This is a genomic window from Micromonospora sp. NPDC048986 (assembly GCF_040649335.1).
Classification (GTDB): domain Bacteria; phylum Actinomycetota; class Actinomycetes; order Mycobacteriales; family Micromonosporaceae; genus Micromonospora; species Micromonospora alfalfae.
In genome coordinates this window covers 221,164-276,688 of sequence record NZ_JBEZFJ010000004.1, presented here as the reverse complement: position 1 = coordinate 276,688, position 55,525 = coordinate 221,164, and the positions used below count along the sequence as shown (strand labels likewise).

Sequence of the window (55,525 nt, the reverse complement as noted above, 5' to 3'; positions counted from 1 at the left end):
CGGCCAGACCATCGTGATGGTCACCCACGACCCGACGGCCGCCGCGTACGCCGACCGGGTGGTCTTCCTCGCCGACGGCGAGATCGTCTCGGAGCTGATCGAGCCGACCGCCGAGACGGTGCTGGACACCATGAAGAAGCTGGACACTCCGGCCGAGGTGGGCAACTGATGTTCCGCGCGACGCTGAAGAGTCTGCTGGCCCGTAAGGTCCGGCTGATCCTGTCCGGCCTGGCGGTGGTGCTCGGGGTGATGTTCGTCTCCGGCGCTTTCGTGCTCACCGACACGCTGGGTCGATCCTTCGACTCGGTCTTCGCCGACGGTTTCTCCGAGATCGACGTCAACGTCGCGGCGAAGCCGAAGGTGCAGGTCAACGAGATGGAGGGCGAGCAGACAGTCGCCCCGCTGCCGGCCGCCCTGGTGGACCGGGTGAAGCAGGTGCCGGGGGCGGCCTCGGCGACCGGTGTGGTCAACGCCGACGGCGCCCGGGTGATCGGCAGCAACGGCAAGGTCGTCACCTCGTTCGGCCCGCCGCAGTTGGGCGAGAACTGGACCGGTGAGAGCGAGCTGCTGAAGCTGCGTGAGGGGCGCGCGCCGCAGGCCGAGGACGAGATCGTCATCAACAAGGCGTTGGCCACCGCCGCGAAGGTGCAGGTCGGCCAGAAGGTCGGCGTGCTGACCGCCTTCGAGTCGAAGAAGCGGGAATTCACACTGGTCGGCGTCTTCGGTTACAGCGGTGACCGGGACTCGATCGGCGGGGTCAACGAGGTCTTCTTCACCACCCCGGTGGCGCAACGGCTGATGCTGGGCGAGCCGGACGTGTTCAGCAGCATCACCGTGCAGGCCGCAGACGGGGTCTCCGACGAGAAGCTGCGCGACGAGGTGGCCCGCACCCTGGGCGCGGACTTCGAGGTGAAGACCGGCGAGCAGGTGGCCGCGGACGCCTCGGCCAGCCTGAAGGAGGGCCTGTCCTTCTTCAACAAGATCCTGCTCGGCTTCGCCGCTGTGGCGCTGCTGGTGGGCACCTTCCTGATCCTCAACACCTTCTCGATCATCGTGGCGCAGCGGACCCGGGAGTTGGCGCTGATGCGCGCCATCGGGGCCAGCGGCCGGCAGATCATCGGTTCGGTGGTGCTGGAGGCCATCGCGGTGGGGTTGATCGCCTCGGTGCTCGGCCTCGCCGCCGGCATCGGGGTGGGCGCGCTGCTGGCGTACCTGTTCGGCAAGCTCGCCGGTGGGCTCACCCTGGCCGGCATCGGTGTGCCGGCGGCGGCCGTGATCGGTTCGTTCGCCGTCGGTCTGGTGATCACCGTGGTGGCGGCGTTGCTGCCGGCCCTGCGGGCGTCCCGGATCCCGCCGATCGCTGCCATGCAGGACGTGGCCACCCCGGACCGACCGTTGACCAAGGTCACGGTGGCCGGGTCGCTGGTCACCGGCGTCGGCGCGGTGCTGCTGTTCCTCGGGCTCAGTGGCAACGCCGGCGGTCAGACCCTGTCGACCATCCTCGGCGGGGTGCTGTTCGCCTTCATCGGGGTGGCGCTGCTGACCCCGCTGATCAGCCGGCCGGTGGTGAGCCTGCTCGGGGCGATCTTCTCCTGGTCGGTGCCGGGCCAGCTGGGTCGGCTCAACTCAGGGCGCAACCCCCGTCGTACGGCCATCACGGCCGCCGCGCTGATGGTCGGCATCGCGCTGGTCACCGGCGTCACGGTGATCCTCGACTCGGCCAAGGGCAGCATCAGCGCGCTCGCCCAGGACACCATCAAGGCCGAGCTGGTGATCGCCGGCCAGCAGGGCGGCCCGCGTCCGCCGACGTTCGACCCGGGCGTACTGGACCAGGCCAAGGCGCTGCCCGGTGTGCGGTTGGTCGACGGCGAGTACGGCGACATGGGGCGGATCGACGGCGAGGGCACCTGGGTCGCGGCGAGCAGCGACATCGCGTCGCTGCGGCAGATCTTCGGCGCGAAGCCGACCGCCGGTGACATCGACCGGCTCGGGCCGACCCAGATGCTCGCCAGCTCGGACACGGCCACGTCCCGCGGCTGGTCGGTGGGCTCCACCGTCAACGTGCAGCTGACCCGGGGCGAGGCACGCACCTACACGATCAGCGGCATCTACGAGTCGTCGCAGCTGACCAACCCGGTGACGCTGCCGGTGACCGCGGCGAAGGACTTCGCCATCCCGCAGCCCATCCAGGGCTTCATCCAGCTGGACCCGGGCACTCGGGTGTCCGACGTCCAGCCGCAGGTGGAGGCGTTGCTCGCGGACAGCCCCGAGGTGTCGGTGGCCGACCGGGACGCGTTCATCAAGCAGCAGACCAGCTCGCTCGACGGGCTGCTCACGATGATCCAGATCCTGCTCGCGCTGGCCATCGTGATCGCCGTGCTGGGCATCATCAACACCCTGGCCCTGTCGGTGCTGGAGCGGACCCGCGAGTTGGGTCTGCTGCGGGCGATCGGCCTGCGCCGGTCCCAGACCATGGGCATGATCACCGTGGAGGCGGTGGTGATCTCGGTGTTCGGCGCGCTGCTCGGCGTGGCGGTGGGCACCGGCCTCGGCGCCGCTGTGGTCGAGGCCCTCAAGGACGAGGGCATCACCGACCTGATCCTGCCCTGGGGGCAGATGGGTGTCTTCCTCGGCCTCGCCGCCATCATCGGCGTGGTGGCCGCGGTGCTCCCGGCCGTGCGGGCGGCCCGGATCAACGTCCTGGGCGCCATCGCCCACGACTGATCGGCACTGCCGAGGCCCCCGGTCGCCATCCGCGACCGGGGGCCTCGGCCGTCCGTACTTCGCTGTGCGCGGCGGGCCTGCGGTGGGCCGGTCAGCCGGTCGCCGCGGCCCGATCGGTCAGCAGCTCCGCGAGCAGCGCCAGGTCGACGCCGGTCAGGCTCTGCACCTGGTGTACGCCGACAGTGCTCGGCAACGCCACCTCCGCCGGTACGGCCAGGACCGCCGCGCCCGAGGCGAGCGCGCTGGCCACCCCGGTCGGTGAGTCCTCGATCGCCACACAACGCTCGATCGGCACACCCAGCAGCCGGGCCGCGGTCAGGTACGGCTCGGGGTGCGGCTTGGCCGCGACCACCTCGTCGCCGGCGACCACGGTGTCGAAGTTGTCCCGACCGAGGGTGTCCAGGGCGATCTCGACCAGCGCCCGGGGGCTGGAGGTGACCAGCGCGGTGGGGATTCCCGCCGCGCGGACCGCGCGCAACAGCTCGAACGCCCCCGGCTGCCAGGGCAGGCCGGTGCGGAACAACTCCAGGATCCGGGCGTTGATCCACGCCGCGCTGATCTCCGGATCCCGTTCGGGCTGCCCCAGGTCGTCGTGCAGGATGCGCATCGACTCGGCCATGGCGGTGCCGATGATCGACTGGCGGGCGTCGACGGAGAGTTCCCCGCCGTACTCCTTCGCGAGTTCCTGCAACGCGACGTCCCACAGCTTCTCGCTGTCGACCAACGTGCCGTCCATGTCGAAGAGCACAGCGGCGGGGTGATGGCTGCTCAGCGGAACCTCCAGGGTCGTGACCGACACCGGCGATCCTGCCAGCAGCCGCCGGGGCTGGTGGCGGCAACGGGCGCCAGGGTGATCCGGGCAACCCGTTCAGCCCAGGTCGCACTCCTTCAGGGAACCCTCGTAACCCCGGAAGAACATGTCGGTGCGCTGCTCGGCGGTGCCGTGCGCCCCTTCCGCGAACCACGGCTGGTCCGGGTCGTCGCCGACCGCCGCCACCCCCTCCCGGAACTCGTCCAGGTCACCCTCGGCGAGGGTCAGGGCCTCCGAGCGCACCGAGTCGCCGAGGTACGCCCCGGCCATGCAGTCGGCCTGCAACTCCTGCTGGATGGTGAAGCTGTAGTTGATGCCGAGCCGCACCTGGATGGCGTGCGCGTACTCGTGTCCGAGCAGGTAGAACACGAACGCGTCGCCGACCTGGCGGAACGCCGCCACCGACCAGGCGACGTCGTACGCGATGAAGTCGCCCCGCGAGCAGTAGACGGCGTTGTTGCGGGGCAACGCCTGACCACCGCAGGACACCTCGCCGTCGCGCTGGTAGGGGATGATCCGCCGGATCGGCTGGAAGCGCTGCCCGGACTCCTTGAACTGGGCCGCCCAGTACCGCTCGGCGACGGCCTGCGCGTCGGCGACGTCCTGCTCGAACTCGGCGACGCTCGTGGTGCTGTCGGCCCGGGTGGTGCTCGGCCCCGGTGAGGCTGCCGACGGGTTCGCCCCGGGGCGCTCGGCCTCCGGCTCGGCCAGCCCACCGCCGGCGCAGGCGAGGGAGACCAGCGCGGCGATCAGCAGACCCGCCAACGGGCCCCGCGCGTCGCGTCCGAACCGTGCCGCCAACTGTGCCTCCCCAGACATCGGTACTCAGGCTGGTAGTACCCCGACGATAGGACCGCAACGCCCGTCACCGGTTTCACGCACGGCACGGCCGGACGGTTCACGTGCCGTGGGCCCGGACGGGCTGCGGCGCACCCACGCCACCGCCTCAACTACCTGCTCAACCACCGGCTGCGCCGCTCGTACGGCCAGTAGGGTCGCTCAACCGCCCGACTCCCGACCGCGCTGCCACGTGTCACCCTGGTCACCGTGCCGCTCGGCCTCGTACCTGTGCTGGCGACCACGAGCGGCCCGCCCAGCCCGAGAGTCGTCGCCCCCCACCTCGCCGGCCCGCCCCCGCCGCACCACAACGCCGAACGCCACCCCCGCCACGACGACGAAGACCCCCACCACCACCCACACCACAGTCATCCCGCCAACCTAGGCCCCACCCACCACAGCGCCGCTCGGTGATCATGGAGTCGGCGTCATCCCACCCGGCGTGTCACGACGCCAACTTCACGATCACCGGTTCGGCTGGGAGGCAGACCGGGTGTGGTTGGGGTGTCCGGGCGGGAGGTTGAGGTTCGACGTTTCCGGTGAGGGCGCCGGGGTGGTGTCCGCACCGAAGGAGGGAAGAATCGTGAAGTACATGATTTTGCTCTACGGGTCGCAGCAGGACTACGACGTGCTGTCCGGGCGGGCTTCCGACCGGCCGGCGATGTCGGCCGAGCAGATCGCGGCGATGCACCAGCACATGGAGGCCTTCCACCAGGCGCTGGCCGAGTCCGGGGAGTTGGTTGACGCCCGGGGCCTGAGCGAGCCGGTGCACGCCCGCCGGGTGCGGGTGCGCGAGGGGGCACCAGTGATCACCGACGGCCCGTACCCGGAGACGCAGGAGGTCCTCGCCGGTTACACAATCGTGGAGTGCGCCAGCTTCGACCGGGCCACCGAGATCGCCGCCGGCCTGGTCGACCCGGACGCCCCCGGTGGGTACGTGGACGTGCGGCCGGTGCTCGACGGTGTCGAGGACCTGGCCGGCTGACCGGTGCCGGAGACTCCCGCCGAGGACCTGCTGCGCGAACTGGCGCCGCAGGTCCTCGGCGCGCTGGTCCGCCGCTACGGGCACTTCGACACGGCCGAGGACGCGGTGCAGGAGGCGCTGATCGCCGCGGCGCACTGTTGGCCGCGCGACGGCGTACCGGAGAGTCCGCGTGGCTGGCTGATCACCGTGGCGTCCCGTCGGCTGACCGACCTGCTGCGTCGCGAGCAGGCCCGGATGCGACGGGAGGACACGGTGGCCCGGTGGGTGCTCCCGGAGCAGTGGCGCGCCCCCGCCGCCGACCGTCCGCCGGCGGACGCCGACGACACGCTCATCCTGTTGTTCCTGTGCTGTCACCCGGCGCTGTCGGCGGCGTCGCAGATCGCGCTCACCCTGCGGGCGGTGGGCGGGCTGAGCACCGCCGAGGTGGCGCGTGCGTTCCTGGTGCCGGAGGCGACGATGACCCGGCGGATCAGTCGGGGCAAGCAGCGGATCCGTGACAGTGGGTTGCGGTTCGCGCCGCCCACCGACCGGGAGCGCGCCGGCCGGCTCGCCGCCGTGCTGCACGTGCTCTACCTGATTTTCACGGAGGGGTACGCCCGCACCGCCGGGCCCGGGTTGCTGCGCGCCGACCTGACCGCCGAGGCGATCCGGCTGACCCGGCTGGTGCGCCGGCTGGCGCCCGAGGACCCCGAGGTCACCGGGTTGCTCGCGTTGATGCTGCTCACCGACGCCCGCGCGTCGGCGCGGATCGGCCCGCACGGTGAGCTGGTGCCGATGGCCGAGCAGGACCGCTCCCGGTGGCGGGCCGACCAGATCGCCGAGGGGGTCGAGCTGATCACCGGGGCGCTGCCGCGCGGGGTGGTCGGGGCGTACCAGCTCCAGGCGGCCATCGCGGCCGTGCACGACGAGGCGCCCAGCGCGGCGGCCACCGACTGGGCGCAGATCACCGCGCTGTACGAGGTGCTCCTCGGGATGTCCGACAACCCGGTGGTGGCGCTCAACCACGCGGTGGCGGTGGCCATGAGCCGGGGCGCGCCGGCCGGGTTGGCGTTGCTCGCCGACCTGGCCGACGACCCCCGTCTCGCCGACGACCCTCGACTGCCGGCCGCCCGCGCCCACCTGTGGGAGCTGGAGGGCGAGCGGGTCGCGGCGCGGGAGGCGTACCGGATGGCGGCGGCGCGCTCGACGAACCTGGCGCAGCAGCGCTACCTGAACGCCCGCGCGCAGCGCCTCGCGGGCGACCCACCGCCCACCGGCTGAGCCGGCGGGCCGTGCGGGTCACGCGACGAGCCGGCGGGCCGTGCGGGTCACGGGCTGGCGGCCAGGAAGACGAAGGCGGCCATCAGCACCAGGTGCACGCCGCCCTGCAACACGTTGGCCCGGCCGGGCACCACGGTGAGGACGGCGGTCACGGCGGTGAGCGCGAGCAGGGCGAGCTGGGTGCCGCCGAGGCCGAGCAGCAGCGGGCCGTCCAGCCAGATCGAGGCGATCGCGATGGCCGGGATGGTCAGGCCGATGCTGGCCATCGCCGAGCCGAGCGCGAGGTTCAGGCTGGTCTGCACGCGGTCGCGGCGGGCGGCGCGGGCGGCGGCCAGGGTCTCCGGCAGCAGCACCAGCAGGGCGATGATCACGCCGACGAACGCGTGCGGCAGGTTCGCCGCCGCGACGCCGGCCTCGATGGTCGGCGAGACGGTCTTGGCGTCGCCGACCACCGCGACCAGCGCCACCAGCAGCAACCCCAGGCTGACCATCGCCGCACGGGTCGTTGGCGGCTTGGCGTGCTCCTCCGTCTCGATGACCTGGCCGCGGCTGTCGACCGGCAGGAAGTAGTCGCGGTGCCGGCCGGTCTGCACGAGCACGAACAGCCCGTAGAGCGCCAGCGAGGCGACGGCGGCGAAGGCGAGTTGGGCCGGGCTGAACTCCGGGCCGGGCCGGGCCGTGGTGAAGGTCGGGATGACCAGACTCAGGGTGGCCAGGGTGATCACGGTGGCCAGGGCTCCGCCGGTGCCCTCCGGGTTGAAGACCGCCACGCGGCGGCGCAGCGCCCCGAGCAGCAGGGACAGGCCCAGTATTCCGTTGCAGGTGATCATGACGGCGGCGAAGACGGTGTCGCGGGCGAGCGACTGGGTCTTCTCCGGCCCGCTGATCATGAGCGTGACGATCAGGGCCACCTCGATCACTGTGACCGCGACGGCGAGCACGAGGGACCCGTACGGCTCCCCCACCCGGTGGGCGACCACCTCAGCGTGGTGCACCGCCGCGAGCACCGCGCCGCCCAGCAGCACCGCGACAACCACGATGACGGGCCCAGGCAGGCTCCGCCCCCAGGTGACCATCAATATCAGGACGGCGAGCACAGGTACGACGAACGTCCAGTCGGTCAGGCGGGAGCGAAGGAGGGCTGCCATCCATACAGAGTGCCAGGTCAAGTGATCATGTGCCCACCATCGACGCGGCGACATGCGACCGTCCGGGGCCTTCACCACGCCAACCCGTAACCCATCGGTTACGCTTTTCAGGTGAACGAGGTGGCCACCGCAATCGCGGACCCGGTACGACGGCACATCCTGACCCTGCTGCGCGACGAGTCGCTGTCCGCTGGTGACATCGCCCAACGATTCGTGATCAGCCGACCAGCGATCAGCCGCCACCTGCGGCTACTACGCGAGAGCGGTCTGGTGCACGACGAGATGGTCGGCCGACAGCGGATCTACCGACTCGATCCGCGCCCGCTCGCCCCGCTGGTCGACTGGCTCGCCGCGCTCGCGGCCACCGACCGGTGGGGCCGGCACCTCGACGCGTTGGAGACCGAGGTCTATCGCACCCGCCGAGAGCGCCGCGGCCGCGGCCCGGCGGAGCACCGAAGGGAGCAAACGGCATGACCCGTACACCCGCCGGACGCCTGTTTCAGACCGACACCGGCCACGATCTCGTCCTCACCCGGACCTTCCGCGCCCCGGCGGCCGACGTCTGGGCCAGCCTGACCGAGCCGGAGCGTACGGCCCGCTGGTTCGGCCCGTGGGAGGGCGACGCCGGGCCCGGACGGACCATCCGGGTCCAGATGGCGTACGAGGAGCAGCAACCCTGGTGCGAGGTGCGCATCGACGCGTGCGAACCGCATCAGCACCTCGCCGTGTCGATGGTCGACGACTACGGCAGCTGGCTGTTGGAGCTGTCGCTGACCGAGACCGACGGCAGCACCGAGCTGCGGTTCGTGCAGCACCTGAGCAGCGTGGAGGGCATCGCCGAGGTGGGTGCCGGTTGGGAGTACTACCTGGACCTGCTGGTCGCCTCCCGGGACGGCTCGCCCCGCCCGGAGTTCGACGACTACCACCCGGCGATGCAGCCCTACTACCAGGGGCTGGTCGCCACGGCCGGCTAGGCGTCGAGGGCCTGCCGCAGCTTGGCGAACTCGGCGGTCAACGCCGGCAGCGGGAAGTGCGCGTTGAGGCCGCTGGGGTTCGGCAGCACCCAGACCCGGGCCGGGCCCAGCCGGTCCGGTCGCGGGCCCAGCCCGGCCTTCGGTCGGGCGAAGGCGATCCGGTACGCGGTCACCCCGAGGATCGCCACCCAGCGCGGCCGGTAGCGCTCGGCCTTCACCGCCAACCCGGTCACGCCGGCGACCAGCTCCTGCGGCGTCAGCTCGGCGGCGCGGGCGGTGGCCCTGTTGCTCAGGCTGGTGATGCCCAGGCCCTGCCGCAACAGCTCGTCGCGTTCCCACGATTGCAGTTGGCGGTCGGTGAAGCCGGCCCGGTGCAGGGCCGGCCAGAATCGGCTGCCCCGGCGGGCGAACGGCTCCCCCACCGCTGCCGAGTACAGCCCCGGGTTGTAGCCGCAGAACAGCACGCGCAGCCCGGGACCGATGATGTCCGGCAGACCCCGGCCGGCCGCCGCCGCCACCTCGAGCGGGGTCGGCCGCCGCGCCGGCCCCGCACGCTCCGCGTCCATCTCACCGATCCTGCCGTACGCCCCGGTGCCGGACCCGGCGCACGGCTTGACACCCTCAACGGATGCAGTCAACCGACCACTTCGCCGCCAGCCGTTACGCGCGGATGCGCTGGAACACTCCGCTCTCGCCGGAGCACGCCGCGGTGCTGCTGCAACGGCTCGACGTTCGCCCCGGCGCACGGGTGCTCGACCTCGGCTGCGGTTGGGGTGAGCTGCTGCTGCGGGCGGTCGCCGCCGGCGGTGTCAACGGCCCGGTCGCGACGCGCGGCGTCGGTGTCGACACCGACGAGGCAGCGCTCGCCCGAGGGCGGCGGCTGGCCGCCGGTCGGTCGCTGAACCGGCACGTCGCCTTCGTGATGGGGGAAGCGGCGGCCTGGCAGGAGCCGGCCGACCGGGTCCTCTGCATCGGCTCGGCACATGCCTTCGGCGGCACCGAGGCCGCCCTCGACGCCCTCGCCGCAGTGGTCCGGCCCGGTGGGCGGCTGCTGTTCGGCGACGCGTACTGGGAACGGTCCCCCACGGCCGAGATCGCCGAAATCTTCGGTCCGGAGGTCCCGACCCTTTCCGGGCTGGTCGAGGCCGCCCGCGAGCGGGGCTGGCGGTTGCTGCACCTGAGCACCGCCGACCAGCGGGAATGGGACGACTTCGAGTCCACCTGGCTGGCCGGCCGGCAGGAGTGGCTGCTGGCGTACCCGGAGGATCCCCGCGCGGCCGAGGTCCGCGCGGAACTCGACGACAGGTTGCGCCAGTACGTCGGCGGTTACCGGGGTGTCCTCGGCCTCGGCTACCTCGTCCTCGGCCGGTGACCGCCCGCAGTCGACGCCGCTGGCCACGCTGCGCGCGGTGAACGCCGGATCTCGTCTCGCAGCGCGTTGGCGGAGCCTCGTCGTGGCCACCGGCGCCGTGCTGGCCTGGCTGTTCCCGGGCGGTGCTCGACAGCGACCACGGCCGACCCCACCCGTGTGGTCGGCCTCGTCCCCGCTGCGGCACCAACTACCGGGACTGCCTGAACTGGCGCGCCCTCGCACCGGACCCGGCGCCCTGTGGCGGCTGAAGCCTTGACGTTTGACCCACCGCCCCGACCGGCGTGGGGAAGAGTGGTGGGCGAGAGCTGTCGTCGAGCACCGGGCGGCGGCACGGCGTCAGGCGGAGGTTTTCGGATGAGCGACACGTCTTCGGCCCGGCCCGCCCGCAACGTCGTCCTGGTCCATGGCGCGTACGCCGACGGGTCCTCCTGGTCCGACGTCATCCCGCTGCTACAGCGGGCCGGGCTGACGGTCACCGCGGTCCAGAACCCGCTGACCTCCCTGGCCGACGACGTCGCGGCCACCAGCCGCGCCCTCGACCGGCAGGACGGGCCGACGGTGCTGGTGGGCCACTCGTGGGCCGGCACGGTCATCAGCGAGGCCGGCAACCACCCGAGGGTCACCGCCCTGGTGTACGTAGCCGCCCGCGCGCCGGACGCCGGCGAGGACTACGCCGCGCTCGCGGCCAGGTACCCCACCCCGCCGGCGAACGCCGGTCTCGTGCACCACGACGGGTACGCGCAGCTCAGCGAGAGCGCTTTCCTGGCCGACTTCGCCGGGGGAATCGAGCAGACCCGCGCCCGCGCTCTCTACGCGGTGCAGGGCCCGATCGCCAAGAACCTCTTCGAGGGCCGCACGACGACGGCCGCCTGGCGGGACCGGCCCTGCTATTACTCGATCTCCACACAGGACCGCACCACCGCGCCGGAGCTGGAGCGTTTCCTGGCCGATCGGATGAACGCGACGACCATCGAGGTCGAATCGTCGCATCTCGCCATGGTCACCCACCCCGAGACGATCGCCGACCTCATTCTGATGGCGACCCGGGGCACCCGGTAGGGCGGCAGAAGCTGGCCGCGGGACGGCCGGCCGACGTGGTGCTCAGGTCAGGGCACACGCGGACCCGCAGTACGGGCAGAACGCGCGCTTGGCATTCGAGGTGACCTCGATGTCGCACCGCGCGCAGTGGCCGTTCTCCCACAGGCCCTGGTCGATCCCGAGGCCCCCGTCGTAGTGGTCGCGGTCCGGCCAGGCGACCAGTTCGACGTTGAGGCCCGGTTCGACGTCGTCCTCGTAGTAGGTGACGCTCGCCAGAGTCAGCGCGGTTCGCATGCCGTACGCCTCGGCTGTGTAGTGCGGCAGGGCCCGGCGCAGGACGTCGACCAGCTCGCGGACCGGCAGCGCCACGAGTTGTTCGGCGAGCCGTTCTCGATCTTCGTCGGTGGTCATCACACCGACGATACGTCTTACCTCCACGCCGCCGTCGGCCCTGCGCGGGCGTAGTCGGACCGGAACACCTGGGCTTGACGGGGCCTAGACATCGGAGGTTTACTGCGTCAACGATGCCAGTCGATGAATTTAGATCGTCCATTGTGGGACGTCTGCATCTTCGGCCGGTGTCGCCGCCCAACCCCTGCACCCCCACCACCACCTCAGCCGAGCATCGGCGGCCCGGCTTCCGCACCACCGCCATCGCGGCCTCCGGCCTGCCCGTGCGCACAGCCTGAGGTAAACGCTCAGCAGAGGAGCAAGACCATGCGTTCCCGTCCCCGCCTGTTGGCACTCGTCAGCGGCCTGGCCGTCATGCTGGCCAGCCTGGTCGCACTGCCGACCCCCGCCTCGGCGGCACCACTGACCAAGGTCCTGGTGTTCAGCAAGACCGCCGGCTTCCGGCACTCATCCATCCCCAACGGCATCGCCGCGATCCAGCAGCTCGGCTCGGCGAACGGCTTCACCGTCACCTCGACCGAGGACGCCGCCCAGTTCACCACCTCCAACCTGGCCCAGTACCAGGCGGTGGTCTTCATGTCGACCACCGGCGACGTCCTCAACGCCAGCCAGCAGAGCGCGTTCGAGTCGTACATCGCCGCCGGTGGTGGCTACGTGGGCGTGCACGCCGCTGCCGACACCGAATACAGCTGGCCGTGGTACGGCTCGCTGGTCGGCGCATGGTTCGACTCGCACCCGGCGATCCAGAACGCCACGGTGCGGATCGAGGACCAGACCAACCCCTCGACCGCCCACCTCGGCACCACCTGGGTCCGCTCCGACGAGTGGTACAACTACCGCACCAACCCCCGGTCCAGCGCGCGGGTGCTGGCCAGCCTCGACGAGTCGTCCTACAGCGGCGGCAACATGAACGGCGACCACCCGATCACCTGGTGCAAGGCCTACGGTGGCGGGCGTGCCTGGTACACGGGCCTCGGACACACCGAGGCGTCGTACACCGACCCGAACTTCACCCGGATGCTGCTCGGTGGCCTCCAGGTCGCCGCGGGTTCCGTGACTGCCGACTGCTCGCCGCGCACCACGACTCCGCCGCCCACCGTCAGCGGCTCCACCCTGCGGGCCCGCGCCAACAACCAGTACGTCAGCGCGCCCAACTCGACCACCGCCCTGATCGCCAACAAGACCTCGGTGAACACGAGCGAGCGGTTCGACCTGGTCAACCTGGCCAACGGCAACGTGGCGCTGCGGGCCAAGAGCAACTCGCAGTACGTCGCGGCCGAGAACGCCGGGGCCGCCGCGCTGATCGCCAACCGGGCCACCGCCGGCGCCTGGGAGACGTTCCAGCTCATCCGCAACTCCGACGGCACGGTGAGCCTGCGGGCCACCGTGAACAACCGCTACGTCGCCGCCGACAACGCGGGCGCGTCACCGCTGATCGCCAACCGGACCTCCATCGGTCAGTGGGAGAAGTTCGACCTGGTCACCACCAACTGACCTGACCCCCCCGCTCGCTCTCCACCACCACCTGGTCGTGGCGCGCCCCCGCGCGCCCGTCCCCCGGTCGTCGAGAAAGGACGATCATGCTCTCGTATCCCCGGCGCTGGCCCCGGGCGCTCTTCGCGGCGGTTCTCACCGTCGCAAGCGCGGCCCTCGCTGTGGCTGCACCGTCCACCGCGCAGGCTGCGGTGATTCCCGCCTCCGACTATCAGCAGGTCAAGCTCGCCACCGGCTCGGGCGAGCTGGGTGAGGCCATGTCCCTGGCCGTGCTGCCCAACCGCTCGGTGCTGCACACCGCCCGCAACGGTGTCCTACGGGTCACCGACGTGGCCGGCAACACCAAGGTCTCCGGCACCCTGTCGGTCTACACCCACGACGAGGAGGGGTTGCAGGGCGTCGCCGTCGACCCCGGCTTCGCCACCAACCGGTGGATCTACCTGTACTACTCGCCCACGTTGAGCACCCCGTCCGGGGACGCCCCGACCACCGGTTCGCAGTCTGACTGGGACCGGTGGAAGGGGCACCTGCGGCTGTCGCGGTTCACCCTCAACAGCGACGACACGCTCAACCTGGGCAGCGAGAAGATCGTGCTCCAGGTCGCCAATGACCGTGGGCAGTGCTGCCACGTCGGCGGCGACCTGGACTTCGACGCCGCCGGCAACCTGTACCTGACCACCGGCGACGACACCAACCCGTTCGAGTCGTCCGGCTACGCGCCGCTCGACGAGCGGACCAACCGCAACCCGCAGTTCGACGCCCAGCGCTCGGCGGGCAACACCAACGACCTGCGGGGCAAGCTGCTGCGGATCAAGCCGCAGGCCGACGGGACGTACACGATCCCGTCGGGCAACCTGTTCGCGCCCGGCACGGCCAACACCCGTCCCGAGATTTACGCGATGGGTCTGCGCAACCCGTTCCGGATGAGCGTCGACAAGGCGACCGGCGTCGTCTACCTCGGCGACTACGGCCCGGACGCGGGCAGCACCAACTCCAGCCGGGGCCCCCAGGGTCAGGTCGAGTTCAACCGCATCGCGGCGCCCGGCAACTTCGGCTGGCCGTACTGCACCGGCAGCAACACGAGCACCGAAACATACAATGAATACACCTTCCCGTCCGGGCCGTCGCAGTCCAAGTACAACTGCACTGGCGGGCCGACAAACAACTCGTTCCGCAACACCGGGCTCGGCACGTTGCCCGCGGCGAAGCCGGCCTGGATCAAGTACGCCGGTGACTCCGGTTCGCCGTCGGAGTTCGGCAGCGGCTCGGAGTCGCCGATGGGCGGGCCGGTCTACCGGTACAACGCCTCGCTCAACTCCAGCATCAAGTTCCCGCAGTCGCTGGACGGCCAGTTCTTCGCCGGCGAGTACGGCCGCCGTTGGATCAAGGCCATCAAGGTCAACTCCGACGGCTCGCGCGGGGAGATCTCCAACTTCCCGTGGAGCGGCACGCAGGTCATGGACATGGCCTTCGGCCCGGACGGCGCGCTCTACGTGCTGGACTACGGCACCGGCTCGAACAACCAGGCGCTGTTCCGGATCGAGTACATCGGTGGTGGCAACCGCAACCCGATCGCTGTCGCCTCGGCCAACCCCACGTCGGGGGCCAACCCGCTGACCGTCAACTTCTCCTCGGCCGGCAGTTCCGACCCCGAGGGCGGCGCGCTCAGCTACCTGTGGACCTTCGGCGACGGCACCACGTCGACGGCGGCGAACCCCACCAAGACGTACACCACGAACGGCTCGTACAGCCCCACCCTGAAGGTCACCGACCCGACCGGCCTGTCCGGCACGGCGAGCCTGATCGTCACCGTGGGCAACACCGCACCGACGGTGTCCCTCACCACGCCCAACGACGGGCAACTGTTCACCTTCGGTGACACGGTGGCGTACCAGATCTCGGTGAGCGACCCGCAGGACGGCACCATCGACTGCTCCAAGGTGAGCCTGACGTACGCGCTGGGCCACGACAGCCACGCCCACCAGATCACCTCGAAGAACGGGTGCAGTGGCTCGATCACCTTGCCGACCGACGGTGAGCATGACTCGGCCGCCAACATCTACGGGGTGTTCGACGCCGCGTACACCGACAACGGCGGGCTGACCACGCACAGCATCAAGACGTTGCAACCGAAGCACCGCCAGGGTGAGCACTTCGGCGCCCAGTCCGGTGTCCAGGCCACCGACCACACCAGCGCCGAGGGTGGCCGCACGGCCGGATTCATCGAGAACAACGACTGGATCTCCTACCAGCCGTACAACCTGTCCAACGCCAACCGCATCACCGTACGGGCGTCGTCGGCCGGCGCCGGTGGCACCATCGAGGTCCGGGCCGGGTCGGCCACCGGAAGCCTGCTGGGCACCGTCACGGTGCCGGTGACGGGCAACTGGGAGACCTTCGTCGAGGCGTCCGGCACGATCAGCAACCCACCCACCGCGTCGACGACGTTGTATCTGGTCTTCAAGGGTGGGTCCGGCTACCTGTTCGACGTCGACGCGTTCACCTTCGCGACCGGCACCGGTAGCAGCTCACCGGCGAGCACCCTGCGGGCGCAGGTCAACAACCAGTACGTGTCGGCGGTCGGCACCACGGCACTGATCGCCAACAAGGCCAGCGTCAGCACGACCGAGCAGTTCGACCGGGTGGACGCCGGCAACGGCACCATCGCCCTGCGGTCGCGCGCCAACGGGCTCTACGTCTCCGCGGAGAACGCGGGCGCGGAGCCGTTGATCGCCAACCGCACGTCCGTGGGTGCGTGGGAGACCTTCCAGCTCATCAACAACTCCGACGGAACGGTCAGTCTGCGCGCCACGATCAACAACCAGATCGTGGCCGCCGAGAACGCCGGGGCGGGATCGCTCATCGCCAACCGCGCCTCGGTTGGCTCCTGGGAGAGGTTCATCCTGACCACTGGCTGACGAACGAGTGGTGGGGCCCGGTCTGGTCGGTGACCAGGCCGGGCCCTACCGTGTGAAGTAGGCGGCGCTCTGCTGGTCCGCCGGGTAGTAGGACTCCACAGCGATCTCCTCGATGGTGATGTCCATCGGGGTGCCGAACGTGGTGATGGTCGAGAACAGCCGCAGCTCGCGCCCACCGATGCGCAGGATCATCGGGATCACCACGTCGGCGTCGACCCGTTGGTCCGGCGGCTCCTCGGGCAGCGGGTTCAGCAGTTCGTCGTAGAGCGCCGCGAGTTCCGCGTCGGGAGCGGCGGCGAGCTGACGCGAGATCCGGCTGCGGAACACCGCCCGCACGTCCGCCAGGTTGACGACCAGGGGGGCGAGCCCGCGCGGGTGCAGACCCAGCCGAACCAGGTTCACCGGTGGGCGCAACAGATCGGGCGCCGCGTACGCGAAGAACGGGTCGACCGCGCTGTTGGTCATGACGATGTTCCAGCGGCGGTCGAAGACCAGCGCCGGATACGGCTCGTGCGCCTGGAGCACCCTGCGGACCGCGTCGAGGGCGCCCGACAGGGCGGTGTCGTCGAGCGGGCGCTGCGCGTACCGGGGTGCGAAGCCGGCGGCGAGCAACAGCTGGTTGCGGTCACGCAGCGGCACGTGGAGCTGGTCGGCGAGCCGGATGATCATGTCGGCGCTCGGCGTGGACCTGCCGGTCTCGACCAGGCTGACGTGCCGGGCCGAGACATCCGCGGCGATCGCCAGGTCAAGTTGGCTGAGCCCTCGGCGCTTGCGCCACTGCCGCAGGAGTTCCCCGACCGCATACATGATCATGAGCCTACTCATCGTCGCTCCGGGCGCCATGAAGTGCGATGTCATCGACAAGCGCACGAGGCCGGGGAAACACTTGCGGCCATGACGACCGAGAACAAGAGCATCGTCGGACGTGCGTTGGCGGGGCTTGTCGACACCGGCGACGTCGACACGCTCGCCTCGTACCTGAGCGAGGACTTCACCCATCACCGGTCGGATTCGACGACCTCCACCAGGGCGCAGTGGCTCGCCGCGGTCCGCGCCGCACTGGGCCCGACCGCCGGCATGCGGGTCGACATCCTGCACCTGCTGGCCGACGGTGACCACGTCGTGGTGCACTCACGACGCCGACTCCCCGACGCAGGGCCGGAGATCGTGGTGGTCGACGTCCTGCGGATCGCCGGCGGACTCATCGCGCAGGCGTGGGAAGTCATCGAACCGGCAGGCCAGGCGGCCGCCAACGGCGCGTGGTGGAACGCGGGTGTCTAGATCGGGAAGCGGCCGTGGCGCCAGTGCCAGTGGCCGCCGGCCCGCAGATGGTCGATGATCGCGCGCTGGAGCGCAGTGCGGCGCGGCAGTTCGTCGAGCGGCGTGGTCAGGGTCCGGAACCCGAACCGCAGCACCTCGATGTCGGCGTCCGGCCCCGCGGACTCGTCGTAGGGCTCCAACTCGAACCGGCGCTGGAACCGCACGATGTTGGAGTCCTCGGGAAGGTAATCGCGCAGCTGCGGGTCGAGCAGCCACGAGGCACAGGAGAACGCTGTGTAGCGCTCGTCGGGAAAGTGCCGGGGAAAGAACGCGCGGGCCTCGTCGAGGGACGCCTCGATCGCCTCCGGGGTCAACGGCCCCGACTCGGGGACGTGCAGGCCGATGGCACCGTCACCGCGCTGGTGTTGCAGCCGACCCAGCTCGTAGACGCTGCCGCGCGAGTGCAGCGTCAGCCAGCTCTGCATGATCGGCCAACCCTCGCCGCGCATCCGTCGGTCGACGGCGAGGTTGCGGCCCAGGTCAGCCAGGGTCACCCAGGTCACGGCATCGGGGACGCCGTGGTCGCTGTGGTAACCGCGCACCACGTCGATTAGGGCCAGGTACGCGTACACGTAGAGGTGCCGCCAGGCGGGCCCTCGCTCTCGCGGCAGCTCCGGGCCGGGCGACAGCCAGTCGTAGCCGGCGAGGTCGGCGCGGACCAGGGCGATCGAGCGGTCGAGCAGCCAGCGCAGCTCCGGAGTCCAGTGCGGAGAGTCGGGTTCGGGCCAGCCCGCCATGATGTCGGCGGCGTCGTCCGGCCGCACGGCGAGCCGGTCGAGGATGGTGGGCGCGTCGGCGGTGGCGGGCAACGGAGCTGACGGCCAGTCACCGGCGAGCCGGTGCACGCGGTCGACCTCCTCGACGGGCACCGCGAGCCGGGCGGCGATATCGTCCAGATCCACGCCGCCGACCCTACCGGCGCACGCGCAACTCAGGAGTCCGCCGGCACTCCGGCGTCGAGCTGCCCGATCATGGGCGCGAGGAGGTCGTTGAGCTCGCGGGCCAGCACCGCCACCGCCCGGCGCGCCGCCGCGGCGACCTCGTCGTCCGGTCCGTCGGGCGTCGGCGGCAGGTCGTCGAGCGGGACCGGCGCCTCCACCTGCAGCAGCGCGCGCAGGTGCGGGCGGCGCGTCTGGTCCTGCTCGGTGGGTGTGGTGAACTGGCCGAACAACCGGGGCCAGTCCTGCCAACCGCGGTCGCGCTGCCACTGCTTGGTCCAGGTCAGCTCGGCCGGCCAACGGGAGGCCACTGTCACGGCGCAGACCAGGCTGCCGTCCCACGGGCTGCGCGCGCAGGTCGCCGAGATGATCCGTCGGTGCCAGCGGACGAAGCCCGGCGACAGCTCGGCGGCCAGCCGCCAGGCGGTCACCGCGAACGCGACGGGCGCGAAGTCGCCCCAGGTGTCGGCGAACTCGTCGATCCGACGAAACACCTCGGCCTCGTAGCGGCCGCGCCCGTCGGTGCCGTGCTCACGGTCGAACTGCTCGTCCAGCCAGAAGGCGCGCGGTTCCGGCATCCTCAACCCCGTTTCACAGCGATGGTGTTGCGTACCTCGAACCTATGCGAACGTCGGGGTTGCGGACGTCATCCTCGCCCGTTGTCAACCTGTGCTCCGGCGACGGGACGGCGACCCGTTCAGCCGACGAAGACGCAGAAGGGATGCCCGGCCAGGTCGGCGTACACGCGCAGCGGCTCGTCCGGGTCGTCGATCCGGTCGTACAACAGCCGGCCACCGAGGCGCAGCACCCGCTCATGCTGGACCAGCAACTCCTCGACGGACTCCACGGTCAGGTCCAGGTGCAGCTGCTGGGGCACTGTGTTCGTCGGCCAGGTAGCCTCCGGCAAATGCTCCACCTGCTGAAACGCCATCTGGGGTCCACCGTCGGGTGACCGCAGCACCAGCCAGTCACTGCCGCGTTCGTCGGCCTGGCCGGCCGCTGGCGGTTCGTCACCGGGCCGATAGACGAAGCCCAGTAGTTGCCGGTAGAACTCCGCCAACGCCCTCGCATCGGTGCAGTCGAGCACCACCGAACACAGCTTGGGCAGGCTCTCCTGGTCGACCATGGTTGATCACCTCCGGGTGCCATTCTGGTCGAATCGCGGCGCAGCCGCTTGACAAAGGCCTGCCTCCAGAGTGGACGATGCACCGTGCGCATTCTTGTGGTGGGTGGCAGCGGCCTGATCGGCGCTCACGTCGTGGACGTTCTCCGGGGGCGTGGCCACACCGTGACCACCGTGGCGCGTACCGCCCAGCCCGGCGTCGACCATCTGCTCGATGTCGGGTCCGCCTCGATCGAGCACCTGCGGCCATTGCTCGCCGGCCACGACGGCGTCGTCTACGCCACCCGCACCGACGAGCAGCGGCCGTTGCCCAAGCCGATCTATGCCGAGTTCCGCAGTGACAACGTCGACCCGGTGGTACGCCTGTTCACCGCCGCCCGCCTCGAAGGTCTCACCCGGGGCGTCGTGATGGGCTCCTACTACACCTACTTCGACCGGCTCCACCCGCAGTGGCGCCTCGCCGAACGGCACACGTACATCAGGTGCCGCCTGGAGCAGGCCCGCGAGGGGCGGGCAGCCGCCGGCGACGGCCTGCCGGTCGCCGTACTCGAACTGCCCTTCGTCTTCGGTCGGGCCGGCGGCCGACTGCCGAACTGGGCCGGTCCGCTGGACCGGTGGGCTCGCTCGCGTACCCCGCTGCTCGCCCCGACCGGCGGCAGCGCCGCGGCCTCCGCCCACAGCGTGGCCGAGGTCGCTGTCGACGCCCTGGAGCAGGCCAGCGGCGCGGACCTCCCGGTCGCCGACGAGAACCTCAGCTGGCACGACATGATCGCCCGTATCGCCGACGCGGTGGGCCGACCCCGCCGGGTCCGTCGCCTGCCGTCCGGCGCCGCGAAGGCCGCCCTGCGACTGGGCGGCGCGCTACAGTCCCTCGGCCGCAAGGAGTCGGGCATCAACCCCACCTACCTCGCCGACCTGCTGCTCGCCGACCTGTTCATCGAACCGACGAGCGGCCGCCCGCTGGACCCGGCCCTACGCGAGACCTTCCCGAGCGGCGCCGCCTGACCTCCCTTGGCGTCGATCGTCGGGTTGTGGGGTCTGCCGGGCGGCGATCTCGACGAACTCGTACACCAGGGGTGACCGGTTGCCCTCGGCCCAGGCCAGGCACACCTGGTTGTGGCCGAGGTCGGCGACGGGCACGTGGCTGACGTCGGGTCTCGTGTAGAACGTCGCCGTCGACAGCGGCAGGATCACCATCCCGGCGTACGCGGCGACATGCTCCAGTTTCTCCTCGACGGAGTTCAGCTCGGGCCGGGGGCGGGGATCGGGGTCGGTGGGACGGTTCGGCAGGTCCCGCCACTCCGGCACCGCGTCCGGGTCCTGCAACAGCCGTTCCTCGACCAACTCGGCGAGGTCGACCGACTCCTTGCCGGCCAGCCGGTGATCGGTGGGTAGGACGACGACCCGGGGTTCGGCGAACAGTGGCCGCAGGCACAGACCGCGCTGGTCGACCGGAAGCCGCACGTAGCTGACGTCCGCCCGCCCCTCGCGGACGATGTCGGCCTGGTCGTCCCAGGACGTACGGACGACGTTGACGGCCAGATCGGGGTGCCGCTGGCCGATGGCGCGGGCCTCGGCGGTCACGAGAAGGCCGGGCATGAACGCGATGGTGAACGTCGGCCTGCCGTGCGCGGCCCGCTGCACTCGCCGCCGCAGGGCCTCAGCCGAGGCGAGCAGCGGACGGGCGTCGGTCAGCAACTGTCGACCGGCCTCGGTCAGCACCGTGGAGCGGCGGTCCCGCACGAAGAGCTCGGCGCGCAGTTCGTGCTCGAAGGCCCGGATCTGGCGCGACAGGACCGGTTGGGCGATGCGCAGCCGCGCGGCGGCCCTGCCGAAGTGCAACTCCTCCGCGACCGCCACGAAGTAGCGGAGCTTGCGCAGATCGACGTCCACCCTGCCCCCGTCCGGTTGCCGCTCCGGGCGGTTCCATGATACCCGCCAGGTATGAGCGGAGTGATGCCCAACGGGCATCACAGGAGCTGAAAGAGGTCTTGGACGCGGAGGTTCCCGGCGGCGCACGGTGGTAACCGTTCCCACCACACGATCCGGAAGGACACGATCATGACCCTCATCGACAAGCGCGTCGTCGTACTCGGCGGAACCTCAGGGATCGGCCTCGCCACCGCCGCCCGTGCCGCCCGCGAGGGCGCCCAGGTCGTGGTCGCCTCCAGCAACCAGCGCAGCGTGGGCCGCGCCCTGACGACTTTGCCGACCACCACCCAGGGGTACGTCGCCAACCTCACCGACCCGGAGGCCGTGTCCCGGCTGTTCCACGGTCTTGGCTCGTTCGACCACCTCGTCTACACCGCCGGCGAACCCCTCGCGCTGATGTCCGTCGACGCCCTCGACCTCGCCGCCGCCCGCACCGCCTTCGACCTGCGCTACTTCGGCTCCCTGTCGGCGGTCAACGCGGCATTGCCGTACCTGCGCCCCGGTGGGTCGATCACCCTCACCACCGGCACCGCCAACCACCGGCCCAGCGCCGGCTGGTCCGTCGCGGCCAGCATCACCGGGGCGATCGACGCGCTGGTCCGCGCGCTCGCCGTCGAACTCGCCCCGATCCGGGTCAACGCCGTCTCCGCCGGCGTGATCCGCTCACCGCTCTGGGACTCACTGCCGACCGAAACCCGAGAGCAGATGTACGCGCAGCTTAGCGAGTCGCTTCCGCTCGGCCGGGTGGGCGAGCCCGAGGAGGTCGCCGAGGCGTTCGTCTACCTCCTGCGGGCGACCTACGCCACCGGCACCGTGGTGACCGTGGACGGCGGCACCCTGATCTCCTGAGCCCGTCGGCTTGCTGCGCCGCGCGGTGGGTCTGCCCCTCCACTTCAGGGATGTAGTGGTCTACGCCACTCACGAGGCCCCACCTCCCTGACGTCGCGGGCGGGACCGACCGGCGGCGGCCGTCAGCGGAGCTGTTCGGCCAGGCCGACGATGATGCCCTCGGGGCCGCGGACGTAACAGAGCCGGTAGATGTCCTCGAACCGTTCCACCTCGCCGACGAGCTCGGCGCCGTGGCCGCGCAACCGGGTGATCACGTCCTCGATGTCGTCGACGGCGAACATGATGCGCCGAATGCCCAACGTGTTCGCCGGCGCGTTCTTCGGTACCCCGCCCATCGCCGTCGGCCGGTGGAACATCGCCAACTCGACCTTGCCGTGGCCGTCCGGGGTCCGCAGCATCGCGACCTCCTGCCGGACGTCGTCGATCCCGATGACCCGCTCCACCCACCGTCCCTCGACCGGCCCCCGCCCCTCCAGCTCCATGCCGAGTTCGACGAAGAACGCGATGACCGCGTCAAGGTCTTCGACAACGATGAGGACGTTGTCCATTCGCTGGATCGCCATGCTGGATCTCCCTGCTCTGGTGCGGTCACAGTGACCGCATCCTCCCCGAGGACGGAGCCACCCGGCCGTTCTCGACGCGTTCCACGGAAGCCGTCAACGATATGTTCGACTGTGAGAGACCCGCCGGAGCCTGGCACGGGCGGTTGGAAGGCTGAGCGGGTGGGACCGAAACGCGGCACGTTCGTCGCGGATGAGAAGCAGTCAGCTCTCCGGCGTCCCAAGGGTCACCGTGAGCCCTTCCTCGGCCGCAAGCACCGCACCGCCGAACTCCACCTGCGCGGCGGCCACCGCGGCCGCCCGGTCGTTGCCGGGCCAGAAATGGGTGAGCATCAGGCGGCGGGCACCCGAGCGGCGAGCCCACAGACCGGCCTCGGTGGAGGTCAACAGGTTACGGGTGGCACGGCTGGCCTCACCGTCGTAGTCCGTCGCCTCGACGATGAACAGGTCGGCGCCACGGCCCAGCTCGGCCAACGCGGGGGTCGGCCCCGTGTCCCCGGAGTAGGCCAGGGCAATCCCGTCTGCCTGAATCCGGATGCCGGCGTTGGGAACGAAATGCGGCAGAGACAGCCCGTCGAGGTCGAACGGCCCGACCCGGTAGCTGCCGGGCAACGGGTGCAGGTCGAAGACCGCGCGCAGGTCGACATCGGGCTCCAAGCCGCCGAGCCGGTCGAGCACGCCGGGCGGGCAGTACAACGGCAGCCGTGGTGCGCCCGGCTGACCGTAGAAGCGCATCCTGAACAGACCGTGCAGGTCGACGCAGTGATCCGGGTGCTCATGGGTGATGACGACGGCGTCCAACGCGCCATCAGGCCAGTGTTCGAGCAACCGCGGCAGCGTGGCGTAGCCCAGGTCAAGCACCAGGCGGTAGCCGTCCCAGTCCACGGCGAAGCCACTACAGGCACGGCCTGGCTCGAAAAACGCACCAGAGGTGCCGAGCACTGTCACCTGTCGCATCCGCACAGCGTGTCATCCACGCCCGTGGGATGGACACCATGGGGCCGCGAGAAGGGCGATCACCGCTGCCAGTTGTAGGGCGTCGTCGTCGACACCTTGATCAGGCCGTAGCGTTCAAGGATCGGGCGCGAGTACTCGGTCGAGTCGCTGTTGATGAGCGTCTTGCCCATCCGGAGTGCCGAGCGGGCCCGCGCCGCGGTCAACGCGCGGTAGATCCCACGGCCGCGCCACTCCGCTCGGGTCGCACCACCCCAGATCCCGGCGAAGTCGGTCCCCCGCAGCGGCTCCAGCCGGCCGGCGCTGACGATCCGTCCCTCCGCCTCCGCAACCCACAACTCCATCCCGTCATCGCGGGCCAGGCGGCGCAGGAGGGCGTTCGCCATGTCATCGCTGACCGGGTTCCCGAAGACTTCGTCCTGCATCGCACTCATCGCGCGGACGTCCACCTCCTCGCTGACCCGACGCAGCGTCACGCCTTCGGGCAGCAAGACGTCAACGGCCAGTAGCCGCGCCTCGCCAATCATGATCGACTCGGGCTCGTCCGCGGTGAACCCATTCTCCAGCAACGCCTCGTGCAACCCCGGCGCATGATCGTGTCCACGCGCCTTCCACTTGACCCGCACGATCTCGGGGTCTGCCCGGTAGTGAGCGAGCGCCTCGGGGACGAGCCGACGAATCGTATCGGCGTCCGCCCCACCGAGATCGCGGTAGGTGACAAACCCACGACCACCCGCGAAGGTCACGAGACGCAGTGGCCCATGGCGGGTGACTGAGACCGCGCTCGGCGTCTCGGCGTCAGTCCGAAGCTGTTCGTCGTAGGCCGCAAGCAGTCGAGCCGAATTGATCATGACCGTACGCTGCACCAGCGGTGCCCGCAGACGCAACTCGTTATCGAGCCGGCCCCACGATCCTGGCCTGACGCACACTCGTGCCGCCGCTCGTGCGCTCGGCCTCCGGCCGTCACTGCTGCGGCGAGAGCATCAAGGCCCAGTCCACCGCCTGCACTGTGGGCTTCAACCTCGGGTTGCCGCATCAGTCCCGATCTTGGGAACCCAATGAGGAGGCCATGCCGGCGGCGGTAACATTCCACCACCTACACCAAGATCTTTTCGTGCACGATCGTAGTACTTGTCGCGGCACTTCTCCATCTCCTGAATTGCCGGCCGCCACTGCTCGGCATCCGTCAACCGCCCTCGTGCGTACCAATCGAGACGGTGGACAGCTTGATGCCAATCACGTGCGGCAGTAACAGTCTCCGGGCTGCCCAATAGCAGCATCGATTCCCACCGCGCTCCACGATCGTCCTCCGCTGCGGCCAAGAGCGGGAGCCCTTCTTCCGGGGTCAGGTGGGCCGCCGAGTGGTCGAATCCTCGCGCTGCCGCGATGCGACATGACAGGTAGGCCCACCGCTTGACGGAGCCGGCGTACTCGGCATACACCCGCATGCGGCTCTCGTCCCAGCGGACCTGCTGGCTGCGTCGCCATCGCGCTCGCTCTCCTGCGCTGCTAACGAGGTAAGACGCGAGGGCTCCCACAATCACGCCGACTAACGCTGGAAGCTGCTGGGCAAGAACAATCATTGACCATCCAAACCTGCCTCGAACCCGCAAGGGCCGATATACACGGCACCTGACGTCTGCCGCCAACGATCGCAGAAGCGCGCAAGGGTGTGCCCGGCCTGCCCGGGTTGGTGGCAGGCGGGATGGCTCGCGCAACCACCCACGGACCGCAACGCGCCGACGGGTTGCAACCCTCTCGGAGCCCGAACGCCCCGCCGGAGGCGAGCAACCGCAACCCCGCCATCGGCGGCCGCCAGTTCGCCGACGCGGCCGGCATGCGCTCCCCTACGCCGCGCGGGCTCGTGGCCGCGCGCCCGGCAGCGGCCTTCCGGACGACCTCAGGTGCAGGTCAGGCCATCTGCGCCAGTTACTTGGCGTTGAAGTAGTTGGCCTCCGGGTGGTGGACCACTATCGCGTCGGTGGCCTGCTCCGGCATGAGCTGGAATTCCTCGGACAGCTCGACCCCGATCCGGTCCGCGCCGAGCAGATCCATGATCTTCGTCCGGTCTTCCAGGTCGGGACAGGCCGGGTAGCCGAACGCGTACCGGCAGCCCCGGTAGTCGTTGTGCAGGATGCCGGCCAGGTCCACCGGGTCGTCGTGCCCCAGCGGACGACCGTCGGGCAGTGTCATCTCGGCGCGGATGCGCTGGTGCCAGTATTCGGCGAGAGCCTCGGTGAGCTGCACGGAAAGCCCGTGCACCTCCAGGTAGTCGCGGTACTCGTTGCGGGCGAACAGCTTCGCCGCGTACTCGCTGACCGGCTGGCCGACGGTGACCAGTTGCAACGCCACCACATCGAGCTGGTCGCCCTGGGGCCTGAAGAAGTCCGCCAGGCAGAGCCGCCGCTCCTGCCGCTGCCGGGGGAACGAGAACCGGGCGCGCTCCGCGTGCCCGTTCTCGTCGAGCACCACCAGGTCATTGCCTTCGGAGTACGCGGGGAAGTAGCCGTACACCACTGCCGCCTCAAGGACCTGGTCGGCGATCAGCCGGTCCAGCCAGTACCGCAGCCGCGGCCGGCCCTCGGTCTCGACCAGTTCCTCGTAGGAGGGTCCACCGCCGCCCCGGACGCCGCGCAGCCCCCACTGCCCGGAGAAGGTGGCCCGCTCGTCGAGCAGCGCCGCGTAGTCGGCCATCGGCACGCCCTTGACGACCCGGGTGCCGAAGAACGGCGGGGTGGGCACCGCCACGTCGGCGGCCACGTCGGAGCGGACCGAGGAGTCGTGCAGCTCCGGCAGCGACGTGGTGACCATTGAGCGCTGCCGTTCCCGGCGGGCCCGCCGGGCCGCGAGAGCCGCCTCCCGCTCCGGGTCGATCACCGGTGCGCCGCCACGCTTGGCGGTCATCACCCGGTCCATCAGGGACAGCCCCTCGAACGCGTCCCGCGCGTAGTGCACCTGCCCGGGGAACATCGAGCGCAGGTCGTCCTCGACGTACGCGCGGGTCAGCGCCGCCCCACCCAGCAGGACGGGCCAACGCTCCGCTACCCCGCGGGTGGCCATCTCGGCCAGGTTCTCCTTCATGATGACGGTGCTCTTCACCAGCAGCCCGGACATGCCGATCGCGTCGGCGCGGTGCTGCTCGGCGGCGTCCAGGATGGCGCTGATCGGCTGCTTGATGCCGATGTTCACCACCTCGTAGCCGTTGTTGGACAGGATGATGTCGACCAGGTTCTTGCCGATGTCGTGCACGTCGCCGCGGACGGTGGCGAGCACGATGCGGCCCTTGCCGCCGTCCTCGGCGGTCTCCATGTGCGGTTCCAGGTAGGCCACAGCGGTCTTCATCACCTCGGCGGACTGGAGCACGAACGGCAGCTGCATCTGGCCGGAGCCGAACAGCTCACCGACCACCTTCATGCCGTCCAGCAGGATGTCGTTGATGATCGACAACGGGGAGCGACCGCCGGCCATCGCCTCGTCCAGGTCGGCCTCCAGGCCGTTGCGCTCACCGTCGATGATCCGCCGCTTGAGCCGCTCGTCCAGCGGCAGCGCCGCCAACTCCTGGGCGCGGCTGGCCCGGGCGCTGGTCACGTCGACGCCCTCGAACAGCTCCAGGAACCGCTGCACCGGGTCGTACCCTTCGCGACGCCTGTCGTAGACCAGGTCCAGGGCGACCTCGCGCTGCTCGTCGGGGATCTTCGACATCGGCAGGATCTTGCTGGCGTGCACGATCGCCGAGGTCAGGCCGGCCTGCACGCACTCGTGCAGGAACACCGAGTTGAGCACCTGCCGGGCCGCCGGGTTGAGCCCGAACGAGATGTTCGAGATGCCCAGGGTGAAGTTGACACCGGGGTAGCGGCGGGAGATCTCCCGGATCGCCTCGATCGTCTCGATGCCGTCGCGGCGGGTCTCCTCCTGGCCGGTGGCGATCGGGAAGGTCAGCGCGTCGATCAGGATGTCGGAGCGGTCCACGCCCCACCGGCCGGTCAGGTCGTCGATCAACCGCGCCGCGACCCGCACCTTCCACTCCTGGGTACGGGCCTGGCCCTCCTCGTCGATGAGCAGCGCCACCACCGCCGCGCCATGCTCACGGACGATCGGCATCACCCGCGCGTACCGCGACTCGGGGCCGTCGCCGTCCTCGAAGTTCACCGAGTTGACCACACAGCGGCCGCCGAGCATCTCCAAGCCGGCCTCCACCACGTTCGGCTCGGTCGAGTCCAGCATGATCGGCAGCGTCGACGCGGTGGCGAACCGACCGGCCAGCTCCCGCATGTCCTGGGTGCCGTCGCGGCCGACGTAGTCGACGCACAGGTCGAGCAGGTGCGAGCCGTCGCGCGCCTGGCTGCGGGCGATCTCCACACAGGCCCGCCAGTCACCGGCGAGCATCGCCTCCCGGAACGCCTTCGAACCGTTGGCGTTGGTCCGCTCCCCCACCATCAGCACCGACGCGTCCTGGGCGAACGGCACCGGGTGGTACACCGAGGAGACGCCCGCCTCGTGCCGGGGCTCGCGGGCCGGGGCGGTGACGCCGTGCAGCCGCTCGGCCAGCACCCGGATGTGCTCCGGGGTGGTGCCGCAGCAGCCACCGACCAGCCCCACGCCGTACTCGGTGATGAACCGCTCCAGGGCCTCGGCCAGCTCCACGGGAGTCAGCGGGAAGTACGCCCCGTCGGCGGTCAGCACCGGCAGGCCGGCGTTCGGCATCACCGACAGCGGGATGCGGGAGTGCTGCGACAGGTAGCGCAGGTGCTCGCTCATCTCGGCCGGGCCGGTCGAGCAGTTGAGCCCGATCAGGTCCACGCCGAGCGGCTCGATAGCGGCGAGGGCCGCGCCGATCTCGCTGCCGACCAGCATGGTGCCGGTGGTCTCCACCGCCACGTGACAGATGATCGGCACCGACTGGCCCAACTCGGCCATCGCCCGCTTCGACCCGACCACCGCGGCCTTGACCTGGAGCAGGTCCTGGCAGGTCTCGATGATCAGCGCGTCCGCGCCGCCGACGATCAGACCCGCGGCGTTCTCCTGATAGGCGTCGCGCAGCGTCGAGTAGGCGGCGTGCCCGAGGGTGGGCAGCTTGGTGCCCGGCCCGATCGAGCCGAGCACGAACCGGGGCCGCTGCGGGGTGCTGGCCGCGTCGGCGGCCTCCCGCGCGATCCTGGCGCCCGCCTCGGACAACTCACGGATACGGTGCGGGATGTCGTACTCGGCGAGGTTGGCGAGGTTGGCCCCGAAGGTGTTGGTCTCCACGCAGTCGGCGCCGACTGCCAGGTAGGCGTCGTGCACCCCACGCACCACGTCCGGGCGGGTGACGTTGAGGATCTCGTTGCACCCCTCCAGCCCGTCGAAGTCGTCGAGCGTGAGGTCCGCGGCCTGCAGCATCGTGCCCATCGCGCCGTCAGCGATGAGAATGCGATCAGCCAGCACATCCATCAATGAAGTCCGCACCCATTCAGGTTAGTGCGATTCGGTGAGACTCCACGACCGTCCTCGAGCGATCCCATATTGTGTCACGGGGATCACCATGTCTGGTTCGTTCGGGTATGACCTGCTGCCGGAGCGGCCGACCGGCGCGGCCGACGGGCCGCACCCTCGCCCTGCACGTAGGCTGGCGGACGTGAAGGACAACAGGGACGCCGCCGTGCCACACGGTATGACGACCGGGCGCGGTCCCGGCGCCAGCCGCGACGAGCAGGGTGAGGTGACGGCGTGACCGAGTTCGACGGACTGCCGGTGCTGCGGTCCCCGGTGGCGATCGCCGCGTTCGAGGGCTGGAACGACGCCGCCGACGCGTCCACCGCCGCGGTCGAGCACCTGGAGCAGGTCTGGAACGCCCGGCAGATCGCCGAGCTGGATCCGGAGGACTTCTACGACTTCCAGGTCAGCCGGCCCACCATCACCATGGCCGACGGGGAGACCCGACGGGTGGAGTGGCCGACGACCCGGTTCATGGTCGCCAGCCCGGAGGGCACCGACCGCGACGTGGTGCTGATCCGCGGCATCGAGCCGAGCATGCGCTGGCGGACGTTCTGCGAGCAGGTGTTGGAGATCTGCCACAGCCTGGAGGTGGAACGGGTGGTCCTGCTCGGCGCGTTGCTGGCCGACGTGCCGTACACCCGGCCGCTGCCGATCAGCGGCAGCGCCTCCGACGCGCAGGCCGCCGAGCGCTACCAGCTCACCCCCACCCGTTACGACGGGCCGACCGGCATCGTCGGCGTGCTGCACGACGCGTGCACCCGCGCCGAGGTGGACGCCGTCTCGTTCTGGGTGCACGTGCCGCACTACGCCAACAACCCGCCCTGCCCGAAGGCCACCCTCGCCCTGCTGCACCGGGTCGAGGAGGTCGTCGACCTGCCGGTGCCGATGGCCGACCTGGCCGAGGAGTCCGCCGAGTGGGAGCAGCGGGTGCGCAGTGCCGCGGAGCAGGACGCCGAGCTGGGCGAGTACGTCCGCGAGCTCGAGGAACGGGTCGGCGACGAGGGGATCACCCCGTTGACCGGTGACGAGATCGCCCAGGAGTTCGAGAAGTACCTGCGCCGCCGGGGCGGTTCGGCCGGCCCCACCGCCGGTTCCTGGTAGCACTGTTCGGCTGCGGGCCTTCGGACCTTTTGTGGTCCGAGGGCCCGTTTTCGCGTGTCCGGGGTGGCACCGTCACACCCCCTAGGGCATCCTAGGAACCTAGATGTGATCAAGGAGGCGAGTGTGCAGATCAATCCCGGGGCCGCCGAGTTCCCGCACCGACAGATCGCCGCGCAGCTCAAAGCCCAGGTCCGCCGGGGCGACTGGGGGCCGGGCGAGCGGCTGCCGTCCATCCCGGCCATCGCCGAAATGTTCGGCGTCGCCAAGCAGACAGTGCAACGCGCCGTCGACCAGCTGCGGGTCGAGGGCATCCTGATCACCAAACCCGGCTCCGGTACGTACGTCAGAGGCACCCGCCGCCGCCTCAACCGCCTCTCCCGGGGCCGGTACGGCGGCTTCCGCGGCTACCACGCCGACCTGGCCGCCCGATACCGTCAACAACTCGTCTCCGTGGGGCACGCCCCCGCCCCCGCCGAGGTGGCCGACGCCTTCGGCGTGTCCGATGGCACCAACCTGCTCTGCCGGCGGCACCTCGTCCGCACCGACGACTCCCCCGTCGAGGTCGGCGCCTCCTGGTTCCTGCCCCGCGACACCGCCGGCACGTCGCTGGAGCGCACCGAGGCGTTCGGCCGGCCACTCTACCAGGAGGCCGAGGAAGCGACCGGACGGCGGTACGTCTCGGCCACCGACACGATCAGCGCCCGCCAGCCGAGCCGGGAGGAGGCCGAGACCCTCCAGATCCGGCCGGACACCCCCGTGCTGCACCTGCTGCACATCGCGTACGACGCGCACCGCAAGCCGATCGAGGTGTCCCAGGCGACCTGGCCCGGCCCCATGACCACCCTGACCGAGGAGTACAAGATCCCCGGCCCGACCCCCGACCCGGAACCCGACCCCGGCCTGGTCCTGGGCTAGCCGCCACCCCCAGCCCGCCCTCAAAGCCGCCCCACCCCACCCCGCCTCGCCCTGCCTCGCCCTGCCTCGCCTCGCCTCGCCTCGCCTTGCCCCGCGCCGCCTCACCTCGCCCTGCCCTGCCTCGCCCTGCCCTGCCCTGAGCTGCCCTGCCCTGCCGATCTTGCAGATGCTGTCGCCTCTATGCCCCGTGGCGCCCCTTTTGACGGGACAGGAACCGCAAGATCCGCGCCAGGGTGGCGGGTTGCGGGGCGCTGGGGCTCGTCACACTCCGAGCGCTGCGTCGATCATGGAGTTGTGGTGCCTCACGAAAGGTGCATAGCAACAGGAAACAGGCACCACAACTCCTTGATCGACGTGGACAGGGCGGAGCAGGGGCGAGTGAGGCGGGCCGGGCGGGGCCGGGCGGGCGGGCAGGGCCGGGCGGGCGGGGGCGCGGGTCGGGTGGGGGCGGGACAGGGGCGGGTGGGTTGATGGAAGGGGCTGAGCGGGGCGCATCCGTTGCATCTATACACTCAGTATATATACTGCGGGTGTATTGCTCGATGGTCGGGCGGCTCGGTCCCGGCGTCGAGGGACCCTCAGGAGGTAGATCGATGCCAACCGTGAAGCCCGTCGGTGGACGGGGACTGACACGCCGTCGAGTTGTCGGAGCCGCACTGGTGGCCGGGGTCGGCGTACCGATGGGCATTGCCGGTGTCGACGGCCGCGCCATGGCCGCCACGGCCGGTCGGGGCCCGGTCCGGCTCACCCTGCCCCGGCCGACCGGGCCCCATCGGGTGGGTACGGTGTCGCTGCACCTGGTCGACTGTTCCCGACCGGAGCCGCTGGCGGGGCCGGGGCGGCACCGGGAGCTGATGGTGAGCGTCTGGTATCCCGCCCGGGACGTCCGGGATCATCCGCTCGCCCCCTGGATGACCGCCGCGTCGATGCGCATGCTGCTGGGCTCCGCCGGCTTCTCCCCCGACGCCGCGCTGGCGCCACTGACGGCCGGGCACGAGGGCGCGCCGGTGCGGCATCCGGGTCGGCGGTTACCGGTGGTTCTCTACTCGCACGGCGCCGGCAGCCACCGTTCGGACACCACGATCGTGGTGCAGGAACTCGCCAGCCAAGGGTACGTGGTCGTCACTGTGGACCACACGTACGACGGGTTCAGCGAGTTCCCCGACGGGCGGGTCACCGTCCGGGAGGACGACTTCGACGCCACCCCGTGGACCTACACGCGCGACGTCCGGTTCGTCCTCGACCAGATCGCCGTTCTCGCCGCCGGCGGCAACCCCGACGTCGCGCACGCGCCGCTGCCACCCGGGTTGGGCGCCGCCCTCGATCTGAGCCGGGTCGGCATGTTCGGCTGGTCGAAGGGCGGCACCGCGACGGCCCTGACCATGGGCGCCGACCGGCGGGTCCGGGCAGGGCTGAGCCTCGACGGCCCGATGCAGTCGCAGCCGCCGCCCACCGAGCTGCACCGGCCGTTCATGCTGATGACGGCGGAGTTCACCCGGGCCGCGGAGCCCGCCGTCGCCGAGTTCTTCACGCACCTTCACGGATGGCGGCTGAACGTGCAGGCCGCGGAGGCGGTCCACTCGTCGTACGGCGACAACCAGTGGCTCGTGCCGCAGTTGGCACGGATCATCGGGATGAGCGATGAGGAACTCGTCGGCTGGGTCGGCACTCTCGACCCCGCCCGCGCGGTCCGCATCGGGCAGGCGTACCCGCTGGCGTTCTTCGACCTGCACCTGCGGCACCGGGGCGGTCATCTGCTGCGCGGCCCGAGCCGAGCCTTCCCCGAGGTGACATTCATTCCGTGATGCGCTGATCGACTCGGGTTCCTGGAAACCGGGGCAGCGCACCGGCCGGGACACCCCGACCTCAAGGAACCCGAGTCGATCACGACAGAGCGAAACGCACGGTCAGAGGCGGATGCCCAGGAGGGCGTCGACAGTCTTCGCGAAGAGGGCTGGCGCATCGGGATCGTCGGTGGCACCGGCGAGGGTGGCCTCGGCCCAACGGTCGGCTGCGGCCAGGGCTCCGGGGGTGTCCAGGTCGTCGGCCAGGCGTGCGCGTACCTCGGCCAGCAGCTCAGCCCCGGACGGCCCGGCGGGCGCGGCGGCGGCCCGCCGCCAACGGTCCAGGCGCTCGTACGCGGCGGTGAGCAGGTCGTCGGTCCAGGTGCGGTCGCTGCGGTAGTGCCCGGAGATCAGCGCCAGCCGGATCGCCATCGGGTCGACCTTGTCGGCGCGCAACCGGGACACGAAGACCAGGTTGCCGCGGGACTTGGACATCTTCTCGCCGTCCAGACCGATCATGCCGGCGTGCACGTAGTGCTCGGCGAACGGCGCCTGGCCGGTGAGCCGCTCGGCGTGCGCGGCGGAGGCCTCGTGGTGCGGGAACAACAGGTCGTTGCCGCCGCCCTGCACGTCGATCCGGTCGCCGAGCAGGTTGAGCGCGATCACCGCGCACTCGATGTGCCAGCCGGGGCGGCCCGGACCCAGGTCGCCACCCGGCCAGGACGGCTCGCCCTCGCGGGCGCCGCGCCACAGCAGCGGGTCGAGCGGGTCGCGTTTCCTGGCCCGATCGGGGTCGCCGCCGCGCTCGGGGAAGATCTCCAGCATCTGCTCGCGGGTCAGGTTCGACTCGTAGCCGAAGCGGGGCGTGGCGGAGATGTCGAAGTAGACGTCGCCGGTGCCGTCGTCGAGCCGGTACGCGGCGCCGTCCTTGAGCAGCACCTCGACCTTGTCGGCGATGTCCGGGATCGACTCGACAGCGCCCACGTAGTGCTCCGGCGGGATGATCCGCAGCGCCTCCATGTCCTCCCGGAACAGCGCCGTCTCACGCATCGCCAGGACCACCCAGTCCTCGCCGTCGCGGGCGGCCCGCTCCAGCAGTGGGTCGTCGATGTCGGTGACGTTCTGCACGTAGCGCACCGGGCGGCCGGCGTCGCGCCACATCCGCTGCACCAGGTCGAACGTGATCATGGTGGCGGCGTGGCCGAGGTGCGTGGCGTCGTACGGGGTGATGCCGCAGACGTACATGCTTCCCGCGTCGGCCGGCTCGCTCGGGTGGACACCCTGCCGCGCCGTGTCGTACAACGCCAGTGGCTCGCCCCTGCCCGGCAGCCGTGGCACCTCGTGTCCCGCCCAAGACTCCATGGGATCAGCCTAGCCAGCCCGGCGACAACGCCGGAGCGCCCCACGGGTGATCAAGATGACAGCCTGTCACATGGGCGGCCAGGGCATCGCCGGCCAGTCCTCCGGAGGCTGGGGGAAGCAGCCGGTCTCGCGCAGCCGGTCGACCCGGGCGGCCACCTCGGCCACCTCGCTGATCGTCAGATGGTCGGCCAACTCCGCGCCGAGCGCACCGGAGACCTGCCCGGCCAGCGCGTCGAGCATCTCCACGGCGTCCGCTGGCAGCCGCTTACCGGCCCAACCCCAGAGGACCGTGCGCAGCTTGTCCTCCACGTGGAAGCTCACCCCGTGGTCCACGCCGTAGATCCGGTCGTCGGCGCCGACGAGCACGTGACCACCCTTGCGGTCGGCGTTGTTGAGCACCGCGTCGAGCACCGCGAGCCGGGCCAGCCGTGGGTCGTCGGCGTGGGCGAGGGCGTACGCGGCGCCGTCGTCGTCGCGGGCCGCGGCGATCGGGATCCAGCGTGGCGGCAACTCCCCGGCGGGCAGGAAACCGACGAGCGGTTCGGCGTCCTCCGGCTCGTCGATCCACAGCTGGCAGGAGCCGGGGCCGAACGGGCCGTCCCGCAGCACCGTGGGCGGCACCAGGTCCCATCCGGTGGCCCGGGAGACCAGGTACGCCGAGACCTCCCGACCGGCCAGGGTGCCGTCGGGGAAGTCCCAGAGTGGGCGCTCGCCCCGGACCGGCTTGTAGACGCAGCGGGCGGTCAACCCGTCCAGGGTCAGGATGCCGCGCAGGGTCGTGTTCGACGCGTCGACCAGCCGACCCTCCAGGTCGAGGACGCCATCACGCAGCAGCCGCAGCGCGGCGTCGCCGTCCTGGCGGGGCTGGAGGCCGGACGAGGTCACCGGTGATAACCGTTGTGCCGCGGGCAGAGGTGCCCGGCGGGGTCCAACGGTTGGCCGCAGAGCGGGCACGGTGGCCGGCCCGCGTTGACCACTCGCCGGGCCCGCTCGATGAACTGGCGGGTCGCCTGCGGGGTGAGCCGGACCCGGAGCCGATCCAGGTCCTCGTCCGGCTCTTCGTCCTCGTCGTCGTCCTCGTCGTCGTCTTCGTCGCCCAGCTCGACCTCGGGCTCCACCTCGCCCGCCGCGATGGCCTCGATCACCACTGTCGCGGTGTCGACGTCGAAGGCCAGCCCGAGCGTCCCGACCCGGAACTCCTCGTCGACCGGAGTGTCCAGCGGCTCGTTGTCGCCGATCACCGGCGCCAGCTCGGGCAGGTCCACCCCGAAGCGACGCTGCGCCTCGGTGAGCAGCTCCTCCAGCTTTTCGGCGAGCAGGGACACCTGGACCTTCTCCAGCGCGACGCTGACCAGCCTGCCGCCGCCGCGGGCCTGCAGGAAGAACGTGCGCTCCCCCGGCGGCCCGACAGTCCCGGCGACGAACCGCTCCGGCGGTTCGAAGGCGTGCACCTGGTGGGTCATACCCACGACCCTATCCGGCCCGCCCTGGCGTCGCGCACCCCACCGACGCGAATCGCCACAGCGACGGCGCGCCCGGCGTACCAGGGGTTACACCCGGGCGTGGCGGGCGTTGACGCCGCGACCGACGGTGGTGTCGTGACGCGCCTCACCGCGACGCACCCGCTCCACCGCCGACGGCCGCGTCCGAGTCGGCCACGCGGTTCGCGCGCCGACGCCGCTTGGCCGGCGGCGGCACCAGCGCCGTCAGGTCGCCACCGGTGTCGTTGAGCCGCACCAGGAACGGACGCAGCGGCGTGAACCGGATCGCCGTCACCGACGCCGGGTCGGCCACGATCCGCTGAAAGGCATCAAGGTGTACGCCGAGCGCGTCCGCCACGATGGCCTTGATCACATCGCCGTGGCTGCACGCCAACCAGACCGCCTCCGGCCCGTGTTCGGAGTTCACCCGGGCGTCCCAGGCTCGAACCGCCGCCACTGCACGTGCCGCCATCGCCGCCATCGCCTCCCCACCCGGGAAGACCGCCGCGCTGGGGTGTTGTTGGACCACCGGCCAGAGCGGCTCCTTGGCCAGCTTCTTCAGCGGCTGCCCCTCCCAGCTGCCGTAGTCGCACTCGATCAGGCCGTCCTCGACCACCGGGGTGGCCTGCGGGAGCGCCAGTTCCAGGGTCTGCCGGCAGCGGATCAGCGGGCTGGTCACCACGGCGGCCAGGGGCACCGCCCGCAGCCGCTCGCCGACCGCTGTGGCCTGGGCGCGTCCGGTGTCGTCCAACTCGACCGGTTGCCGACCGGCCAGGCCGCCGTCGGCGTTCGCCGTGGTTCGGCCGTGTCGCAGAAGCAGGAGGGTCGCCACGGTGACCACCCTATGACCTGGGCTCCCCACCGGGCCGCCGCGGGCGGCGGGTCGACGACCGCGGCCCCCGGCGCCGCTCGCGGGCGGAGCCAAGGGCCGTCGGCAGGTCGGTCAGGTGGCGTCGATGGCGCCGGTCAGCAACAGGGCCAGGACCAGGGTGCCCAGCGCCACCCGGTACAGCACGAAGACGTACAGGGTGTGGTGGGCGACGTAGCGCAACAACCAGGCGATGGCCGCGTAGCCGATGCCGAACGCGATGACGGTGGCCACGATCGTCTGGGCCACGGTGGGTACCGACGTGCCCGGGGCGGACGGTTCGAACACGTCCCCGAGGCTGAACACGCCGGACATCACCACCGCCGGGATGGCCAGCAGGAACGAGTACCGGGCCGCCGCCTCGCGGGTCAGGTTGAGCAGCAGGCCGGCGGTGAGGGTGCCGCCGGAACGGGACACCCCGGGCACCAGCGCCATGGCCTGGGCGAAACCCATCACGATGCCGTCCTTCATCCGGAAGTTCTCCAGGGTGCGGGTCTGCCGCCCCCAGTACTCGGCGAAGGCCAACACGAACGCGAACACGATGAGCGTGGTCGCCACCACCCACAGGTTGCGCCCGGCGGTCTTGATCTGGTCCTTGAACACGAAACCGAACAGCCCGATCGGGATCGAGCCGACGATCACGTACCAGCCCATCCGGTAGTCGAGGCTGGAGCGCACCGACTTGTCCCGGATGCCCACCAGCCACGTCCGGGTGATCCGCCAGATGTCCTTGGCGAAGTAGATCAGCACCGCCGCTTCGGTGCCGAGCTGGGTGACCGCTGTGAACGACGCGCCGGCGTCCCGGTCGAAGAAGATCGCCGAGGTGATCCGCAGATGCCCCGACGAGCTGACCGGAAGGAACTCGGTCAGTCCCTGGACGATGCCCAGGACGATTGCCTCGACCCAGGTCACTCGCCAACTCCCGAGAGGTCGAGAGCCTCCGCGACGGTACGCAGGGTCTGCACACCGCTGTCCCGGTCGGCCACGAAGAGGGTCACCGACAGCGTGGTGACGCCGGCCGCCGCGTACTCCCGCATCCGCTCGGCGACGCGCTCCTTCGGGCCGAGCAGCGAGGTGCGGTCGATGAACTCCATGGGTACGGCGGCGGCGGCGTCGCGCTGGCGCTTGGCCAGGTACAGGTCCTGCACCTCGCGGGCGGCGTCGCCGTAGCCCATCCGGGTGGCGAGCTGGTTGTAGAAGTTCTGCTGCCGGCTGCCCATCCCGCCCACGTAGAGCGCGGCGTACCAGCGGACGAGTTCGGCGCAGGAGGCCACGTCGTCGCCGATCACCACGGGCACCGACGGCACCACGTCGAAACCGGCCAACTCCTTGCCGACAGTGGCCCGCCCGGCGCGCACCGAGGCGAGCTGCTCCTCGGCGAACTCCGGGGCGTAGAACACTGCCAGCCAGCCGTCGGCGATCTCGCCGGCCAGCTCCAGGTTCTTCGGGCCGACTGCGGCCAGGTAGATCGGTATGTGCTCGCGGGGTGGGTGGAAGCCCAGTCGCAGGGCCTTGCCCGGGCCGTCCGGCAGCGGAAGCGTGTAGTGCTCGCCGTCGTACGCCACCTCCTTGCGGGCGATGGCCAGCTTGACGATGTCGACGAACTCGCGGGTGCGGGCCAGCGGCTTGGCGAACCGCACGCCGTGCCACCCCTCGGAGACCTGCGGGCCGGAGACACCGAGGCCGAGCCGGAACCGGCCGCCGGAGAGCGCGTCGATGGTGGCGGCGGTCATGGCGGTGGCCGCCGGCGTACGGGCGGGGATCTGCATCACCGCGGCGCCGACGTCGATCCGTTCGGTCTGGCCGGCCATCCAGGCGAGCATGCTGGGCGAGTCGGAGCCGTAGGCCTCCGCCGCCCAGACCACCGAATAGCCCAGCCGGTCCGCCTCCTGGGCCAGCGCCAGGTGGTCGGCCGGTGTGCTCCACGCCGTCTGGTATCCGAGACTGAGCCCGAGTCGCACTGGTCCTCCCCCATCCGTGGCACAGGTCGCCCCAGGTTACGCAATGCCGATAACGGACTCGATCACCGGCTCGACCCCTTTGATCCCCCCTCCATCGGGGCAGCCCGGGGCGGCGGAACCGGCAGAACCGGCAGAGATACGGGAGCGAGGATATCCGTGGCGGCAGGTTCGAAATAAGGTTCACCCATGCAACAGCGACCGCTCGGCCGAAGCGGGCTGGCGGTTTCCCGGCTCGCGCTCGGCACCATGACCTGGGGCCGGGACACCGACGCCGACGATGCGGCCGCTCAGCTGAAGAGTTACCTCGACGCGGGCGGCAACCTGATCGACACCGCCGACGTGTACGGCGACGGCGACGCCGAGTCGGTGATCGGCTCGCTGCTGGGCTCCCTCGTCCCCCGTGAGGAGCTGCTGATCGCCACGAAGGCCGGGTTACGCCCCGGCAGCGGCAGACGTCGGGACGGCTCCCGGGGGCACCTGCTGCGCACGTTGGACGCGTCGCTGCGCCGGCTCGGCACCGACCACGTCGACCTGTTCCAGGTGCACGGGTACGACCCGGACACCCCCCTCGAGGAGACCCTGGCCGCCCTGGACCACGCGGTGGCCAGCGGCAAGGTCCGCTACGTCGGGGTGTCGAACTTCTCCGGCTGGCAGACCGCGCGGGCCGCGGCCTGGCAGACCGCCTGGCCGGGGCGGGCGCCGGTGGTCGCGTCCCAGGTGGAGTATTCGCTGCTGGAGCGGGGCGTGGAGCGGGAGGTGCTGCCCGCCTGCGACGCGCTCGGCCTCGGCGTGCTGCCCTGGTCGCCGCTGGGCCGGGGCGTGCTCACCGGCAAGTACCGGCACGGCCGTCCGGCCGACTCCCGGGCCGCGTCGCCGCACTTCGAGCCGTTCGTCTCGACCTACCTGGAGCCGCGCTGCTCCAGCATCGTGGAGGCGGTGGCCACCGCGGCCGGCGGGCTGGGGGTGTCGCCGCTGGAGGTGGCCCTGGCCTGGATCCGGGACCGGCCGGGCGTGACCGCGCCGATCCTCGGCGCGCGCACTGTCGGGCAGCTCCTCGGCGCGCTCGCGGTGGAACGGATCACCCTGCCCGAGGAGATCACCACAGCGCTGGACGACGTCTCCGCGGTGCCGGTCGGCTACCCCGAACGCGACGGCTGACCCGCCGGCCGGGTCACGGCGCCGGGCGGTTCCCGGCAAGCTCGCGGATCGCGGTCAGGAACCGGGACTGGTCGTCGCGGGTCGCCGGGTTGACGATCCGGATCCACGAGCCGTCGTCGAAGAAGATGGTGGACGGGAAACGCGTCACACCGCCCACGCCCCCCTCCGAGTCGATCCGGGCCACCCGGCCGCGCTCGACGCTCCACAGCACCCGCGGTTGACGCCGGTCGGGCCGGTCGGCGTCCGGGCGGGGCCCCATCCGCAGCAGGTGAAGGTGGGTGTCGGTCACCGCCAGCGGTGTGCCCGTGTAACGCTCCAAAAAGAGCAGCAGGCTGCCGGCGAGGGTGGCGAGGTCGCCGCTGAAGACGAACCGGCGACGGTAGGCGATCTCGGCGAGCTGGTCGGCCAGCGGGCGGTACAGGCTGAGCCGGAACAGGGCGCGGAACGCCTCCTGCTCCGCCGTGAGCGGGATCGCCACCCGCGGCGCCCGCTGCTGTGGTGGGGCCGGCTCCGGTTCGGCCGCCTCCGGCACCCCGGCCGCGAGGGCGCCAGCGTTGCCCGGCAGCAGCAGCACGCCCGCGGCCATCCGGACCGGCGTCAGCACCGCGTCCACCCAGACCACCGGGTTGACGATGTTGAGGAGCCCGAACAGCACCTTCGGGTCGAGCGAGTCGACGAACTCGTCGGCCATCACATCGGCGAGCTGCCGACCGGCCTTGTGCGTCTGCGGGGCGCGGACCGGCCCGAGCCCCACATAGCGCAGCTCCTGCCCGGGCAGCAGTGGCGCGACGAGAGCACGTTCGGGTTCGTCGCTGGTGCGAAACTCGTCGCGCAGCTCACGGGCCTTGTCCCGGGCGGCCCGCGCGCCGCCGAGCACGGCGTCGGTGAACCGGCCGAGGCGGCCCCGCTCCCCTGACATCACGCGTTCCTCCCTAGCGGCCCGCCGGCTGGCCCGCCGGTGGTTGCCCGAAGACATTCTGGTCGATCCAGTCCGCCCCGCCCTGCACCGCCTGGTCGATTTGGTCGCCGACCTGGTCGCTGCCGGGAACGGAGAGCCCGCTGGTCAACGCGACGGTCCCCCAGGTGACGCCGTGCACGACCGAGTTCGGCACGTTCCACGGCAGGTGGGTCGCCCAGTCCCGGGCGACCACCCGGGCACCGTCGGCGACCCCGTGCGCCCGCAGCGCGGCGGCCCGCTCAAGGGTGCCCATGTCGAACGGGGAACCCGACTTGCCCAGCTTGTAGGTGCCCTTCGTCGGGTCGAAGATCTTGTGGAACCACTTGTCGGCCTTGCCGGCGGCGTGCCGCTTGTCGGCGTACTTCCGGCCGGTGAGCAGCTTGTCCTGCATCTTGACCAGCTTGTCCAGGTGCGCCTGCAGCTTGCGCAGATACAGTATGACCCGCTGCAGCAGGCGGATGACCTTCTGAAGGTGTGTCGCCAGTGGCCGCATGACCTTCAGAGCCCGGGAGAACACGATCAGGCCCCTGGTCACGGCCACGCCCACGCCGGCCGCCCAGGACGCGCCCATGGTGACCGGGGCCATCAGCAACGCCGTCACCAGCGTCACCAGGAGGAAGTTCACGAACTCCACGCAGAGGTCCACGAGCACGTCGTGCACGGTCTGCAGGCCGTCGGCGACGCTGCGCAGGTACTCCGCGGTCGCGGCGAACTGCTCGGCGACGTCGAGGAGCTGCTGCTCCACCTCGGCCAACCGCTGGCCGTACGCCACACCGGACGGTGAGCGCCAACCGGCCTGCGCGGACTCCCGGGCCCCGCGGTGCCCCTGCGCCAGGTCGCGGACCTGCGCGGCCAGCGCGTCCCACTCGGCGGCCTTCGCGCGCAGCACGGCGGGCTCGCCGTCGACCAGCTCGACGAGCTGGATCAGCGGCCAGGCCAGGGTGCGGCAGACACTGTCGACGGCGTCCTGCACCCCGGAGAGCGCGCTGTCCAGGCCGTTCCACAGTTGGACGGCGCTGCCGGCCGGGCCGCTCATCCGGGCAGCCCCGACTGGATGGCCTTGAACCCGGCGTCGAGGTCCCGTTCGTTGTGCTCGTACGCCTCGACAGTGTCGCCCAGCGCCGTGGCGACCCGGCCGAACGCGGCGCTCGCGGCGGCGAACAACTCCTTGCCGCCGGAAACCTGCTCGGCGTACTTGTCGCGGAGCATGTCGCTGGCGAACGGCAGGTGGCCGAAGGCGCCCGACGGCACGTCGCCAGCCGAGACGATCTGCCCCTGCAACGCGGCCAGCGAGCTGGCTACCTGCTTGGCGGCTGTCTCCAGTCGACGGACCGCCTGCACGTCGACATCGATATCCGGTGGCATGCCGTTCCTCCCCCATGAGTCGAGCGCACCGACGATACGATCTCCCGGCCACCGGGCACCACCCGGTCGCACGATCCACGGGGAGGAATCTCATGACGGACCCGACGTCCGCGTTCGACGCGCTCGCCGTGCGGATCGCCGACATCGAACGCCGGTTCGCGGGTCTCCGCGACGACCTGGCCGAGCTGTCCGGCACCGCTGTCGACGAGAGCGGCCTGGTCTCGGCGACCGTCGACGCCACCGGCGCGCTGACCGGCCTCACCCTCGCGCCCGCCGCCCTGCGCGCCGGCACGGAGGGGGTGGCCGAGTTGGTGCTCGACGCGTACCGGCGGGCTCGTGAGGTCGCCTCCGGGCACGTCGACGAGCACACCGAGGGGTTGGACGTCGCGCTCGGCGCGGGGCTCGGCGACCTGTTCGGCACGCCGGGGGACTTCTCGGCGCTGGGCCGACTGGAGGAGACAGTGGCCCGGCTCGGGCGGCTGGACGACCGCCTGCCGGGCGCTCCGGCGTGACGTCGCCGTCGCCGACCTGGCCGGAGATCGCCGCTCGGCTGCGGGACACCGTCGCCCGTTGCGACCGGGACACCGACCTGGAGCTCTCCGCCGGTTCGCGCGGAATCCGACTGCTGGTGCGCCGCCAGGTGGTGCGGGTGATCTGCCCCGGCCACGACGAGGCACGCCTGGCCGCGCTCGGCTGGCACCGCCCGACCGGCGAGCAGGGCTGGTGGTACGAGGCAGCGCGCACTCCGGAGCAGGTGGAGCGGCTCAGTGTGTTCGTGACCCGTACCGCCGCCGAGGTGTTGACCGACGAACCCGGCACGCTCTCCTGCCGGCCGGTGCCGCCGGCCGCCGGCTCCGGCCCGACAGCGCCGCCAAACGCGCGTCGTGCCGCAGCCGAGCCGCCAGCCGCCGGCCCTGGCTCAGGCCCAGCGCAGCCGCCAGCCGCCGGCCGTGTCCCGGCAGTCCCGCCGGTCGCCCCCGGATCGGCGGCGGTGCCGGTCGCCCGGCCGGCAACGGTCGGGGTGGCCCAGGTCGGGGCGGCTCCGGCCGGGGTGACACCCGCCGAGGCGGCGGAGCCGGCGGTGGTGGGGCGGCTCGCCGCCGCCGTCGACCGACGTGACCTGCCCGGCTACCTCGCAGCGCTGGCCGGTGCCACCGTGTGCGTCCCCCTCGCCGGGGAACCGACGCCGGACGCCGGCTTCCCGTGGACGGTGGTCGGCGACGCGACCGGCGCGCCGCTGCTGCCGGTCTTCACCTCGCCGGGGGCGCTCGCCGCGTTCGCCGGGGACGGGGTGCCGTTCGTGGCGCTGCCCTGCGCCGAGCTGTTCGAGGACTGGCCGGACCCGTCCTGGGGGCTGGCGGTCGACCCGGGCAGCCCTCGGGCGCTCGCCCTGGCCGCCCCGGCCCTCGCCGCCCTCCTGACGGCAAACGTCCCCACAGCCTGACACCCCCGCCCAGCCGCGACGACGCCCTCTCCCGCGATCTTGCGATTGCTGTCGCGACATACGGAGCGTTCCACTCATCTCGGCGACAGGAACTGCAAGATCGACGCGACGGGGACGCGGGGCGGCACGGAGGGGCGGGGCGGGACGAACCGCCCGCTGTGGCGTCGTTGGTCACTCCGGAGGGGGTGGCGAACGGCCGCTGGGCTGGGCAGCATGGAGGGCATGGACTACGAGTACGCGCCACTGCGGCTGCCGCCGAACGTCGACCGGTTGACCGCCGCGGCGCAGTTGGCGATCCAGGCGGAGTTCTCCGGATGGGAGTTGGCCCGGGTGCGGCTGTACCGGGACGGCACGCGGCAGGTGGTGCTGCGTCGTCGGCGGGTCAACCAGCCGCAGCCGGGTCTGTCGTACTGACGACCGGGCGGTGCCGCCCGAGGCCGGAGTCGGCCCCGGGCGACACCCGGCCTAGTGCTGGTGCCCGGCGTGGTCGTGGTCGTCGTCGAGCTCCAGGAACGGGTGCTCGTCGAGCCGGCCGACCAGCCGGTCGTCGACAGCCGGCTGGAACGGGCCAACCGCGTCGTCGTCGTCGAACGACTCCAGATCGACAGGAGTGCCCACCTCGCTGACCATGACCACCCCGTCGAGCGGCTCCAACTCGGGGACGTCCAACGCGCCGAGCGAGCCGTCACCACTCTGCAGCAGCTCCAGCACCGCCTCGCCGACGCCCTCCACCGGGGCCGGCTCGTCGTCCTCCGGGGTGCCCTCGCGGCGGGCCGCCTCGGCAACCCGCAGCAGCGCGGCGATGCTCGGCACCCGGTAGTCACGACGCTGACGCACCGAGATCACCCGGGGGTGCGGGTCGCTGGCCTCGGCACCCTCGCCGCCGCCGAAACGCTCGTCGGCCTCGTCCGGGTCGATCGAGTCGACATCCCACGGCGTCACCTCGCCGAAGGCGTCGAGCAGTCGCTCGTCGTACGCGAAGGAGGCGTTGTTCAACGCCACATACGCCTGCCAGACGTCGTCGTCGTCGACGCGGCCCTGCGCGGCGCGTACGGCGGCCAGGTGGTGGCGGGCCGCTTCGATCACCCGCTCGAGAGCGGCGTCCAGCTCACCATGCTGGTCGGTCATGTGGGGCAGTCCCTTCACGATGGGGAGGTTGCGCGCCGACGGCCACCGCCGGACACGACTAGCAGGTGCGGAGGAACCGGTCGAGAACCCGCACGCCGAACTGTAGTCCGTCCACCGGAACGCGCTCGTCGATGCCGTGGAACAACGCCGAGAAGTTCAGGTCGGCGGGCAGCCGCAGCGGGGCGAAGCCGAAGCAGCGGATGCCGAGCTGCGAGAACGCCTTGGCGTCGGTGCCCCCGGAGAGCATGTACGGAACGGGCCGCGCCCCCGGGTCCTCCGCGCGCAGGGCCGCCGACATGGCCTCGACCAGGTCACCGTCGAAGGTGGTCTCCAGTGCCGGTTGCCGCTGGACGTACTCGATCGCGATGTCCGGGCCGACCAGCTCGCGCAGCTGCCGCTCCAGCAGCTCGGACTGGCCGGGCAGGCTGCGGCAGTCGATGGTGGCGGTGGCCCGGCCGGGGATGACGTTGTCCTTGTAGCCGGCGCTCAACCGGGTCGGGTTGGCGGTGTTGCGGATGGTCGCGCCGATGATGTTGGCGATGGGGCCGAGCTTCGCGATGGCCGTCTCCGGGTCGTCCGGGTCCAACTCGATGCCGAGCAGGTCGGAGACCTCGGTCAGGAAGGCCCGCACGGTGTCGGTGACCACCACCGGGAAGCGGTGCCGGCCGATCCGGGCGACCGCCTCGGCGAGCGCGGTGACGGCGTTGTCGTCGTGCATCATCGAGCCGTGCCCGGGGCGACCCTTGGCGTGCAGCCGCAGCCAGTCGATGCCCTTCTCGGCGGTCTCGATGAGGTAGAGCCGCTGACTGTCGTTGACCGAGTAGGAGAAGCCACCGACCTCGCCGATCGCCTCGGTGCAGCCGTCGAAGAGGCCCCGGTGGTTGTCCACCAGGAACCGCGCGCCGTAGTCGCTGCCCGCCTCCTCGTCGGCGGTGTACGCGAGCACGATGTCGCGTGGCGGCCGTACGCCGGTGCGCTGCCAGTGCCGCACCACGGCGAGCACCATCGCGTCGAAGTCCTTCATGTCGATGGCGCCCCGGCCCCAGAGGTACCCGTCGCGCAGCTCACCGGAGAACGGGCCCACCGACCACTCGTCGGCGTCGGCGGGCACCACGTCCAGGTGGCCGTGCACCAGCAGCGCGCCCCGGCTCGGGTCGGCGCCCGGGATGCGGGCCACCACGTTCGCCCGGCCGGGCGCGGACTCGTGCAGGACGGACTCCACGCCCACCTCGGCGAGCTTCTCCGCCACGTACTCGGCCGCGCGGCGCTCGCCGACGCTGGTGTCGTTGTCACCGGTGTTGGTGGTGTCGATGCGCAGCAGGTCGCGGCAGAGGTCCACGACCTCTGCGGTGGGGTCGGGCAGGGCGGAGGCGGCATCGCTCGTCATCGCCTCTTCATACCAGCCCGGGCCGCTCGACAGGCCGGCGCGGGTGGACGCATCGACGGGCCGGTTTCGCGTTGGCCGCGTTCGGGTACCGCCGCCCACGACCGAACGTCCCTGCCGGAGCTTCCGCCCGCCAGTCGAGGAGGGCACCATGTCCGCTGTTCCCCTGCCGCCGCTGCCGCCCGCGCCCGCACCCGAGGAGGGCTACCGACCCGCCGGTCGCAGCATCGCCGACATCGTCGACCGGGAGCACCGGCAACTGCTGGCGCTGCTGGACCAACTCTCCGGCCCGGACACCACGCCGCAGGAGGGGTTGGCGGTGCTCACCGCCGCGCTGTCGCGGCACCTGTCCGCCGAGGAGCAGTACCTGCTGCCGGCGGTCCGCGCGGCGCTGCCGACGGCCGCCGAGCGGGTGGACGCGGAGATCAACGCCGACGCGGCCCTGCTGAGCGCCCTGAAAGGGCTGACGGACGAGGCGCTGACCGAGGTCGCCGAGCGGGTCCGCCGGCATGTCGACGGGGTCGGCGCGCTGGTCACCGAGCTGCGCGCTGTCGCGACCGAGGAGGAGCTGATCCGGCTCGGCAACCGGTTGGAGATCGCCGAGGAGGCCGCGCCGACCCGACCGCACCCGGGCACGCCGGCTACCCCTCCGTGGAACCGGATCGTGGAGCCGGCGGTCGGGGTGGTGGACAAGGTCCTCGACGCGGTGACCCGGCGGCCGACGTACCTGGCGGACCTGCCGGAGCCACCGCGCGACCGGTGACCGGCGGCCGCCGGCAATGCATTCATTATCACCGATCCGCTCGGGCTATTCCGCCAGCAGACACGTGGTCCTACCGTCACCCTATGAACCTGGAGCTGCGTCACCTGCGGGTGGTCTGCGCGATCGCGGAGACGGGAAGTGTGACGAAGGCGGCCTCGGCGCTCGGCCTGGCCCAGCCGGCGCTCACCGCCCAGCTCCAACGCATCGAACGGACGCTGGGCGGCCCGCTGTTCGACAGGGACCGGCGCGGGGCCCGACCCACAGCGCTCGGTGAGCTGGTGCTGGCCCGCGCCCGGGTGCTGCTGCCGGCGATGAAGGGGTTGCAGGACGAGGCCGCCCGGCTGGCCGGGGCCGGCGACACCCCGCCGTGCTACCGGTTCGGCGGAGTGAACAGCCCGATCCTGGGTCGGTTGGTGCACCGGTTGGCGGCCGAGCAGCCGCCCGCCCAGATCACCACGTACGCGTCCTGGTCGGTGGACGAGTTGGCGCAGTTGGTGGCGGGCGGTCGGCTGGACTTCGTGCTGGCCGGTGTGTGCGGTGACGCCAGCCCGTCGGCCGGGTTCGGGTTGAGCTGGCAGGAGGTGGCCGTCGACCCGGTGCTGGTGCTGCTGCCGGAGACCCACCCCCTCGCGGCGCAGGACGAGGTCCGCCTGGCCGACCTGCGCCACGAGCAGTGGGTCGCGGCGCCGGGTGACGGCTGCTTCGCCGACTGCTTCGCCGCCGCCTGCGCCCGCGCCGGCTTCACCCCCCGCAAGGTGTACGAGACCGACATCCGCGGCTGCGTCGACCTGGTGGAAGCCGGCGTGGCGGTGGCCCTGTGCCAGGCGACGTTCCGCCCGGTGAGTGGTCTGGTCACCCGTCAACTCGCCGGGACGCCGCTGCGCTGGCGGCTGCTGCTCGGCTGGCATCCGGACTCCCCCGCCGCCCAGGGCTCGGAACTGGTGCTGGCAACGGCCAAGGCGGCGTACGTCGACTCGTTGGCGCCGCACCCGGCGTACCTGGCCTGGCTGCCCCACAACCCGGGGTTCGGCGTCCGGCACCCCAGCGGGGTACGACCGGGCTGATCGGCCGGTATTCCCGGCCGCTGGCGGTGCGAACCGCCGTGGGCCGGGTATCTGGCGGACATGACCGACCTCTACCCGCCCGCCGACGACCGCGAACTGCTGCGCCAGGCGGCTGCCGCGCACACCGCCGCCACCCGTGCGGTGGAGGCGTTCCTGCGCCGCCTGCCGACGGTGCCCGACCCGGCCGACGTGACCGAGTACGCGAACCTGCTCACCCGGGAGGACCAGACCCGCGGCGACCGGGACGCCGCCGCCGACGCGGCGGGTCTGACCATCGGCAGCCTGGAGCCCGACCAGGGCCAGTAGCGCGCCGCGACGGTGCCGTCCCGGGTTCGGGGCGGCACCATCGCGGGTGAACCTCGCTCAGAGTTCGACGAGCGGGTCGTGACCCAGGTCCAGCAGGGAGTGCCGCCAGCTGTCGTCGGCGTTGCCGCGCGACGGCTTGGCGTCCATCAACTCGCGGATCCGCTCGACCGCCTCCCGCATCACCTCGATGTCCTCCGGGGTGAGGTCCACCTTGCGCTTGTTGAGCACCTTGAGGATCTCCCGGCCGGGCTGGGGCAGGTCGAGGTTCGGGTTCGGGCTGAACGACTCCTCCCCCGAACCCCGGGTCAGCAGCCAGGTCCGCAGCTGCTCCGACGGGACGTTGACCTCGGCGTGGAAGTCCTCCCAGAGCACTTCCACCTCGGGGTCGAGCCGCGCTTCGCGTACCATCAGGTCTCCTCTCCGGGCGGCGGCCCGGACGTCTCCGGGTCGTCCTGGTCGGTCTTGGGATGCAGTCCCTCCGCGGGCACCCGCGTGCGGCGGGGGTTCGCGGTGGGCGGCGCCAGGATCGGGTCGGGATGGTCGTCCTCGTCCCGGGGTTTCGCGGACTCCGCGGGCTGGTGCGGGTCCTCGTGTTCGTCCCTTCGCGCCGGCCCGCTCATCGCGGGTGTGTGGTCGTGGCGGCGGTGTACCCCCGCTCGCCCGCTGTCACGTCGAAGCTGAGCGCGCCGTCGCGGACGTCCACAGTGACCTTCTGCCCCGGTGAGATCGCCGACTCCAGCAGCATCCGGGACAGGTGGTTGTCCACCTCGCGCTGGATCACCCGGCGCAGCGGGCGGGCACCGAACTCCGGCTGGTAGCCGTGTTCGGCGAGCCAGTCGATGCCGGCGGTGGTGAACTCCACCTGCAGGTCCTGGGCGTGCATCCGGCGGCGGGTCTCCTCCAGCAGCAGCGCGGTGATGTCGCGCAGCTGCTCGGCCTCCAGCCGGCGGAAGATGATGACCTCGTCGATGCGGTTGAGGAACTCCGGGCGGAAGTTCTCCTGCAGGCGACGCATGAGCCGCTCCCGCAGCTCGTTGCTCTCCTGCTCGCTGCCCACGTCCCCGCTGCCGAAGCCGACCGAGCGCTGGGCGCCGGTGATCAGCTCGGAGCCGAGGTTGCTTGTCATGATCAGGACGGTGTTCTTGAAGTTCACAGTGCGACCCTGGCTGTCGGTGAGCCGCCCGTCGTCGAGCACCTGGAGCAGGATGTTGAACACGTCCGGGTGAGCCTTCTCGATCTCGTCGAGCAGCACCACCGCGTACGGGCGGCGACGCACCGCCTCGGTGAGCTGACCGGCCTCCTCGTACCCGACGTATCCGGGCGGCGCGCCGACCAGCCGACTGACTGTGTGCCGCTCCTGGAACTCGCTCATGTCCACCCGGACCATCCGGTCCGCCTCGCCGAACAACGCCTCGGCCAGGGCCCGCGCCAACTCGGTCTTGCCGACACCGGTCGGGCCGAGGAACAGGAAGCTGCCCATCGGCCGCTCCGGGTCGGCAAGCCCGGCCCGGGAACGGCGCACCGCCTCGGCGACGGCGGTGACCGCGTCGTCCTGACCGACCACCTTCTGGTGCAGGTGACCCTCCAGGCGCAGCAGCCGGTCGCGTTCCTCCTCGGTGAGCTGGCTGACCGGGATGCCGGTGGCCCGGGAGACCACCTCGGCGATCTCCTTGGGGCCCACCTCGGGCACCTGGGAGTTGGACGAGCCGTCCTCGCCGTTCGCGCGACGGATGTTCTCCTCCAACTCGGCGATCCGGTCACGCAGCGCGGAGGCCCGCTCGTACTGCTCGTCGGTGACGGCCTGTTCCTTGTCCCGGCGCACGTCGTCGAGTTCCTGCTCCAGCTCGCGCACGTCGGACGCGGGGGTGCGGGTGCGCAACCGCACCCGGGCGCCGGCCTGGTCGATGAGGTCGATGGCCTTGTCCGGCAGGAACCGGTCGGTGACGTACCGGTCGGACAGCTCGGCGGCCGAGACCAGCGCCTCGTCGGTGAAGCGCACCTGGTGGTGGGCCTCGTACCGGTCGCGCAGCCCGCGCAGGATGGCGATGGTGTCGTCGACGCTGGGCTCGGGCACCAGCACCGGCTGGAAGCGCCGGGCCAGGGCGGCATCCTTCTCGATGCTCTTGCGGTACTCGTCCAGCGTCGTCGCCCCGATCACCCGCAGCTCGCCGCGAGCGAGGGCGGGTTTGAGCATGTTGGACGCGTCCATCCCGCCCTCGCTGCCGGCACCACCGGCCCCGACCAGGGTGTGGATCTCGTCCATGAAGATGATCAACTCGTCCCGGTGCGCCCGGATCTCGTCGATCACCTTCTTCAGCCGTTCCTCGAAGTCGCCCCGGTAGCGGGTGCCGGCGACCAGGCCGGCCAGGTCGAGCTGGACGACCCGCTTGCCGAGCAGGGTCTGCGGTACGTCGCCGTCGCAGATCCGTTCGGCCAGCCCCTCGACGATGGCGGTCTTGCCGACGCCGGCCTCGCCGATCAACACCGGGTTGTTCTTGGTCCGCCGGGACAGGATCTCCACCGCCTGCTCGATCTCGTCGGCCCGCCCGATCACCGGGTCGATCTGGTCGTTGCGGGCCAGGTCGGTGAGGTCCTGCCCGTACTGGTCCAGGGTGGGGGTGCCGCGGTCCGGCTTCGGCCCGGTCATCGGCCCGCGCTCGGCGTTGGCGGCCTGCAACGACTCCGGTTGGATCCGGCCGGCGGCCAGCATCCGCCCGGCCGGCGACTCCGGGTTGAGCGGCAGCGCCATCAGGATGTGCTCGGGGCCGATGTAGTTGGCGCCCATCGCCCGGGACAGCTGATGGGCGTCGAGCAGCGCCCGCTTGGCGGCGGGGGTCAACGACAGGTTGGGCGGCACCTCCCCGCGCGGCGCGCCGTCGCCCTTCCCGCCGAGGGCGTTGAGCAGGGTGTCCGGGTCAGCCCCGGCCCGGCGTACCAGGTCACGCAGCGGTTCGCGTTGCAGCGCCGCCCAGAGCAGGTGGTCGGTGTCCAGGTCGCTGCTCTGCCGTTGCGCGGCCCGGCGGGCCGCGTCGGCGAGCATCTCCCGGGCGTCGGCCGTCATCAGTCGGGTGATGTCGACCCGGTGCGGCGGTCGGCGCCCTCCCTCGCCCCGGCCGAAGTACCTGGCCAGGAATTCGTCCCACGGGTCGGAGCCGATGTCACCGGGTCCCATCATGTCTGTCCTCCGCAGTAGGGCTCGGCACGGTCGGCAAGGGCTACCCGGCGCGCGCCCCGACAAACGCCGCAGGTGGCGGAGGACCGGCATTCCGGGAGTGGCGTCGGCTCAGGGCCGGGCGATGGTGGCAGGCTGACGGGATGGATGAGACCCCGCTGCTGATCGTGGATGGCGCCAACGTGGTGGGCTCGCGCCCGAACGGGTGGTGGCGTGACCGTGCCGGGGCCGCGGCCCGGCTGCGTGACTCGCTCGCCCCGGTGGCCACAATCGGGTTGCCGGCCCGGCTGACCGCCCCGGTGGAGGTGGTCCTGGTGGTCGAGGGGGCCGCGCGGGACGTGCCGGGCACCGAGGGTGTCCGGGTGGTCTCCGCCGCCGGCTCCGGCGACGACACGGTGGTCGAGCTGGTGGAGGGCGCGCCGCGGCGTCGACGGCTGGTGGTCACCGCCGACCGGGAGTTGCGCGGGCGGGTGACGGCGCTGGGCGCCGAGGTGTACGGCCCGCGCTGGCTCCGCGAGAACCCGACCAGCAACTGAGAAATTCTCGCACTGGGACTCCCACAGATCGGACTCCCGGCACTTCCGAGGGCCTTCCGGACAGGCGGGCAGGAACACCGACAGGGCGGATGTTCTTTCGGAACCGCCGATAGGCTCTAATGGAGATCTCCCCGCCCCCAGGAGGTTCCGCCGTGGCGAGCGTCGCCGAGCTGAAGGCTGCCATCGATGTCGCCCTCCAACAGATCGGAGACGGGCAGACAGCCGTGCAGGCGGCCGGCGAAAAGCTCTCCGAGGCACAGCAGACCCTGGCCGGGGCGCTGGAGGGCAGCGGGCACGAGACGGTGGAGGCGGCCCAGGCGTCGCTGACACAGGCCAGCCAGGAGCTGGAGGAGTGTCTCGCCGCGACACTTGTCGCGGTGGAGCAGGCGCAGCTCTACGTCTCCACCCTGTAGGCCGCCATGTCCATCATCGAGGATGTCGGCGGGCAGGTCCGTGCCGCCACCGAGGAGTTCCCGCTGGCGCTGCTCGGGCAGGCGCTGGAGAAGTTCGGCCTGGCCGCGGAGCGGCTGCGCTGGGTACGACAGGAGTCGGCCAACCCGATGGGGGTGCCCGAGCTCTCCGCCGCCACCGAACACGCCGAGAGCGCCGGCTACGCGCTGCGGGTGGCCCAGGAACAGCTGTCGGCCTACCTGACGGCGATCGGGCTCGGCGCGGACGGCGCCCCGGCGCCCCGCCCTGAGCAACGCGCTCCCCGACACGACACGCCACCGGCGTCCGGGCCCGCGGCGGTCGCGCCGGAGCCGGCCGAGCAGGTGCGGATGCGCCGCTGGTGGTCGGTGCGGGTGGCCGAGCTGACCGGCGGCCGCGAGGGCGCCGACGACGAACCCGACGAGCGGGTGGACGACTCCCAGGAGTTGCTGCGCCGAGTGGTGGGTGGTGTCCGCTCCGGCGACCGGGACCGGCTCCGCAAGGAGCTGCGCCGGGCCCCGGCCGACGTGGGGCTGGGCATGGCGGCGCTGGCGCCGCCGCTGCTGCGCGAGCTGGCCGGCGATTTGCTCGGGCACCCGCCGCGCGCCACCGACCTCGGACGGCTACGCGGCGAGTTGGACGCACGCGTCCGCGACCTGCTGCCCGGGTTGCCGCCGCCGGTGCTGGAGACGCTGCTGACCCGGGTGTGCCGGATGCCGCCACCGCGCGCCTCCGGGGAGCCACCGCACGCCGCCGACTCGGCGGTGACCGCCGGGGTGGCGACCGGGTTGCTGCTCGCCCGCCTCGGCCGGGACCTGCCAGCCGGCGGCGCGAGAGAATCGGCGGGCGCGAGAGAACCGGCGGAGGCGGGGCAGCCGGCGCGGGCCGGGCAGTCGACTGGCGCGCAACAACCGGGCGGGCTCGGGCGACCGGGCGCGGTCCCCCGAGCCAGCGGTGCGGTCTCCCGCCCGAGCGGTGCGGCACAGCGGCCGGGCAGCGCCGACGCGCAGCGCTCCGGTGGCCTGCCGCCGCGCGCGGACGGGCCGCCGCCGCGCCCCGGTGGGCTGCCACCGCGCTCGGGCAGCCCCTGGCGGGACGCCCCGACGCGTCGAGGCTCCGATGGCTGACCGGCGCGGTCAGCTGGCCAGCCGGGTCCGGGACACCCTCGCCGAGGCGTTGGGCGCCACCCGTACCCGGCTGTCCGCCGCCCAGGAGGACCTGACCGCCGGGCGGGAACGACTGGCCCGGGTCCAGCGGGCGGCGGCCGCCGTACCGGCGCGGGTGGGCGCCCAACGGGACCGGCGCATCGCCGAGATCGACGCCCGCTACTCCACAAGGATCGCCGAACTGGCCCGGCGGGCCGCCGACGCGGCACGGCAGGAGGCACCAGGCTGCGCCGGGGCCGACTGGGCCGGGTGGGCGCCGACACCCGCCCGTCGAGCTGAGCCGCCCGGTGCGCTGCGGGTCGGCACGGTCCGGATCGACGGCGTCGACCCGGTGCCCGCGCTGGTGCCGTTGCTCGACGCCGGGCACGTCCACCTCTCCGGGGACGACCGCGCCGGCTGCGACGCGGTGGTCTCCTCGTTGCTGCTGCGGGCCGTCGGCCGCGCCAACCCCGGGGCGGTACGACTGATCGGGTACGACCCGGATCAACTCGGCGGCGGACTGGCCGGGTTCGCGCCGTTGGGCACGGCGGGGCTGCTCACCTTCGTCGGCCCGGGCGGGCTGGGTCCGCTGCTGGACGACCTGGTCGAGCAGGTCCGCCGGATCAACGAGACTGTCCTCGCCGGCGAGTACGCGTCGCTACGCGAACTGGCGGCGGCGACCGGCCGACGACCAGAGCCGTGGCGGGTGGCGGTGCTGCTCGGCGGAGAGGAGCTGAACCGGCACGAGCGCGGGCAACTGGACCGGGTGGTGCGGGCCGGCGCGGCCTGCGGCGTACACCTGGTGGTGCACGGTGTGCCGTTGCCGGAGGACCCGACGGTGACCCGGGTGGTGGCCGGCGTGTCCGGCGCGCGGATCGGCGGTTCAGCCGGGTTGCCGGTCCGGCTGGACCCACCGCCACCGGCGGCGCTGGTCACCGAGACCTGCCGGGACGTCGCCGCCCAGGTGAACGCGGGCCCGCCGCCGACCCCCTTCACCGACCTGCTGCCGCCGTCCGAGCTGATGTGGCGGGAGGACTCCGCCGACGGGCTGACCGCCCCGATCGGTGAGGGCCCACAGGGCCGGCCGGTACGGCTGACGCTTGGCGACTACCCACCGCATGCGCTGATCGGCGGGCCCTCCGGCACCGGCAAGACCAACCTGATCTTCGCGTGGATCGGCGCCCTCGCCGCCCGCTACTCCCCCGCCGAGCTGGAGTTCTACCTGCTGGACTTCAAGGAGGGGGTCTCCTTCGCGCGGTTCGCGCAGGGCCGACGCGACCCGAGTTGGCTGCCGCACATGCGGCTGGTCGGCATCAACGTCAACACCGACCGGGAGTTCGGGCTGGCGCTGCTGCGCTTCCTCACCGAGGAGTTGCGCCGACGCGCCGACGCGGCCAAGAAGCACGAGGTGACCAAACTGGCCGAGCTGCGGGCGGTCGACCCGACCGGGCACTGGCCACGCATCGTCGCCGTGGTGGACGAGTTCCAGATGTTGCTGGCCGGCCGGGACGTGGTCGCCCGGGAGGCGGCCGACCTGCTGGAGGACCTGGCCCGACGCGGCCGGTCCCAGGGCATCCACCTGGTCCTGGCCTCGCAGGACGTGCGGGGCATCGAGGCGCTGTGGGGTCGCCCCGCGCTGGTCGCCCAGTTCACCCTGCGCATCGCGTTGCCCAAGGCGCTGCGCATCCTCGCCGAGCGCAACGACGCGGCGCAGTCGCTGCCGCGCTGGCACGCGGTGGTCAACGCCGAGTCGGGCATGGTGGAGGGCAACGAGGTGGCCCGCATCCCGTCGGCCAGCGACTGGGAGACCTGGAGCGGGTTGCAGCACCGGCTGTGGCGGATGCGCGCCCCCGACGCGGCGCCGGCCCGGCTCTTCGACGGCGACGCGATCCCCCGGCTGGCGGACGCCCCGGACTTCCGGGCGCTCGCCGCACCGCCGGACGGGACCGCGCCGCGCAACCCGGTGGCAGTGCTCGGCGAGATCATCGACGTGCAGTCCCGCTCGGCGTCGCTGCGGCTGCCGCGTGCCCCGGGCCGCAACCTCGCGGTGCTCGGCACCCGGGTCGACGAGGCGTGCG

At 71.6% G+C, this 55,525-nt stretch carries 56 protein-coding genes (2 of these 56 running past the window's edge); 27 read left to right on the top strand and 29 right to left on the bottom strand.

What is annotated here, in order from left to right; genetic code table 11:
- Together AB0B94_RS11600 and AB0B94_RS11595 are read left to right on the top strand one after the other, a co-directional pair.
- A protein-coding gene (locus AB0B94_RS11600; RefSeq protein ID WP_030332873.1) for an ABC transporter ATP-binding protein crosses the window boundary here: on the top strand, positions 1-169 show its end. It extends 599 nt beyond the left edge of the window; only the last 169 of its 768 coding nucleotides appear in the window; its start codon lies beyond the left edge, outside the window; it ends in the stop codon at positions 167-169.
- Positions 169-2,724 carry an FtsX-like permease family protein gene (locus AB0B94_RS11595; protein ID WP_357272431.1) on the top strand — a complete coding sequence of 852 codons (2,556 nt, stop codon included), beginning with the start codon at positions 169-171 and terminating at the stop codon, positions 2,722-2,724. The genes AB0B94_RS11600 and AB0B94_RS11595 overlap by 1 nt, the downstream gene beginning before the upstream one ends.
- A 91-nt stretch (positions 2,725-2,815) precedes the next feature.
- Here AB0B94_RS11595 and AB0B94_RS11590 read toward each other — a convergent pair whose 3' ends face one another.
- From AB0B94_RS11590 to AB0B94_RS11580, 3 genes are all read right to left on the bottom strand, one after another.
- Entirely contained in the window at positions 2,816-3,472 is a 657-nt protein-coding gene (locus tag AB0B94_RS11590; RefSeq protein WP_238672359.1) for an HAD family phosphatase, read from the bottom strand.
- A gap of 120 nt (positions 3,473-3,592) precedes the next feature.
- Positions 3,593-4,336, bottom strand: a complete 744-nt coding sequence (locus tag AB0B94_RS11585; protein WP_357273864.1) for a neutral zinc metallopeptidase — start codon at positions 4,334-4,336, stop codon at positions 3,593-3,595.
- A 198-nt stretch (positions 4,337-4,534) separates the two neighbouring features.
- Entirely contained in the window at positions 4,535-4,744 is a 210-nt protein-coding gene (locus tag AB0B94_RS11580; protein WP_357272417.1) for a hypothetical protein, read from the bottom strand.
- Between the two features lie 220 nt (positions 4,745-4,964).
- Between AB0B94_RS11580 and AB0B94_RS11575 the strand changes: the two genes are divergently transcribed.
- Together AB0B94_RS11575 and AB0B94_RS11570 are read left to right on the top strand one after the other, a co-directional pair.
- Positions 4,965-5,357 (top strand): YciI family protein, encoded by a 393-nt coding sequence (locus tag AB0B94_RS11575; protein WP_357273860.1) that lies wholly within the window; start codon positions 4,965-4,967, stop codon positions 5,355-5,357.
- A 3-nt stretch (positions 5,358-5,360) separates the two neighbouring features.
- Entirely contained in the window at positions 5,361-6,617 is a 1,257-nt protein-coding gene (locus AB0B94_RS11570; RefSeq protein ID WP_357272407.1) for a DUF6596 domain-containing protein, read from the top strand.
- A 47-nt stretch (positions 6,618-6,664) separates the two neighbouring features.
- On the opposite strand, the gene AB0B94_RS11565 is transcribed toward AB0B94_RS11570, so the two are convergent.
- Complete coding sequence (locus tag AB0B94_RS11565; RefSeq protein ID WP_238672322.1) at positions 6,665-7,765, bottom strand: ionic transporter y4hA; 1,101 nt, start codon at positions 7,763-7,765, stop codon at positions 6,665-6,667.
- Between the two features lie 111 nt (positions 7,766-7,876).
- On the opposite strand from AB0B94_RS11565, the gene AB0B94_RS11560 reads away from it, so the two are divergent.
- Both AB0B94_RS11560 and AB0B94_RS11555 read left to right on the top strand, forming a co-directional pair.
- Positions 7,877-8,239, top strand: coding sequence for a metalloregulator ArsR/SmtB family transcription factor (locus AB0B94_RS11560; protein WP_357272378.1), 363 nt, complete (start codon positions 7,877-7,879; stop codon positions 8,237-8,239).
- Positions 8,236-8,739 carry an SRPBCC family protein gene (locus AB0B94_RS11555; RefSeq protein ID WP_357272352.1) on the top strand — a complete coding sequence of 168 codons (504 nt, stop codon included), beginning with the start codon at positions 8,236-8,238 and terminating at the stop codon, positions 8,737-8,739. Before AB0B94_RS11560 ends, AB0B94_RS11555 begins: the two co-directional genes overlap by 4 nt.
- On the opposite strand, the gene mug is transcribed toward AB0B94_RS11555, so the two are convergent.
- Entirely contained in the window at positions 8,736-9,305 is a 570-nt protein-coding gene (gene mug / locus AB0B94_RS11550; protein ID WP_357272329.1) for a G/U mismatch-specific DNA glycosylase, read from the bottom strand. The two genes, AB0B94_RS11555 and mug, sit on opposite strands and share 4 nt — an antisense overlap.
- 62 nt (positions 9,306-9,367) lie before the next feature.
- On the opposite strand from mug, the gene AB0B94_RS11545 reads away from it, so the two are divergent.
- Both AB0B94_RS11545 and AB0B94_RS11540 read left to right on the top strand, forming a co-directional pair.
- On the top strand, positions 9,368-10,111 hold the full coding sequence (locus tag AB0B94_RS11545) for a methyltransferase domain-containing protein (protein ID WP_357272315.1): 744 nt from the start codon (positions 9,368-9,370) through the stop codon (positions 10,109-10,111).
- Positions 10,112-10,465: 354 nt separating this feature from the next.
- On the top strand, positions 10,466-11,170 hold the full coding sequence (locus AB0B94_RS11540; protein WP_357272295.1) for an alpha/beta hydrolase: 705 nt from the start codon (positions 10,466-10,468) through the stop codon (positions 11,168-11,170).
- 42 nt (positions 11,171-11,212) lie between these two features.
- On the opposite strand, the gene AB0B94_RS11535 is transcribed toward AB0B94_RS11540, so the two are convergent.
- Positions 11,213-11,560 (bottom strand): hypothetical protein, encoded by a 348-nt coding sequence (locus tag AB0B94_RS11535; RefSeq protein ID WP_357272271.1) that lies wholly within the window; start codon positions 11,558-11,560, stop codon positions 11,213-11,215.
- Between the two features lie 354 nt (positions 11,561-11,914).
- Here AB0B94_RS11535 and AB0B94_RS11530 point away from each other — a divergent pair, with 354 nt between their 5' ends.
- Positions 11,915-13,054 carry a ThuA domain-containing protein gene (locus AB0B94_RS11530; RefSeq protein WP_357273855.1) on the top strand — a complete coding sequence of 380 codons (1,140 nt, stop codon included), beginning with the start codon at positions 11,915-11,917 and terminating at the stop codon, positions 13,052-13,054.
- Positions 13,055-13,140: 86 nt separating this feature from the next.
- The gene (locus AB0B94_RS11525) at positions 13,141-15,972 is read left to right on the top strand and encodes a PQQ-dependent sugar dehydrogenase (RefSeq protein WP_357272255.1); all 2,832 of its coding nucleotides are present in this window, start codon (positions 13,141-13,143) and stop codon (positions 15,970-15,972) included.
- 45 nt (positions 15,973-16,017) lie between these two features.
- Here the strand turns inward: AB0B94_RS11525 and AB0B94_RS11520 are convergent, their stop codons facing one another.
- Positions 16,018-16,785, bottom strand: coding sequence for a helix-turn-helix transcriptional regulator (locus AB0B94_RS11520; protein WP_357272231.1), 768 nt, complete (start codon positions 16,783-16,785; stop codon positions 16,018-16,020).
- 81 nt (positions 16,786-16,866) lie between these two features.
- On the opposite strand from AB0B94_RS11520, the gene AB0B94_RS11515 reads away from it, so the two are divergent.
- The gene (locus AB0B94_RS11515) at positions 16,867-17,253 is read left to right on the top strand and encodes a nuclear transport factor 2 family protein (protein ID WP_357272218.1); all 387 of its coding nucleotides are present in this window, start codon (positions 16,867-16,869) and stop codon (positions 17,251-17,253) included.
- Here the strand turns inward: AB0B94_RS11515 and AB0B94_RS11510 are convergent.
- The 3 genes from AB0B94_RS11510 to AB0B94_RS11500 all read right to left on the bottom strand — a co-directional run bounded on the left by AB0B94_RS11510 (position 17,250) and on the right by AB0B94_RS11500 (position 19,356).
- The gene (locus AB0B94_RS11510; RefSeq protein ID WP_357272202.1) at positions 17,250-18,194 is read right to left on the bottom strand and encodes an acyltransferase domain-containing protein; all 945 of its coding nucleotides are present in this window, start codon (positions 18,192-18,194) and stop codon (positions 17,250-17,252) included. The two genes, AB0B94_RS11515 and AB0B94_RS11510, sit on opposite strands and share 4 nt — an antisense overlap.
- Positions 18,195-18,223: 29 nt before the next feature.
- Entirely contained in the window at positions 18,224-18,808 is a 585-nt protein-coding gene (locus tag AB0B94_RS11505) for a hypothetical protein (RefSeq protein ID WP_357272185.1), read from the bottom strand.
- A gap of 119 nt (positions 18,809-18,927) precedes the next feature.
- Positions 18,928-19,356: a VOC family protein gene (locus tag AB0B94_RS11500; protein WP_357272171.1), complete on the bottom strand. Its 429-nt coding sequence runs from the start codon at positions 19,354-19,356 to the stop codon at positions 18,928-18,930.
- 84 nt (positions 19,357-19,440) lie between these two features.
- Here AB0B94_RS11500 and AB0B94_RS11495 point away from each other — a divergent pair, with 84 nt between their 5' ends.
- A complete protein-coding gene (locus AB0B94_RS11495; protein WP_357272151.1) occupies positions 19,441-20,358 on the top strand; it encodes an NAD-dependent epimerase/dehydratase family protein in 918 nt (305 codons plus the stop codon).
- Here the strand turns inward: AB0B94_RS11495 and AB0B94_RS11490 are convergent.
- Complete coding sequence (locus tag AB0B94_RS11490; RefSeq protein ID WP_357272131.1) at positions 20,326-21,246, bottom strand: LysR substrate-binding domain-containing protein; 921 nt, start codon at positions 21,244-21,246, stop codon at positions 20,326-20,328. The genes AB0B94_RS11495 and AB0B94_RS11490 overlap by 33 nt on opposite strands.
- Before the next feature lie 168 nt (positions 21,247-21,414).
- Here AB0B94_RS11490 and AB0B94_RS11485 point away from each other — a divergent pair, with 168 nt between their 5' ends.
- The gene (locus tag AB0B94_RS11485; protein WP_357272108.1) at positions 21,415-22,134 is read left to right on the top strand and encodes an SDR family oxidoreductase; all 720 of its coding nucleotides are present in this window, start codon (positions 21,415-21,417) and stop codon (positions 22,132-22,134) included.
- Positions 22,135-22,256: 122 nt separating this feature from the next.
- On the opposite strand, the gene AB0B94_RS11480 is transcribed toward AB0B94_RS11485, so the two are convergent.
- From AB0B94_RS11480 to metH, 4 genes are all read right to left on the bottom strand, one after another.
- On the bottom strand, positions 22,257-22,697 hold the full coding sequence (locus AB0B94_RS11480) for a VOC family protein (RefSeq protein ID WP_357272087.1): 441 nt from the start codon (positions 22,695-22,697) through the stop codon (positions 22,257-22,259).
- A 201-nt stretch (positions 22,698-22,898) separates the two neighbouring features.
- Complete coding sequence (locus tag AB0B94_RS11475) at positions 22,899-23,651, bottom strand: MBL fold metallo-hydrolase (RefSeq protein ID WP_357272073.1); 753 nt, start codon at positions 23,649-23,651, stop codon at positions 22,899-22,901.
- A gap of 59 nt (positions 23,652-23,710) precedes the next feature.
- The gene (locus AB0B94_RS11470) at positions 23,711-24,499 is read right to left on the bottom strand and encodes a GNAT family N-acetyltransferase (protein ID WP_357272044.1); all 789 of its coding nucleotides are present in this window, start codon (positions 24,497-24,499) and stop codon (positions 23,711-23,713) included.
- Positions 24,500-25,577: 1,078 nt separating this feature from the next.
- Positions 25,578-29,093: a methionine synthase gene (gene metH, locus AB0B94_RS11465; RefSeq protein WP_357271975.1), complete on the bottom strand. Its 3,516-nt coding sequence runs from the start codon at positions 29,091-29,093 to the stop codon at positions 25,578-25,580.
- A gap of 261 nt (positions 29,094-29,354) precedes the next feature.
- On the opposite strand from metH, the gene AB0B94_RS11460 reads away from it, so the two are divergent.
- The 3 genes from AB0B94_RS11460 (at position 29,355) to AB0B94_RS11450 (ending at position 32,944) form a co-directional block, all read left to right on the top strand.
- Positions 29,355-30,224: a PAC2 family protein gene (locus AB0B94_RS11460; protein ID WP_030332815.1), complete on the top strand. Its 870-nt coding sequence runs from the start codon at positions 29,355-29,357 to the stop codon at positions 30,222-30,224.
- Positions 30,225-30,347: 123 nt separating this feature from the next.
- On the top strand, positions 30,348-31,139 hold the full coding sequence (locus AB0B94_RS11455) for a GntR family transcriptional regulator (protein ID WP_357271964.1): 792 nt from the start codon (positions 30,348-30,350) through the stop codon (positions 31,137-31,139).
- A gap of 593 nt (positions 31,140-31,732) precedes the next feature.
- Entirely contained in the window at positions 31,733-32,944 is a 1,212-nt protein-coding gene (locus tag AB0B94_RS11450; protein WP_357271956.1) for an acetylhydrolase, read from the top strand.
- A 102-nt stretch (positions 32,945-33,046) separates the two neighbouring features.
- Here AB0B94_RS11450 and mshC read toward each other — a convergent pair whose 3' ends face one another.
- From mshC to AB0B94_RS11420, 6 genes are all read right to left on the bottom strand, one after another.
- Entirely contained in the window at positions 33,047-34,285 is a 1,239-nt protein-coding gene (gene mshC, locus AB0B94_RS11445; RefSeq protein ID WP_357271952.1) for a cysteine--1-D-myo-inosityl 2-amino-2-deoxy-alpha-D-glucopyranoside ligase, read from the bottom strand.
- 66 nt (positions 34,286-34,351) lie between these two features.
- A complete protein-coding gene (locus AB0B94_RS11440; RefSeq protein ID WP_357271945.1) occupies positions 34,352-35,170 on the bottom strand; it encodes an SCO1664 family protein in 819 nt (272 codons plus the stop codon).
- A complete protein-coding gene (locus AB0B94_RS11435) occupies positions 35,167-35,748 on the bottom strand; it encodes a DUF3090 domain-containing protein (protein WP_357232892.1) in 582 nt (193 codons plus the stop codon). The genes AB0B94_RS11440 and AB0B94_RS11435 overlap by 4 nt, the downstream gene beginning before the upstream one ends.
- 145 nt (positions 35,749-35,893) lie before the next feature.
- On the bottom strand, positions 35,894-36,607 hold the full coding sequence (locus AB0B94_RS11430; RefSeq protein WP_357271938.1) for an MSMEG_4193 family putative phosphomutase: 714 nt from the start codon (positions 36,605-36,607) through the stop codon (positions 35,894-35,896).
- Between the two features lie 102 nt (positions 36,608-36,709).
- Positions 36,710-37,546 carry an undecaprenyl-diphosphate phosphatase gene (locus AB0B94_RS11425; protein ID WP_238672170.1) on the bottom strand — a complete coding sequence of 279 codons (837 nt, stop codon included), beginning with the start codon at positions 37,544-37,546 and terminating at the stop codon, positions 36,710-36,712.
- Entirely contained in the window at positions 37,543-38,595 is a 1,053-nt protein-coding gene (locus AB0B94_RS11420; protein WP_357271924.1) for an LLM class F420-dependent oxidoreductase, read from the bottom strand. The genes AB0B94_RS11425 and AB0B94_RS11420 overlap by 4 nt, the downstream gene beginning before the upstream one ends.
- A 186-nt stretch (positions 38,596-38,781) precedes the next feature.
- Here AB0B94_RS11420 and AB0B94_RS11415 point away from each other — a divergent pair, with 186 nt between their 5' ends.
- Positions 38,782-39,753, top strand: coding sequence for an aldo/keto reductase (locus tag AB0B94_RS11415; protein ID WP_238672169.1), 972 nt, complete (start codon positions 38,782-38,784; stop codon positions 39,751-39,753).
- Between the two features lie 13 nt (positions 39,754-39,766).
- Here the strand turns inward: AB0B94_RS11415 and AB0B94_RS11410 are convergent, their stop codons facing one another.
- Genes AB0B94_RS11410 through AB0B94_RS11400 form a run of 3 tightly spaced genes read right to left on the bottom strand, consistent with a single transcriptional unit; the run spans position 39,767 to position 42,076 of the window.
- Complete coding sequence (locus AB0B94_RS11410; RefSeq protein ID WP_357271900.1) at positions 39,767-40,672, bottom strand: hypothetical protein; 906 nt, start codon at positions 40,670-40,672, stop codon at positions 39,767-39,769.
- A 13-nt stretch (positions 40,673-40,685) separates the two neighbouring features.
- The gene (locus tag AB0B94_RS11405) at positions 40,686-41,747 is read right to left on the bottom strand and encodes a WXG100 family type VII secretion target (RefSeq protein WP_357271893.1); all 1,062 of its coding nucleotides are present in this window, start codon (positions 41,745-41,747) and stop codon (positions 40,686-40,688) included.
- Positions 41,744-42,076, bottom strand: a complete 333-nt coding sequence (locus AB0B94_RS11400; RefSeq protein WP_357271887.1) for a hypothetical protein — start codon at positions 42,074-42,076, stop codon at positions 41,744-41,746. Before AB0B94_RS11400 ends, AB0B94_RS11405 begins: the two co-directional genes overlap by 4 nt.
- A 92-nt stretch (positions 42,077-42,168) precedes the next feature.
- On the opposite strand from AB0B94_RS11400, the gene AB0B94_RS11395 reads away from it, so the two are divergent.
- The 3 genes from AB0B94_RS11395 (at position 42,169) to AB0B94_RS11385 (ending at position 43,934) form a co-directional block, all read left to right on the top strand.
- Positions 42,169-42,588, top strand: coding sequence for a YbaB/EbfC family nucleoid-associated protein (locus AB0B94_RS11395; protein ID WP_357271879.1), 420 nt, complete (start codon positions 42,169-42,171; stop codon positions 42,586-42,588).
- Positions 42,585-43,520 (top strand): SseB family protein, encoded by a 936-nt coding sequence (locus tag AB0B94_RS11390; protein ID WP_357271862.1) that lies wholly within the window; start codon positions 42,585-42,587, stop codon positions 43,518-43,520. Before AB0B94_RS11395 ends, AB0B94_RS11390 begins: the two co-directional genes overlap by 4 nt.
- Before the next feature lie 222 nt (positions 43,521-43,742).
- Positions 43,743-43,934, top strand: a complete 192-nt coding sequence (locus AB0B94_RS11385; protein WP_013734349.1) for a DUF5703 family protein — start codon at positions 43,743-43,745, stop codon at positions 43,932-43,934.
- Positions 43,935-43,985: 51 nt separating this feature from the next.
- Here the strand turns inward: AB0B94_RS11385 and AB0B94_RS11380 are convergent, their stop codons facing one another.
- Both AB0B94_RS11380 and AB0B94_RS11375 read right to left on the bottom strand, forming a co-directional pair.
- Positions 43,986-44,648, bottom strand: coding sequence for a hypothetical protein (locus AB0B94_RS11380; RefSeq protein WP_357271848.1), 663 nt, complete (start codon positions 44,646-44,648; stop codon positions 43,986-43,988).
- Positions 44,649-44,706: 58 nt separating this feature from the next.
- On the bottom strand, positions 44,707-46,035 hold the full coding sequence (locus AB0B94_RS11375) for a M20/M25/M40 family metallo-hydrolase (RefSeq protein WP_355582011.1): 1,329 nt from the start codon (positions 46,033-46,035) through the stop codon (positions 44,707-44,709).
- Between the two features lie 148 nt (positions 46,036-46,183).
- Here AB0B94_RS11375 and AB0B94_RS11370 point away from each other — a divergent pair, with 148 nt between their 5' ends.
- From AB0B94_RS11370 to AB0B94_RS11360, 3 genes are all read left to right on the top strand, one after another.
- Positions 46,184-46,795: a hemerythrin domain-containing protein gene (locus AB0B94_RS11370; RefSeq protein WP_357271833.1), complete on the top strand. Its 612-nt coding sequence runs from the start codon at positions 46,184-46,186 to the stop codon at positions 46,793-46,795.
- 83 nt (positions 46,796-46,878) lie between these two features.
- Complete coding sequence (locus tag AB0B94_RS11365) at positions 46,879-47,859, top strand: LysR family transcriptional regulator (protein ID WP_357271823.1); 981 nt, start codon at positions 46,879-46,881, stop codon at positions 47,857-47,859.
- A gap of 60 nt (positions 47,860-47,919) precedes the next feature.
- The gene (locus AB0B94_RS11360; protein WP_124821707.1) at positions 47,920-48,165 is read left to right on the top strand and encodes a hypothetical protein; all 246 of its coding nucleotides are present in this window, start codon (positions 47,920-47,922) and stop codon (positions 48,163-48,165) included.
- 57 nt (positions 48,166-48,222) lie between these two features.
- On the opposite strand, the gene AB0B94_RS11355 is transcribed toward AB0B94_RS11360, so the two are convergent.
- The 3 genes from AB0B94_RS11355 to AB0B94_RS11345 are packed head-to-tail and all read right to left on the bottom strand — an operon-like array spanning position 48,223 to position 51,340.
- Entirely contained in the window at positions 48,223-48,573 is a 351-nt protein-coding gene (locus AB0B94_RS11355) for a DUF3140 domain-containing protein (RefSeq protein WP_238672160.1), read from the bottom strand.
- A complete protein-coding gene (locus tag AB0B94_RS11350) occupies positions 48,573-48,785 on the bottom strand; it encodes a hypothetical protein (RefSeq protein WP_112587428.1) in 213 nt (70 codons plus the stop codon). Before AB0B94_RS11350 ends, AB0B94_RS11355 begins: the two co-directional genes overlap by 1 nt.
- The gene (locus AB0B94_RS11345; RefSeq protein WP_357271773.1) at positions 48,782-51,340 is read right to left on the bottom strand and encodes an ATP-dependent Clp protease ATP-binding subunit; all 2,559 of its coding nucleotides are present in this window, start codon (positions 51,338-51,340) and stop codon (positions 48,782-48,784) included. The genes AB0B94_RS11350 and AB0B94_RS11345 overlap by 4 nt, the downstream gene beginning before the upstream one ends.
- Positions 51,341-51,480: 140 nt before the next feature.
- On the opposite strand from AB0B94_RS11345, the gene AB0B94_RS11340 reads away from it, so the two are divergent.
- The 4 genes from AB0B94_RS11340 to AB0B94_RS11325 form a co-directional block, all read left to right on the top strand.
- Positions 51,481-51,873, top strand: coding sequence for a hypothetical protein (locus AB0B94_RS11340; RefSeq protein ID WP_091408422.1), 393 nt, complete (start codon positions 51,481-51,483; stop codon positions 51,871-51,873).
- A gap of 152 nt (positions 51,874-52,025) precedes the next feature.
- A complete protein-coding gene (locus AB0B94_RS11335; protein WP_030332749.1) occupies positions 52,026-52,286 on the top strand; it encodes a hypothetical protein in 261 nt (86 codons plus the stop codon).
- A 6-nt stretch (positions 52,287-52,292) separates the two neighbouring features.
- Positions 52,293-53,429, top strand: coding sequence for a hypothetical protein (locus tag AB0B94_RS11330; protein ID WP_357271734.1), 1,137 nt, complete (start codon positions 52,293-52,295; stop codon positions 53,427-53,429).
- Positions 53,422-55,525 carry the 5' portion of an FtsK/SpoIIIE domain-containing protein gene (locus tag AB0B94_RS11325; RefSeq protein WP_357271715.1) on the top strand. 572 nt of this gene lie beyond the right edge of the window, so 2,104 of the gene's 2,676 nt are visible here — the first part of the coding sequence; the start codon lies at positions 53,422-53,424; its stop codon lies beyond the right edge, outside the window. The genes AB0B94_RS11330 and AB0B94_RS11325 overlap by 8 nt, the downstream gene beginning before the upstream one ends.

Bases quoted from the DNA above. Each gene is read 5' to 3' on its own strand.
- AB0B94_RS11575 (WP_357273860.1), top strand. From the start codon at position 4,965: ATGATTTTGCTCTACGGGTCGCAGCAGGACTACGACGTGCTGTCCGGG.
- AB0B94_RS11505 (WP_357272185.1), bottom strand. From the start codon at position 18,808: ATGCCGGAACCGCGCGCCTTCTGGCTGGACGAGCAGTTCGACCGTGAG.
- AB0B94_RS11580 (WP_357272417.1), bottom strand. From the start codon at position 4,744: ATGACTGTGGTGTGGGTGGTGGTGGGGGTCTTCGTCGTCGTGGCGGGG.
- mug (WP_357272329.1), bottom strand. From the start codon at position 9,305: ATGGACGCGGAGCGTGCGGGGCCGGCGCGGCGGCCGACCCCGCTCGAG.
- AB0B94_RS11540 (WP_357272295.1), top strand. From the start codon at position 10,466: ATGAGCGACACGTCTTCGGCCCGGCCCGCCCGCAACGTCGTCCTGGTC.
- AB0B94_RS11385 (WP_013734349.1), top strand. From the start codon at position 43,743: ATGGACTACGAGTACGCGCCACTGCGGCTGCCGCCGAACGTCGACCGG.
- AB0B94_RS11395 (WP_357271879.1), top strand. From the start codon at position 42,169: ATGACGGACCCGACGTCCGCGTTCGACGCGCTCGCCGTGCGGATCGCC.
- AB0B94_RS11470 (WP_357272044.1), bottom strand. From the start codon at position 24,499: ATGATCAATTCGGCTCGACTGCTTGCGGCCTACGACGAACAGCTTCGG.
- AB0B94_RS11350 (WP_112587428.1), bottom strand. From the start codon at position 48,785: ATGAGCGGGCCGGCGCGAAGGGACGAACACGAGGACCCGCACCAGCCC.
- AB0B94_RS11355 (WP_238672160.1), bottom strand. From the start codon at position 48,573: ATGGTACGCGAAGCGCGGCTCGACCCCGAGGTGGAAGTGCTCTGGGAG.
- AB0B94_RS11500 (WP_357272171.1), bottom strand. From the start codon at position 19,356: ATGGTCGACCAGGAGAGCCTGCCCAAGCTGTGTTCGGTGGTGCTCGAC.
- AB0B94_RS11370 (WP_357271833.1), top strand. From the start codon at position 46,184: ATGTCCGCTGTTCCCCTGCCGCCGCTGCCGCCCGCGCCCGCACCCGAG.
- AB0B94_RS11515 (WP_357272218.1), top strand. From the start codon at position 16,867: ATGACGACCGAGAACAAGAGCATCGTCGGACGTGCGTTGGCGGGGCTT.
- AB0B94_RS11555 (WP_357272352.1), top strand. From the start codon at position 8,236: ATGACCCGTACACCCGCCGGACGCCTGTTTCAGACCGACACCGGCCAC.
- AB0B94_RS11375 (WP_355582011.1), bottom strand. From the start codon at position 46,035: ATGACGAGCGATGCCGCCTCCGCCCTGCCCGACCCCACCGCAGAGGTC.
- AB0B94_RS11545 (WP_357272315.1), top strand. From the start codon at position 9,368: ATGCAGTCAACCGACCACTTCGCCGCCAGCCGTTACGCGCGGATGCGC.
- AB0B94_RS11485 (WP_357272108.1), top strand. From the start codon at position 21,415: ATGACCCTCATCGACAAGCGCGTCGTCGTACTCGGCGGAACCTCAGGG.
- AB0B94_RS11450 (WP_357271956.1), top strand. From the start codon at position 31,733: ATGCCAACCGTGAAGCCCGTCGGTGGACGGGGACTGACACGCCGTCGA.
- AB0B94_RS11360 (WP_124821707.1), top strand. From the start codon at position 47,920: ATGACCGACCTCTACCCGCCCGCCGACGACCGCGAACTGCTGCGCCAG.
- AB0B94_RS11535 (WP_357272271.1), bottom strand. From the start codon at position 11,560: ATGACCACCGACGAAGATCGAGAACGGCTCGCCGAACAACTCGTGGCG.
- mshC (WP_357271952.1), bottom strand. From the start codon at position 34,285: ATGGAGTCTTGGGCGGGACACGAGGTGCCACGGCTGCCGGGCAGGGGC.
- AB0B94_RS11520 (WP_357272231.1), bottom strand. From the start codon at position 16,785: ATGATCATGTATGCGGTCGGGGAACTCCTGCGGCAGTGGCGCAAGCGC.
- AB0B94_RS11380 (WP_357271848.1), bottom strand. From the start codon at position 44,648: ATGACCGACCAGCATGGTGAGCTGGACGCCGCTCTCGAGCGGGTGATC.
- AB0B94_RS11345 (WP_357271773.1), bottom strand. From the start codon at position 51,340: ATGATGGGACCCGGTGACATCGGCTCCGACCCGTGGGACGAATTCCTG.
- AB0B94_RS11405 (WP_357271893.1), bottom strand. From the start codon at position 41,747: ATGAGCGGCCCGGCCGGCAGCGCCGTCCAACTGTGGAACGGCCTGGAC.
- AB0B94_RS11480 (WP_357272087.1), bottom strand. From the start codon at position 22,697: ATGGCGATCCAGCGAATGGACAACGTCCTCATCGTTGTCGAAGACCTT.
- AB0B94_RS11435 (WP_357232892.1), bottom strand. From the start codon at position 35,748: ATGACCCACCAGGTGCACGCCTTCGAACCGCCGGAGCGGTTCGTCGCC.
- AB0B94_RS11475 (WP_357272073.1), bottom strand. From the start codon at position 23,651: ATGCGACAGGTGACAGTGCTCGGCACCTCTGGTGCGTTTTTCGAGCCA.
- AB0B94_RS11415 (WP_238672169.1), top strand. From the start codon at position 38,782: ATGCAACAGCGACCGCTCGGCCGAAGCGGGCTGGCGGTTTCCCGGCTC.
- AB0B94_RS11400 (WP_357271887.1), bottom strand. From the start codon at position 42,076: ATGCCACCGGATATCGATGTCGACGTGCAGGCGGTCCGTCGACTGGAG.
- AB0B94_RS11340 (WP_091408422.1), top strand. From the start codon at position 51,481: ATGGATGAGACCCCGCTGCTGATCGTGGATGGCGCCAACGTGGTGGGC.
- AB0B94_RS11530 (WP_357273855.1), top strand. From the start codon at position 11,915: ATGCTGGCCAGCCTGGTCGCACTGCCGACCCCCGCCTCGGCGGCACCA.
- AB0B94_RS11410 (WP_357271900.1), bottom strand. From the start codon at position 40,672: ATGTCAGGGGAGCGGGGCCGCCTCGGCCGGTTCACCGACGCCGTGCTC.
- AB0B94_RS11365 (WP_357271823.1), top strand. From the start codon at position 46,879: ATGAACCTGGAGCTGCGTCACCTGCGGGTGGTCTGCGCGATCGCGGAG.
- AB0B94_RS11330 (WP_357271734.1), top strand. From the start codon at position 52,293: ATGTCCATCATCGAGGATGTCGGCGGGCAGGTCCGTGCCGCCACCGAG.
- AB0B94_RS11595 (WP_357272431.1), top strand. From the start codon at position 169: ATGTTCCGCGCGACGCTGAAGAGTCTGCTGGCCCGTAAGGTCCGGCTG.
- AB0B94_RS11525 (WP_357272255.1), top strand. From the start codon at position 13,141: ATGCTCTCGTATCCCCGGCGCTGGCCCCGGGCGCTCTTCGCGGCGGTT.
- AB0B94_RS11565 (WP_238672322.1), bottom strand. From the start codon at position 7,765: ATGGCAGCCCTCCTTCGCTCCCGCCTGACCGACTGGACGTTCGTCGTA.